The organism is Dyadobacter sp. SG02 (genome assembly GCF_900109045.1).
Lineage (GTDB): Bacteria > Bacteroidota > Bacteroidia > Cytophagales > Spirosomataceae > Dyadobacter.
In genome coordinates this window covers 1-57,671 of the sequence record NZ_FNYL01000005.1, presented here as the reverse complement: position 1 = coordinate 57,671, position 57,671 = coordinate 1, and the positions used below count along the sequence as shown (strand labels likewise).

The following is a 57,671-nucleotide window of genomic DNA, read 5'->3' as shown; positions in this document are numbered from 1 at the left end:
AGGCTAGCCATTAAACCTAACGGAAGCGCAAGAAGCACGGTACCCAGACCACCTTCGGTCAGGTGCAACATGTTTTTAATATCCGGGATCCGGCTTGCCCAGGCGGCGAAGCTCAGCCCTTGCACGAAGAAGAAGGCCGCAACGGCCCATCTTAAATATCGTCTTGAATCGGAAGGAGCAAAGATTGAATAATTCATGATGTGTGACTGGTAATATCTTTATATAATTTTTTTTATTTTTTCGATTTTAAGGTAAGGCGCTCAGAAATTGCACTATCAGCAGTTTTCAATTTCTACTACTGCAAAATTAACGTACGTGAGGCTGATTTGATTCATAGAAATTGTATTTTTTAAATTAAATTAAAAAGTATGTGTTGTACAAAACTAAGAATCGTCGCATTTAAGTGATTTAACGGCGCACGGCAGAGCAGTTGCAGGCAAAATAGTAGGCGAAACGGTTACAGTTTTTTAACTTCACAAATCACCTAACCAACCCGATCATAGCCTGATGCGAGCCATTTTTACATCACTCCTTAGTTTACTTGCACTTCAAACCTGGTCACAAACCGCTTCTACGGAATGGCTCGACAAAATCCGGGCGACATTGCCGGTTATCGAAAAACTGTATCATGATTATGGGGAAAAGAACCATTTTCCCGGCCTGGCATTCGGACTGGTAGTGGATGGTAAACTGCTGCTTTCGGGCGGGCAAGGCTTTACCGAAATCGCGACCTCGACGAAAGCGGGTCCGAAATCGCTTTTCCGCATTGCGTCCATGTCAAAAAGTGTTACCGCAATGGGCATTCTCGCGCTGCGTAAGGAGGGAAAACTGAAACTCGATGACCCGGCCTATCTCTATATTCCCGAAATGAAAAGCCTGCCGTCGCTTACCAAAGATGCGCCCGCGATTACCATCCGGCATTTGCTCACGCACATGGCTGGTTTCCCGGAAGACAATCCCTGGGGCGACCGTCAGCTCGATACGAAGGACGAAGAACTGATTGCATTGATTTCCAAAGGTATTTCCTTCTCCAATGTGCCGGGAGTGACTTATGAATATAGCAATCTGGGCTTCGCCATGCTGGGTAAGATCATCAGCAATGTCTCCGGTAAACCGTATCAGCAGTACATTAATGAGGTTATTTTCAAACCTTTGGGCATGACCAGCACCATCTGGGAGTACACCGAAGCGCCGAAAAGCCTGCTGGTGCATGGCTACCGGTACGAAGACGACGTTTGGAAGGAAGAGGAACTGGAACATGACGGTACCTACGGCGCCATGGGCGGGCTCATTACGTCGATCGATGATTTCAGTAAATATGTTGCATTCCATTTATCGGCCTGGCCGCCATCTTCCGGCGTGGAAGCGGGTCCGGTGCTGCGCAGCGATGTACGGGAGATGCAAATGCCGTGGAATTTCAGCAGCCTGAATGCCACATACAAATACCCGTCCGGGCGCCCGTGCGCGATGGTTTCTGCATATGGTTACGGCCTGCGGTGGAGCAGGGATTGCGAGGGCAGGACAGGCATCGGGCACACGGGAGGCCTGCCCGGTTTCGGTAGTCAATGGCAGATTTTACCCGAATATGGCATCGGCATCATCGCGCACGCGAACCGCACGTACGCGGGAATGGCTGCGATCAATACGGCCGTACTGGACACGGTAATCGCATTGGCGGACCTTAAACCGTTACCTGTGGCCGTTTCGAATATTTTGAAACAACGGAAAGACCAACTCGTAAAACTGCTCCCAACCTGGCAGAACGCCGAGCGAAGCGGTATTTTTGCAGAGAATTTCTTCCACGACCGCTCCGTATCGCATCGCCGCAAGGAGCTGGAAGCATTGCTCGCCAAGGTGGGTAACATCACTGGTTCGACCGAAATGGTGGCTGAAAATCAGCTGAGAGGGACATTTACACTGAAATGCGTTTCGGGAAATATCAAAGTATTTTTCACGCTGTCGCCCGAAAACCCGGCATTGATCCAGCAGCTCGATTTCTCGCTGGCGAAGTAATGTTTTGGAAAAAAATTAGGGTGGAATAGGGGGATCGAAGGGGCCGGTTGTCTCGAAAGAAACAACTTAGCGATCATGAAAAGGACTATTTTATCATTCATCTTCATTTTTGTGCTGGGGGCTACTGTAAGCACCTTTGCGCAGGATAACCAGACATTGTTTCAAAGCCGGGGCATTTACCGCTCGGGCGGATACGCGGCGATCTCCAATAAATTCACCAAAATCAATGGGGACTATGCGAATATGGCCGAGCTGTACGGTGGCTGGTTCATTAATCAGCGGTTTTTGCTGGGGATAGGTGCTTCGGCTACGACCAACTACATTCCGGTACCAGCGTTGGAGCAGAATTTCCCTGCCCGTAAAATGACTTACCAGTACGGTCAGGTCGGCCTGATGACCGAGTATGTATTCGCATCGACACGCAAGGTGCATTTCACGGCCAATTTGCTTACCGGTACCGGCTTCACATTGCAATACGACCGCCGCGATTTCGACGACTGGGACGATTGGGATGACCGCTACGATGATGACGATGCGAAATTCTTCTTCGTCATGGAGCCGGGCGTGCAGGTGGAATTTAACCTGCTGAAATGGATGCGGTTCAGTCCGGGCGTTTCCTACCGAAAGGCATTTAACGCAAAAGGTAATGGTCTTACCGACAGCGATCTCAGTAATATTTCTTACAACCTTACGCTGAAATTCGGACGTTTTTAGGTCAAAATGGGGGATTATTGCCCGTTCACTAATTGCTGTGGCATTTAATCCCCCCTTCTTCCCGAACGGTTATCATGCTTCCCACGCAATCAGTTAAGTTAATGACTTGATAATCTTTATCGAAGGCAATAGGAACAGAATTAATGCAGTTATTAAGGGATTGCACACTATTGCGAACCAAAACAAAAGGTAAGATGCGTGTACTGGAATTTGTAATGATGGGGTTATTAACGCTCGCTGTTTCGGCGGCCAGGGCGCAGAATGTCTACGATGTGATCGTAGCGGGCCGTACCATCGGGTCTTTGAAGGTGTTCGATGAGAAAGGAAACGATGACACGGAAACCCACCGTATCGAGTCGGATTTCAAGGTGATGTTTTACAAAGGGTCATACTCGACACAGACCAATTATGTGCAGGGTAAACTCGTTTCCGCTACCTGCGCTCATCACGTCAATGGCGATCTCAAAGAGAAAACACTCACCAAAACCAGTTCCAAAACGCTTTATGAAGTGCTTTTCTCAGGCGAGGATGCAGAAGATAAGCCGAGTGTATCGGTGAACAAACCAATCAGCAGCACCATTACCAGCCTGTATTATAAGGAGCCTATCAATATTACGGAAGTCTATTCCGAACGGTACGGCAAGATGTGCAACATCCGGAAGCTTTCTGAGGGCCGGTACGGCGTAACGTTGCCCGATGGGAAAGAAGGGGTTTATTCCTACAAAAACGGCCTTTGCCGTGAGGTAAAGACCGATCTTGCAGGTTTTAAACTAAGAATTGTATTGAACGAGGGCAAAACAGCCCTCCGCTGACAGGTTTAAATAGCGTCCTGCTTCACATTTTTCAAATCCGAATTGTCGCGGATTTCTTCATTAGCGACTTTCACCAGCACATCGCCTTCTTTCACATCACCAAAAATCTCGGTTTTCTCCGTGCTGCTGCTGCCCGTTTTCACCGGTACCCACACCGCCCGCTTATCCACGACCTTGATCACGTAAGTTCCTTGCGTCGAGTTGAGTACGGCGGTCCTAGGAACGGCAAATGTGTTCGCATCGCCCGATAACGGGATCGAAACTTCGGCAATCATACCGGGTAAAAGTTTTTTATCAGTGTTAACCACATCCATTTCCGTGCGTTGCGAACGTAAACGGGTATCGAGCGCGCCGGCGAGGCGGGTTACTTTGGCAGGGAATTCCTGGTTCGGAAGCGATTTCACCTTGAAGGTAACCTGGCTCTGGTTTCGGAGGTAACTGGTATATTGCTCCGGCACACTCACGACCAGACGCAACTTACGCTGCTCCACCAATGTAAAGAGCGGAAACTCCGATCCTTTGCCCGACGGTCCCACGTACGCACCCGTACTCACATTACGCGCGGAGATAACGCCGCTGAATGGTGCCCGTATTTCGAGGTAATTGCGCGTATCGGTGATTTCACGGCTGGCCGAGCGGGCGGCGTCGAGCTGGGCGAGGTTGGATCGTTGCTTGGCCAGTGCCACATCCAGGTCGTTCTGAGAAACGGTACCGGGCGTTTTACTGGTTTCGAGCAGACGGTCGTAGTTGGCTTTGCTGGCCTGATAAATGGCTTCAAACGATTTCAGACGTGATTCGCTGGTAACGAGCTGGGAAGTGATTTCAGGTGCTTCCATAGTGGCCAGCAGCTGGCCCTCACGCACTTCGGTACCCACATCTACGTGGAGTTTTTTGACAAAACTGCTCACTTTGGCATAAATATCCACCTGTTGGAAAGCGATCAGCTCGCCGGGGATCTGGATATTCGATACGAGTTGCTCTTTTTTAAGCGGGAATGCATCCACGGCGTGCGCTTCCACACCTGCTTCCGCCGCGGCTTTTTTGTGCTCTTCTTCCTCGGCCCGTGACGAACCGCAGCTTTGCAGGACCGTCGCTGCGCCTGCAACGAGTACGGTCATGGCGATTTGATGAATATGTCTCATAGTCGGATAGGTTCGGTGTTGTGATTAACGAGTCATTGGTACATAAAACTTGCTTTCTTCATCCTCCGGATCGAGGGAAACGCTCTGCGTCGAAGCCTTGCCCTGTCCCCACGCGAATACCAGCGGGAGGATGAACAATGCCGCGAATGTGGAGGCGATCAGCCCGCCGATTACCGCACGGCCCAGTGGCGACGACTGGTCGCCCGCTTCACCGAGCCCGCTCGCCATCGGGATCATACCTACCACCATCGCAACGGCGGTCATCACGATAGGGCGGAGGCGGAGCCCGGCCGATTCTTTGGCCGCTTCAATGGCATTGCCGCTGTGCTTGCGCAACTGTTCGGCATTGGTAATCAAAAGGACGGCATTCGAAATCGATACCCCCACGGACATGATAATGCCCATATAGCTTTGAAGGTTCAGTGTGGAGCCGGTTACCATCAGCAATGCGAGCGAGCCGAGGATTACCGCCGGTACGGTCGCCAGTACGATTGCCGATACTTTAAACGACTGGAAGTTGGCCGCAAGCATTAGGAATATCACGATAATGGCCACCACCAGACCATTTTGAAGGCTGTCCAGGGTGTCGGTCAATGTCTGGCTCAGTCCCACCAGCTCGACGGTAAGCCCGCGTGGCAGCTCGCCGAGGGACGCTAATGCCTTTCTCACGTCGGCTTGTGCCACACCGAGGTCGGTATTGTTCAAATTGGCCGTTACCGAAAGCACGGGCATAGCACCGAGGTTGTCGTTCTCGCCGTAAGTCGTATCGGGCGTAATGGTGGCTATGTCGCCCAATACCGGGCGGTTGTTGTTTCTAAGCAGGGGAATTTCAGTCATTTCCTGAACGCTGTTCATTTTGCTTTCCGGGATTTGCACCTGCACGGAGTAGCTGAAACCACCTTTTTCGTCGACCCAGATATTCTTGTCTGTATAACGCGATGAAGAAGTCGAAGCAATGAGCGATCTTGAAACATCATTCATATCCACACCCAGTTGCGCCGCCCGCATCCGGTCGACTTCAATTTTGATCGCAGGGTATTTGTTGGACTGACCCAATTGAATATCGCGTAAATAGCTGATTTCCTTCAATTTAGCAATCACCTTCTGTGCATACTCTTCGTTCAGTTTCTTGCTCCGTCCCGACATCCGCACCTCGATAGGCGTGGGAGAGCCCTGGCTGAGAATTTTGTCGGTCAATTCAATGGGTTCGAAAGACATCGTCAAGTCCGGGATGGCCTGCTTTACCTCCGTGCGTATTTTCTCTTTCAACTCGTCCAGGTTGGTGTGGAATTCTTCATGCAAACCCACCTGCAATACCGCTTCCTGCGGACCCGCCATGAAAAGGTAAATAGGGTTTACCGAAAACAATGCAGGGTGCTGGCCTACGTAAGCCGATGTCACCGAAACGTTCTGAGGACCCACGATTTTCTTGATAATGTCGATCGTTTTGAGCGTTTTCTCCTCGGTGCGCTCCATACGCGTACCCTCGGGGGCACGCAGGCGCACCTGGAACTGGCTGCCGTTTACTTTGGGCAAAACATCCTTTCCAATATTGGTTAACAAAAGTGCTGCTAGTGCCGTAGTAATGATCAGGTATGCGGCCACTATCGGTTTCCGGAAAGGCATTACGCGGTTGATGAAGCGCATAAATCGCGCCCGGATACGCTCGAATGCGCTGATTTTGCCATTTCTGTCGGCGTCGACGCGATGGACCAGCGCCTCTTTTTGCGCGTCGGGGTCTCTGCTGAGCCCGGATGCCGCAAATTCTTCCGCGTCGGTCATCGGCGAGCCGTCGGCTTTGTGGTGGTGCTTCACTTTCATGATCCAGTTCGCCATAACCGGCACGAACGTCTGCGCCAGGAAGTAGGAAACGATCATACTGAAACCGATCGCCAATGCAAGCGGCAGGAACAACGAGCCCGGAATACCGCCCATCGTGAATGCGGGGGCGAATACGGCCAGGATACAGAAGAGGATCAGCAACTTGGGGAATGCGATTTCTTTACAGGCATCCCAAATGGCGAGGGCCTTCGGTTTACCCATATCAAAATGCTGGTGGATATTCTCGATCGTCACCGTACTTTCATCGACAAGGATACCGATCGCGAGTGCTAATCCACTCAATGTCATAATGTTGATTGTCTGACCGAACAGGTTCAGGAACAAAACACCAGCGATAATGGACGTCGGGATGGTCAGGATCACGATCAATGCGCCGCGTGGGTCGCCGAGGAAAAGGAGTACCATTAATCCGGTCAGGATGGCGCCGATGGCACCTTCCGTAAGCAAACTCATTACCGAGTTCATTACATAGGTCGACTGGTCGAATTCGTAGCTCACTTTCACATCCTCCGGCAATGTACTCTGAATGCGCGGAATAGCCTTTTTCAGGTTTTGAACCACTTCCCAGGTCGAGGCGTCGGCGCTTTTGGCAATACTCAGGTACACCGAGCGCTTGCCATTCACGAGCCCGTAGCCGGATGCAACGTCGGCACCGTCTTCCACCGTCGCCACGTCGCGGAGGTACAGGTTCTGCACGCCGCCTTTAAACAACGGAATGTTTTCAAACTCCTTCACCGTGTGAATGGTCGTGTTGGTAGGGGTAATGTAGTTTTTATCACCAATGCGCACGTTACCCGACGGGGCGGTCTGGTTATTCACGCGCAGCGCTTCCACCAGTTGGTCGGGCGTAAGGTTATGCGCGCGGAGCAGCTCGGGATCGGCCTTGATCACGACGGTACGGATGTTACCACCAAACGGGGGCGCCGAAACCAGACCCGGGATCGAGGTGAATGTCGAGCGTACGTACACGTTCGCGAGGTCGAGCAGTTCGTTGTTGCTGCGTTTTTCGGAGCTTAGAACGAGCTGGCCTACCGGCAATGTCGAAGCATCGAAACGGATAATGAACGGCGGGTTGGAGCCCGGCGGGAAAATGGCCTGTGCCCGGTTAGTGAATGCACTGAGTTCCGCCGAGGCCTGCGCCATGTTGGTACCGGGGTAGAAGTTCACTTTCATGAGCGTAAGGCCCTGAATGTTCTTCGTTTCAATGCTTTTGATACCGTTTACGTACAACAGAATGTTGATATATTGCTTGGCGAAGAAAGTCTCCATCTGGTCGGGCGTGTAGCCCCCGAACGGGTGCGCGATGTACATCACCGGCAAATCCAGTTTCGGGAAAATATCGACCTTGATCTTCCGCACCGCATCGATACCGAAAAAGAATAAACCGGCCACCAACACCATGATGGTGATCGGTTTACGTAATGCAAAACGTATTAAATCCATGGTACGAAAAAGTAAATTGTAACGGTACTATTTTATTGATGAGCGATATTGTCAGGTTTGGTCAGATGTTGTCAAGTGTTGTCAAGTGTAGTCAAGTATGGTCAAGTTTTGTCAAGTATGGTCATTTGTTGCCATGTATGGTCATTTGTGGAATGTAATGGGGGAGAAATGGAAAACCGTTGACAATACCTGACCACAAATGACCATACTTGACAATTCCTGACTATAACTGACAATTCCTGACTATAACTGACAACTCTTGACTATAACTGACAACTCTTGACCATTTTCAACCTCACGTTGCTAACAGAACTACTGATTCAGAAACGTACCGATGTCGCCACTGGCAGCTGCTTTGAGCAATACCGCCTGCCAGATATTGGTTGCGGCGATGTCGCGGCTTGTTTCGGCGCGGTTCAGGATATAGAGCGCTTGCGTCATGTCCACGATGTTGCTGAGGCCGTTTTTATATAAAACACTTTTCTGCAAATAGGCGTCGGAAGCCGATTGTACCTGCACGGGCGCCTCACGGTAATTGGCAATGGCATTGCCGATCTTCGTTTCGGAGAGAATGAGCTGGTTTTTCAGTTGTTGATCGGCCAGGTCGTATTCTTCTTTCAATGCATTGGAAACAAACTTCTGCGACATCACCTGCTGGCGTGTGCGCAGAATGCTGGTCATATTCCAGGTGGCGCCGATACCGAGCAGATAGTTATACCTCACGGGTTTGATACCCTCGAAATAATTATGGGTATAGGCCGTCTGGTCGCTCGCATAGCTGGATGAAAATCCTGCGCCGCGTCCCTGAAACACACCGAAAAGCGAGAACGTCGGCATTCCGAGCGTATGGAAGTACTTGGCCTGCTGCTCGCTGACGGCAATGCGGTTGGCATAAAACTTCAACAGCGGGTGATTCTCCTTTTTGTTCAGGGAATCGGCCATGGTGCGCGGCATGCGGGCGAGGAGCATTGTATCGAGCTGGAAGCGCTGGTCGGTAATGCCCATGAGCCTGGCCAGGTTATTGGCCTGCTCCTGCTCGAAATCCCTCGCCTGGGTAATGCTGATCTTCGCATTGGAGACTTCCGCATTGGCCAGCGACGAATCTACGCCAGGGATCAGCCCGTTTTTGGCGCGGGTAACGACGACGGTTTTCAGTGCATTGGCGCGTTCGAGGTTGTTTTCCCACGAGCGGATGAGCCGCTGGGCGGCGAGCAGGTTCAGGTAAGCGGCGGCTACGCGCACGCTATGCTGGAACTGTTCCTGTTCGAGATCGGCCTGGTCGCGGTTTACGGCTTGCTGTGCGACGTTGATACGCTCACGTGCGCGGCCGAATGCGAAGAAATCCCAGTTGACGTTCGTCAGGTACAGCGCCCCGAACGCGGAATTCCAGTTTTGCTGTGGCAACGGCAAGCCCGAAGACGCTACCGATAGCCCGAGGCCGTACAGCGGGCCGTTCTGGCCGTTGACCGTACCGTAATCCTGCTGGGCCGAGAGGTTGAGGTTGGGAAGGTATTCTTTCTTGCTTTGAAGGACCGTGGCCTTGGAGGCGCTGAGGTAGTTGTTCTTGGCCTTGATGCTTCCGTAGTTGGAGACGGCCGTTTCTACGGCCTGTTGTAATGTAAGTGTTTGGGCACTCAGTTTTTCACCGGCTCCGACCAGCGAGAGGGTCAGAAACAGGGAGGGGAAATACTTCTTCGATGTCATTTGCATTCAGAATTATATGGCAACTGAACCGGGGCGAGTGTGTGGGTCAAAGGATTGGCTTATACAGCGATGGTCCGCCACAGCGATGGTCCGCCACCGCGGTGGTCCGACAGGCCCGTCGAATTGCTTCGCAAAGGTAATCCGACGGCCGGTGGCAATGTTTATTACTTTCAAACAATATCTTATAAAATTCAAACATCCCTAGCGTTCGTGTACGCGGTATGATTTCGGGGTAATGCCGATTTGCTTCTTGAAAAGGTTGTTGAAATAGGCAGGGTATTCGAAACCCAGGCAGAATGCGATCTCGGCGACGCTCCAGTTGGAATGCCGGAGCATTACTTTGGACTGCGCCAGCACCCGGTCGATAATGTGTTCGGTGGTAGTTTTTCCGGTGATTTCCTTCAACGCCCGGTTGAGGTGATTCACATGTACGTTGAGCCTGATGGCGTAGTCTTTCGCGGTTTTAAGTTTGAGCTTGTGCTCGGGAGACTCGATCGGGAACTGGCGTTCGAGGAGCTCCTGGAATTGCGAGGAAAGCTTGGCGGAGCCGTTCACATGTACGTCGCTCAGTTCCGAAGGCTGCATTTTCATGGCCTCGTGTGCGAGCACGTTCACATAATTGCGCATGAGGTCGTACTTATGCACGTAGCTCGACTCGATGTCGGCCTGCATTTTACCAAAAATACTGAGCAGGTATTCCTGCTGTTCTTCATTGATAAAATACACCGGAATGGAATCGCTGCGCAGGATCGGGCAGTTCGAAACCGTCGCCGAGCGGTTGATCGTGCTCAGGAACTGGTCGGTAAACAAACAAAAGTAGCCCGACTGCTCTTCCGACATCGCCTGCCACGAATAGGGCACGTTACGATTGAAGAAAACCAGCGCATTCCGGTTGATCTCGATTTCCTGGTTGCCGTAGGTAATTTTCCCTTTTCCGAGGATCAGCGAAATTTTGTAGAAATCCCTTCTGGCGTAGGAAGTGTACTTGTTGCAGAATACGCGGGAAAATACATTGAAATGACCTTCATCCCCGGTCGTTTTGTCCGGACCTTTTAGCCCTTTCGCAGCGGGGTGCGTCTGGTAAAAATGTGCTACGGTCTCATTCGGTATCATGAGCTGAAATTATGAAATTCAAATATTGGCTACAAAGCCAGTGGGTTAAAAATTAATTAAATAGGAGAGACGCTTGGTATCGTCATAAATTTTCCCGGTTAAACCACTTTCAAACGGGAAAAGCCGGTGCGCAGGGCACCGGCCGGGCAATGGGTAGCATGTGTTATAATTACATCGTACCGCAGATCCATTCCGGTTCCTGAACGGGCTTGATTGCATGTACACCATTACCGGTTTTGTAGTTGCGGGCGGAGACGAGCGGGTTGAGTACGTTCCGTTGCGTGCGCTGGCGCGTGAAGACGACGAACCGCACTTCGCGCGGCGCGTATTTGGGCGTCGGGTCGGCTTCGGGCCGACCGACGTTCAATGTAGCAAAGCGGGCGGCAAGCGCCGGGTTTGACGATTCGACAACCAGCCTGGCCTTGGGCGCCGCCGCCGCTTTGTTGGGATGTTTATAATTGTGGGTCGAAATGCCCGGGTCGGAGACACGGACGGGCTGCGACGAGGCCGCATTACATAAGCTCGCGGCGCATGCGAGCAGCGCTGCAAAAATGAATGGTTTAGGATTCATGATAAGGTTAATTAAGAAACAGGTTATTAGGATTTGTTTCAAAATTACCCGCAAGCTTTTTTACAATACCTATCCATTTCAAACATTGAATTATAAAATTCAATCATGCACCCAATTATTTTTCAACGCGTTAGCATTCTGATCGGAAAGAATTTAGTTTTTTAAAGGGACGAAAAACGGACGTTCAAAACAGACAAAAAAAGCATAAAAAATTCCTAATTGCCTTAATTTGAACATTTTGATAAATATTAGGATCAATTTTGGAGCAAAAAAAGCGCCGACCTTATTGAAGCCGGCGTTTTCCGCAATTATACAATGGTTAATCTCGCGTCGGATAAACCTTATCCGGGGCATTATAATATTCAGCCATTTGCGCCGTGTCTTTGGTCACACTGATAGTGGGGGTTTTGTAGTTTCTCGGTGAGGTAAGCGGATTGATTTCCACTCCTTCCGGCTTGTATTCGCGCGTGACCACGAGGGTAGCCGGGCGCGGAGCATATTTGGGCGTAGTGCTGACGTATTTGGTCTGGTACTTGCCGAAGCGTTCGACGGTCCGCATATTCACGACGCGTATCGTGTTCTGGTCCTTACCGGCAGCTTTTGCCTGGGCCGCCTTGTTTGGATGCTTATAGTTATAAATCGAAATGCCCGGATCTACGATCGACTGCGCGTTGGCTGCGACGGTGAATAATCCGGCAATTAATATGGCGATTAAAAAAGTGGCTTTTTTCATGTTGGTATTCGTTTATTCTCACTAATGGGCCCTTCTAAGGAGGGGTTGAATGAAAATTAACAACAGAAAGAAGCATTCCCAAATGCTCTAATAACTCCTGAAATTGATGTTTTGGCAGAAAGAGGGGCCCATATCAGGCCAATGTTAAGTAAAAATGAACCGATCGTTCAAATCAGGATTCGTTGGAAACTGACTTTGACTAAAAAGTGAAGTATAAAGCAGAAATCACGTGAAATGACATCCTGTGAAAATCCCGGAAAAATTTTAGATTTTAATGAGTTTCTAATTATTTTCTAATCATTCCCGGATTTCAGGGGCTAATTAAGCAATGCCCGCGTAGTCGTGTGAATACCCTTGCAAATGCGCTCCATCGGCAGGTCGTTGCTGTCGTCGCCAAACGGGTCCTCGATTTCCTCGGCGATCACTTCCAGACTGGCGAGGATATAGAACACGAACATCACGAACGGAATGACGAGAAAATGCAGGCTGAACACGTACCCGATCGGCAGTGTGAGGCAGTAAATAAAGATGAATTTCTTGATAAACGAGCTGTAAGAGAGCGGGATAGGTGTATTCTTGATCCGTTCGCAGGCACCGCAGATATTCGTAAACCCTTCGAGCTCGTGGTTCAATAGAATGGTATGCTCCGGCAGCAATGCGCCCTTTCTTTGGAGTTCTATCACTTTGGCGAACAATGCAGCGGCGATTTGATTGGGAATGTGATCGGTCGTGATCAGCGAGGATTTCTGGTAAAGCGCAGCGTCCTCGAACTCCCCGGAAATGTAGGTATTGCGCAAATGGTTTTTCAATGCATATGCGTAGTTCGGGATCATCCTGGTGAAAAATTCACGCTCGGCGGCATGCTCCGGGCCAATCAGCGCAGCCAGTTTTAACGCAAGATTGCGGCTTCCGTTCACAAGCGAGCCCCATTGCTTGCGGCCTTCCCACCAGCGGTCGTAGGCCGTGTTGGTCCGGAACACGAGCAGCATCGAGATCACAAAACCCAGCAAAGAGTGCATCAGGGAGATATTTTTCAGGTCGTTGTTCTCCGTGATTTTGAGATGGATTATAATAATGTAGGCGACAATGCTGGAATAGGCTGCCATGATAAGGATCATCGGCGCAAGCTTCCGGACGGTGTCGGCCTTCTGGAAATAGAAAATATAACGGAACCACTCTTTGGGGTTATAGTCGATCATACAAGTTTGACCTGGTCGATGAGTTTAAAAAATTCCTTAAAGCATTTGGCGGTGAGGCGGGCGTCTTCCAGCGCATTGTGCGTCTCTTCCTCCCGTTCGAACCCAAAATAGCTTGCCACGGAGCCCAGGCTCAGCGAGCGCGGTACCTGCTTGCCGTTTTTTTCGAGTATTTGGAAAAACAAGTAGGAGACGGTGTGGAGATCGAGCTGCTTGTTGGAGAAGCCCCATTTCATTTTTTCGTTGCGGTAGGCAAAACGCAGAAAGTTGATATCGTTGATCACGCTCTGGCCGCAAATGACCACATTGGCGAGGCCGGGTTTGCCGACGTTCAGTTTTTTGATCCATTTCTCGAATTCGGGAAGTACGTCGTAGATCATCGGGGCGTCTTCCAGGTCGTCCAGCGACAGGCCGTGTACCTCTTCGGACTTGACCGAAAATGCCTCCTCGTTCTCGGGATACACATTTTGCAGATAAGTACCGAGCGAGCGCCAGTTGTCGTCAAAAAACTCGGCGCCGATCTGGATAATCTCGTTCCAGCCAGGCTCCGGCCCGGTCATTTCGATATCTAAAACAAGGAAGGACATAGGCAGGCTTGCGGGGCTGTGTGAAAAATGGTCATGATTTGGAAACTCAAACTTATAGTTTTGTGTACAAAATTATGCAATCATTGCATGCAAGAAGATTCTTCAAACACTCATTTATAGCAAATGGCTATCGATTTTAAAGAAATTCCGTCTCCGTGTTTCGTCCTGGAAGAGGAGCTGCTCCGCAAAAACCTCGAACTGATCGACTCGGTCCAAAAGGCGGCAGGCTGCCAGATTATCCTCGCATTGAAAGGTTTTTCCATGTACAGTGCCTTCCCGATCGTGAAGGAATATCTCTCCGGCGCCACAGCCAGTTCGCTGAACGAGGTGAAGCTGATTAACGATTTCATGGGGTACCAGTCGCATACGTACATGCCTGCGTATCTCGACAACGAGTTTGAGGAGATCATGCAGCGCAGCAGCCACATTACCTTCAATTCGCTGAGTCAATGGGAGCGGTTCCAGGGCAGGGTAGAGGCTTACAAAGCGGCTAACCCCGGCAAGACGCTCTCATGCGGTATCCGCGTGAACCCGCAGTACTCGGAGGTGGCCACGGACATGTATAACCCGTGCGTACCGGGCTCGCGCCTGGGCGTCACACGCGACAAGCTGCCCGACGAGCTTCCCGCAGGGATCGACGGCATTCACTTTCATACGCTCTGCGAAAATGGCAGCGACACCTTGGAGCGCACGCTCGCCGCATTGGAGGAAAGATTCGGTGATTTGCTGCATCAGGCGAAGTGGCTCAACATGGGCGGCGGTCACCTGATGACAAGGGAAGGATATGATATTAGTAAGCTAATAAAATTAGTTAGTACTATACAGGAAAAGTACAATCTGGAAGTGATACTCGAACCGGGTTCAGCCATCGCCTGGCGTACCGGCGTATTGTATACCACGGTGCTCGATGTGCTCGACAGCCAGGGTATCGACGTGGCGATCCTGGACACCTCGTTTGCAGCCCATATGCCCGACACTCTGGAGATGCCTTACAAGCCCGCCATTCGGGGCGCGCACCAGGAACCGGTGGCCGGAAAACCTACTTATAGATTAGGAGGAATGACCTGTCTGGCAGGCGACTACATGGGCGATTACTCGTTCGATAAGCCGCTCGAAATTGGCGATAAAATCATATTCGAGGATATGATACACTACACCATGGTGAAGACTACAACATTTAACGGTGTTAATTTACCTTCCATAGGGATATGGAAAGTTGACCAAAGTTTTCAGCTAATTCGATCGTATGGATACGAGAGCTTCAAGGACAGGTTATCGTAGTAAGAGTCAACAATTTTGTGAATATCGGTTACTTGTTACTTGGATGACTTCCCGGAAAAGTTCTAATGAGTGAATGAGTCAATGAGTGAATGTTTTTAAACTGAAACTATTCACTCATTCACTCATTCGCACATTCACTCATTTATTTCGGCAACATCGGAAACAGCCTCTTCACCTCTTCTGCGGAGGGTTGCTTTCCATACTCCGTGATCTCGAAAACTTCTACATATTTCACCTTCTCCGCCTTCTCTGTACCGTACCATTTGTCGAGCGAAGCCTTGATCTCGGGGTTTACCGAAGACCGTCGTTCCATCGAGGCGAGCAACCATTTTTTACGTTCGGTGACGTCTTTGGGAACGTTAGCAAGATCGCCATTTGTCCAAGGTAGCCACTCATAAAATTGGGAAACGTGTGCGTCCAGTCCGTCCACTTTTTTAGCAAGCGTTTCGGTGATATCGATCGCAATATCGGGGCGGAATGGGTTCGGTCTTTGAAAACGGTCGCGGAAATAGAGGAAAACGGGGTTCTTGGTTAATGGAGGCACACTGCTAAGGATATTCGGCACGATGACGAGGTATGCCGCATCCTGCACGACCACGCCAGTATTGCGGTGATCGGGGTGGTAATCGTTTGTGCGGGGTGAAATTACGACGTCCGCATTCCATTCGCGGATTTTACGGATCACGGCCAGGCGATTTTCAACGGTAGGGAAAAGCTCGCCGTCGTGGTTGTCGAGAATGTCGTATTGGATTCCCCAGCGGCGTGCAGCTTCCTGTGCTTCTTTGTACCGGCGATTAGCCAATTCTCCGCCGCCGATATCCTGGTGGCCTTTGTCGCCATTTGTTAGTGAAACAAACTTGACCTTATGCCCCATTGAGGAGTAAATAGAGGCAATGCCGCCGGCACCGAGGTCGCAGTCGTCGGGGTGGGCGCCGAAGACGATAATGTTGAGTGGTTTTTTCGGATCGGTCGCGGGCTGCGCCCAGGCGGTCGCCCCGCAAAATAGCAATGCAGGAAGGATGAGTAGCTTTCTGATCATTTTAAATAAGGTTACGAAGGTTTGGAATAATTGCAAAATAGAAATTTAAATTCTGGAAAAGCCGGCAGCAACCTTATTTTATATGTCACACAAAGTAATTGACAACCGGAAGGCAATTATCAGATGATATTTGAAAATATAAATTTTTCAATGCCCTTTTTTTAAATGGAATTTTACCCATTTTATGAAGTTCCCAAGTGATGTACTTTGGCTCAAAAACTGCGATTCCAGCTCATTAGGCAAGAAAAAATTATATTTGTTAACCCGTCAGACTTCCAGGGTATTACTGTTTTCCAGCTAAATATTTAAACAGGCCCCGCTTAGATTCTTCTAATAATCCTGTATCTTTGTATCCCGTAATCATAGAAAAACAGCAAAGTCTTATGGCTTCCAAAGCACGAAAGACCGCTAAGTACATTTTCGTTACGGGCGGTGTTACATCTTCACTTGGCAAGGGAATCATTGCCTCATCACTAGCTAAACTACTACAAGCGAGAGGTCTCTCAGTCACGATCCAGAAATTTGATCCGTATCTGAATATCGATCCGGGTACCATGAATCCCTACGAGCACGGAGAATGCTACGTTACGGACGATGGAGCCGAAACCGATCTCGATCTGGGCCATTATGAGCGTTTTCTGAACGTTCGCACTTCACAGGCAAACAACGTCACTACCGGGCGTATCTACCACAACGTTATTACCGCCGAGCGTCGCGGCGACTTCCTTGGAAAGACCGTACAGGTGGTTCCGCACATTACCGACGAGCTGAAAAGAAATATGCTGTTGCTGGGACAAACCGGCGATTACGATATTGTGATTACGGAAATTGGTGGTTGTGTAGGGGATATCGAGTCCCTGCCGTTCCTGGAAGCGGTTCGTCAGGTGAAATTCGAAATGGACCACCAGGATACGCTGGTTATTCACCTTACACTCATCCCTTACCTGAACTCCGCAGGCGAGCTGAAAACGAAACCGACGCAGCACTCAGTGAGAATGTTGCAGGAATCGGGTATCCAGCCGGATATTCTCGTGTGCCGTTCGGAACACCCGCTGCCGTACGATATCCGCAAGAAAATTGCATTGTTCTGTAACGTGCAGGTGAATTCGGTGATCGAGGCGATGGATGCGGACACCATTTACGCCGTGCCTTTGCTGATGCTCAAAGAGCGCCTCGACCAGCGTGCATTATATATGCTCGACATTTATAATGACAAGGACGTGGACCTCGATTCATGGAAGACATTCCTTTCCAGATTGAAAAACCCGGTCGATTCGGTTCGCATTGGTCTGGTTGGTAAATATGTAGAGCTGCACGACGCGTACAAGTCGATCGTCGAATCGTTTATCCACGCGGGTGCGGCCAACGAATGCAAGGTGAATATCGAATGGATCCATTCAGAAAGCCTTACTGCGGAGAATGCGGTGGAGAAACTGGAAAACCTCGACGGGGTACTGGTAGCTCCGGGCTTCGGCGAGCGCGGTATCGAAGGCAAGATCGCCGCGATCCAATACGTTCGCGAAAACAACATTCCGTTCTTCGGGATCTGCCTTGGTATGCAAATGGCCGTGATCGAGTACGCCCGCAACGTGATAGGCTGGCAGAATGCGCATTCGGTTGAAATGGATGCCACGACCGACCACCCGGTGATCCACCTGATGAAAGATCAGAAAGATGTTTCCAACAAGGGAGGTACCATGCGTCTGGGCGCTTACCCGTGCCGCATTAAGAAGGACACATTGGCCCATAAAATCTACGGCAAGACCAATATCAGCGAACGCCACCGCCACCGCTACGAATTCAACAATAAGTATTTGAAAGAATTCGATGAAAAAGGACTGGTTGCCACGGGTATTAACCCCGACAACAACCTGGTGGAGATGGTAGAAATGCCTTCGCACCCGTTCTATATCGGTGTACAGTTCCACCCCGAGCTAAAAAGCACGGTGATGAACCCGCACCCGATCTTCGTGAATTTCGTGGCTGCCGCACTGACCTATTCATTGCAAAAAAGATCGGTAGAAACCTTGAACCCGGTTTCCCACTGATCACATTTTAAGGCCTGTTAAGCGAAAAAACTTGTTACCTTTGCCGCCTTACAAGCGGTATGTTATTTCAATAATTTAAAGTAAATAATGGATAAAAATTTTGTAATCGGCCTGGTCTTGATCATGCTGATGCTGATAGGCTACCAGGTACTGGTTCCGAAGCCAGTGGAACCTACCCCGGTAGCGGAGGTGAAGAAAGAAGCTGCCAAGCCTGCGTCTGTCACTTCGGATACCACCCAAAAATCCTCACAATCAGTTGATTCCACTGCCGTTCCTCAAAAGGACCTGGTGATTGAAACGAAGGACGCCCGCGTTGTTTTTACCAACAAGGGTGGGGTAATGAAAGAGGTGATGTTGAAAAACTACAAAACCTACGATCAGAAACCACTTTACCTGATTGCCGAAAACCACAACAATTTCCAGATCGATCTGCCGACGCAAACCGGCGATGTGAGACTGACAAACCAGACTTTCACGACCGACGCACAGGACCGTACGCTGGCTGAGAAGGATTCGGCGGTGATCACTTACCGGACTACGCTCAAAAACAACCAGACCGTCGAGCAGACTTACCTGGTACGCGGTTCCGGTTATGTAATCGATTACGGTATCAAAGCCAGCGGCGCATTGCCGGCCAACAAGTCGGTAGAATTCCATTGGGATAACGACCTGCTGCAACTGGAAAACGATATGAAGAAAAACCGTGAAGTGGTTACCGTTAACTACTACACGGACGCGCTGAAAAGCCTTCCTACCAGCCCTACTTCGAATGAAGAAGAGAAAACGGCCGACCCGGTTAAATGGTTTACGATTAAGCACAAATACTTCCTGGCTGGTTTGATCGCGGAAAAAACGCCGCTGACAAACGTGACCATGCGTGCCAACGTAAATGTGGAAGATTCGGTGATCGTGAAAAATATGAACATTTTCGCCGGTATCCCCGCGGCGGCTGTGCAAAAAGGGGAGGCCAACTTCCAGTTTTACCTCGGACCTAACGAATACCACATTGTCGACAAAGTAAAAGCGGAGAACTTCGATCAGAACGTATACCTCGGTTATGCATTCCTGAAACCGATCAACAAATTTTTCCTCGTCCCGCTTTTCAACCTGATCGAAGGATTTGTGAGCAACTACGGCTTGCTGATCATTCTTTTGGTATTGTTTGTAAAAACATTGCTGACGCCGCTGACTTACAAATCGTACATCAGCATGGCGAAAATGCGTATCCTCGGGCCGGAGCTCGAACAGATCCGCGAGGCTAACAAAGACGATGTAGCGAAGCAGCAGCAGGAGCAAATGAAGCTTTACCAGCAGGTAGGCGTGAGCCCGCTCAGTGGGTGCGTGCCGGTACTCGCGACGATGCCGATCCTGTTCTCGCTCTTCTTCCTGTTTCCGAACCTGATCGAGCTGCGCCAGCAATCGTTCCTCTGGGCTAGCGACCTTTCGACGTACGACTCGTTCTTCAAGCTGCCGTTTAATGTGCCTTTCGGTATCGGTAACCACATCAGCTTGTTCACGATCCTGATGACGGCTTCCAGCATTGGTTATGCCTACTACAACAACCAGAATACACCTACACAGCCCGGACCGGTGAATATGAAGGCGCTGGGTTACGTGATGCCGCTCATGTTCATGTTCATCCTGAACTCGTTCCCGGCCGGTTTGACGTTCTATTATTTTGTTTCAAACGTCGTAACCATCGCCCAGCAGCTTTTGATCAAGCGTTTTGTAAATGAGGATAAAATCAAAAACATCCTTGAAGAAAACCGCAAGAAAAACGCTACCGGCGAGAAGAAGCAGAACAAATTCCAGAAGTATCTTGAAAAGTCGTTGCAGGCTGCGGAAGAGGCGAAAAAGAAACAGGCTGAATTAGAGAAAAAGACTAAAAAGAAATAAAAGGTTTTTTAGATCGTAATAATAAAGGGCAATGTTCCAGTTGGGATATTGCCCGTTTTTTTCCCATTTTAGGCAGGTTTTTTGTACGCAAACGACCAGCACACTCTTGACCCCGAAATCCTGATGAAAGTTATCTTTTTTTTGATTTTGACAGTCCATATCGGGTTGTTCCAGCCGTCGTTCGGGCAGGCTAATGCCCAGACGGAAAGCAGGTACCGGTCAGCCCTGGCAGATTACAAACAAGGTAAATACGCCGTGGCGATGGACAAGTTCTATCCCATGACGAGCGTAAATGCGAAAACGGCCTATTCGCCTTATGCGCATTACTACTATGCATTGAGCGCCTACCAGCTGAAACGCTACAAGGACGCCAAACCCATGCTGCTCCAACTGCAAAGCCGGTATCCGGGTTGGAATAAAATCAATGATGTGTATTACCTGCTGGGCGCGGTAAGCCTCGCCAACGGCCAGATCAACGACGGCCTCGACCAGCTTGCGCGCATTAAAGAATCTTCCCTGAACAAAGATGTGCAGGCATTGAAACAGCATCATCTGGGAGAAATCAAGGATTTCCTGAAACTGAAAGACCTGCAAAAGCAATATCCTTCCGACCGTGACATTGCATTGATGGTCTATCAATCCATTCAAGCGGCCCGCACGCCCGCGCAAGGTGACCTGGCTTATGCCGAGCAGCTCGACAAGCAATTCAAATTCCGCAAAAGTGAAAAGGTAGAGGAAGCACCAAAACGCAGCGCCCCGAAGTCGGATACGCAATGGACGAAAGGCTACCTGGACGTGGCCGTATTGCTGCCATTCCGCCTGGATGAGTTCGGGACTTCCAAACGCCGTTCGAACCAGTTTGCGTACGACTACTACCTGGGCCTGACGGTGGCGAAAGAACAGCTCCAAATGGAAGGTATCACTGTTAACCTGTGGGCTTACGATGTTAGCAACGATGCAAAGAGCATGCAGGTCATTTCGGATAACAAAAATTTCCAGTTATCGGACATGGTTATCGGGCCATTGTATGCCGGTACTTTCGATGTGGCGGCTGATTTTGTTTCGGGAAGCAATGCGATCATGCTCAACCCGCTCTCGACCGATGTCGGCTTACTGAAATCGGGGAATATTTACCTGGGACATCCGTCCATTACCTACCAAACCCAGAAAGCCGCGCAATGGATGCGTAGCCTTTCGCCGGGACTGAGTACTGTGATTTATTACGGAAATACGTCGAAGGACTCTGCTATGGCGGCTTCTTATGCCACCGAATGGAAGGCAAAAGGAGGGAAGGTAGCCTCCATTGCCCGAATCCAGTCAGACCGTGAGTCGCTGGAAGGTAAAGTGACGTTAATTGAAACCAACAAACCGGCGCATATCGCATTGTTTTCATCGGACGGGGAATCGGGTGGAAACCTGATCGAAGTCCTGAACGGTCATAAATTGAATGCATTACCGGTTGTGGCTACTTCAACAAGCTTCAACGCGCAACAATCCCGATTGTCGCGCTACGGAGCACGGTTAACACTGATCGACGCGGATTATGTGGACCGCGAGAAAGAAACCATCCGCCAGTTTCAGAAGAATTATTACAACAAAACCAGCACTTTTCCTTCAGTGTATTCCTACCAGGGATACGACCAGTTGCTATTCTTTGGGCGGATGCTTTCCAAATACAAGGATAAGTTACCTTCCGGTCTGCAATCGCGGAAATTCGGCAGCGAGGAATACCTGCTTTCGGGTTTTGACTATACCAAATCGAATGAAAACCAGATTACGCCTGTCCTGAAATATAGCGGCTCCAAATGGGTGCCGGTGGACAGGTAATACCAACTTTTACAAACAGAATGAATACTTCCACGAGCCAGCAACTTTTCGAAAAAGCACAAAATTATATTCCCGGCGGCGTAAACTCGCCCGTACGCGCATTCCGCGCGGTAGGTGGTACTCCATTGTTTATCAAGTCTGCCAAAGGTCCGTACATCTATGACGAGGACGGTAACGAATACATCGAACTGATCAATTCCTGGGGGCCGATGATCCTGGGGCACGGACATGAGCTGATTCAGAAAGCCGTTTCCGACGCTATCCAGCATTCATTCTCTTTCGGCGCGCCTACGCGCAGGGAGGTGGAAATGGCGGAACTGATCGTTTCCATGGTACCGTCGATCGATAAAGTGAGAATGGTAAACTCAGGAACGGAAGCAACGATGTCGGCCATACGGGTAGCACGCGGGTACACGGGGCGCGACAAAATCATCAAGTTCGAAGGGTGCTACCACGGCCACGGCGACAGTTTCCTGATCGCAGCCGGCAGCGGCGCTGTGACATTCGGTACGCCGGACAGTCCGGGCGTAACAAAAGGCGTCGCGAACGACACCTTAACGGCCCCTTACAACGACCTGGATGCCGTGCAGCAACTGGTAGATGCCAACAAAGGTCAGATCGCCGCCCTGATCCTCGAACCGGTGGTGGGCAATATGGGGTGCGTGCTTCCGAAAGAGGGCTTTTTGCAAGGATTACGCCGCATTTGTGATGAAGAAGGTATTGTATTGATTCTCGATGAAGTGATGACCGGCTTCCGTCTTTCGAAGGGCGGGGCGCAGGAAAGATTCGGAATTACGCCTGATCTAACAACGTTAGGAAAAATAATAGGCGGAGGAATGCCCGTTGGGGCCTATGGTGGGAAGGCCGAGATCATGAATTACGTCTCGCCGGCCGGGCCGGTGTACCAGGCGGGCACGCTATCCGGTAACCCTATTGCAATGGCAGCGGGTTACACGATGCTTACCTACTTGAATGAGCATCCCGAAGTGTATACCCAGCTCGAAAATGCAGGTAATAAGCTCGCGAACGGTTTCAGAAATTCGATGGAGAAATTAGGTTTGAAATACACTTTGAACCACATCGGTTCCATGTATACGCTGTTCTTCACGCCGAACGCGGTGACAGATTTCCCATCGGCCAAAGCTTCGGACCTGCCGCTTTTCGGTAAGTATTTCCACGCCATGTTGAACAGAGGTATTTACATGGGCCCCAGCCAATTCGAAGCGATGTTCCTGTCGACAGCCCTCACCGACGCGCATTTGGAGCGGATTATTGCGGCGAATGAAGAGGCGCTGATTGAAATTACGAGGTAATGAGTACCCGCCGCTATTCCATCATCATCCCCGTCTACAACCGCCCCGACGAGTTGGAAGAGCTGCTGGCGTGCCTTGCGCAGCAGACCTACCGAAACTTTGAAGTAGTAATCGTAGAAGACGGCTCGAAAATCAAAGCCGATGAAGTGGTGAAATCATTCTCTGATAAACTCGACATTCACTACCATTACAAGGAAAACGGTGGCCAGGGCTTTGCCCGCAACCACGGTTTCGAGCGGGCTGCGGGAGATTACTTCATACTGCTGGATTCGGATGCATTAATAGAGCCGAACTACCTCTCAATCGTCGAAAACCGGTTGAATACGGATTACGTAGACCTATATGGCGGGCCGGATACGGACCATCCTTCATTTACACCCATTCAGAAGGCCATCAGCTACTCGATGACCTCGGTATTCACAACAGGCGGTATCAGAGGGAAAAAGAGTAATATGGGCGGTACGTTCCACCCGCGGAGCTTCAACATGGGCCTCTCGCGCAAGGTGTGGGAGCGGACGGGAGGGTTTCTGACGAGCCGGATGGGCGAAGACATCCTGTTCAGCATTGGGGCATTGCGGCTTGGGTTCAAATCCGCATTGATCCCCGAGGCATTCATTTATCACAAGCGCCGCACGCAGTTCGGGGCTTTTTTCAGGCAGCTGAAATTCTTCGGCCGCGCACGCATCAACATCGCCCGCTACTATCCCGACGAGCTGAAACTCGTGCATACATTCCCGCTACTGTTCACGCTTGGGGTTTGCAGCATTCCGCTGTGGTATTTCATTTTCAAGCCATTCTTTTACCTAGGATTGTGGTTTCTGGGCATTTATGTGGCATTGTTGTTCATCGATGCGTTCCGCAAAACGAAGAGCATAGAGGTTGCATTTCTGAGCATTGGAGCGGCATTTACGCAGCTTTTCGGCTACGGGATAGGCTTTGTCCAGGAAGGGTGGAAGCGGCTTTGGGAAAACAAGTCGCACCGGGAAACGGGAGCGGCCATTGAGTATCCTTCGTGATTTTACTTGAACCATAAAAAAGAGGCAGCTTCTCGCGAAACTGCCTCTTTTCGTTGCTATCAAATACTGTTATTTCTGACAGAAATAAACAATCTCTTCCCCAGGCAACGAGTATTTTTTCACCTCGGCTGGGCTCAGTTCATCCATTACAAAACGGTCCTCGGTTACTTTGAAACCGCCTTTTTCCAGTTCCCGACCATAGTTGCGGCCGAATAGGCGCAGGTGATCGTTTTGGAGGAAATGGATTTCGCGTTCTTTTGGATCGGTAATCGTCGGGTCTTCGTAGGTTACTTCATATTTCATGTCCTGCGGGGATTGGATCAATGCCCATCCGCCTGGTTTCAGCACACGGTGCAGTTCGCTCATGGCGAGAATATAGTCGTCTACGTGCTCCATCACGTGGTTGCAGAAGGCGACGTCGAAGGTATTGTCTTCAAATGGGATCTGGTGGATGTCCATTTTTACCTTCGCGAGGGGAGATTCGATATCGGCAGTGATATAGTCCAGGTTTTTCATCTGCTCGAAGCGGTCGATGAAGCAGTACTCCGGTGCTACGTGCAGTACTTTAAGTTTAGCGGTATAGAAATTGGTTTTGCGCTTCATGTACAGCGCCATCAGACGGTGGCGTTCGAGCGAAAGGCAGCTGGGACACAGCGCATTCTCGCGGCTCGACGTGTTGCGGCCATAGGGTAGGAACTTGCGGTATTTGCTGTTGCACACCGGGCATTCCACTTTGTTGCCGATATAGAAGATGCTGAGTCCCCGCGCTGCCCAGTGTCCGACAAGTTGGAGATAGGGACGCGGAATGTAACGCAGAACTAAACTAATGATGGATTTCATTAAACCAATTAACTAAAAATTAATAATTTTAGGATCATAACATCGAATAGCCTGAATAAATGATCCCCTCGATTGACCCGAAACCACCTGGTAAGCGACTGATAAAAAGAATGTCGACACGCACGAAATGGATGATTCTCGCTCCATTAGGCCTGTTGTTGTTCAGTTTCGGTCTTACCGTGCTCAGCGAAGCGGCGCACCAGCGTCGTATCGGCGAGCCTACGCAGGTGTGGGTCGTGTTGGGCCTTTACAGCCTCGCATTAATCAATGGAGGCCTGATCATGTTCGGTGAAGCCCTGCGTTTCCGCATCCTGCTCGATGTCCGCCGCGAAACGCGCCGTAGTATGCGCCAGTTGCTGCGGAAGGTCAATCTGAAAGCTGCCCCCGGAAAACATAAATCCGGTAAAAAAGCAAAAAGCCCTACCAAAACAGATTGACAGGACTAGTTGAATAACATTCCGAAGAGGCTCGATTATTTTTTATTTGCTTCGAATTGAGCCTTGATAGCCTCAACGTCAACATTGCGCACTTCTGGTTTGCGTAGAAGGTTTTTGATTTTGGCAGTGCGGTTGTTTGCAACTGCTTTGTTTCTGCGACCTTTACGTTTTAATTCCGTAACTCCCATTGTAAAAGTTTGTTTTGTGAAAGAGCCGCAAAATTAAGCATTTTCGCGTAAATATTGCACGCAATAGTCATAAATATTGCACAAGCTGCCCTAACTTTACGGTTTCATAGGCCATTCGAGGCCCAATTTCACAGCATTATAATAATGAGTAAACCATCTCTTGCCCGCGGAACCCGTGACTTTGGTCCGGAGCAAATGGCAAAGCGTACTTTCATTTTCGACACCATCCGGCGCTCTTTTCAACGATACGGCTTTTTGCCATTAGAAACCCCGGCATTTGAAAACCTGTCGGTTCTGATGGGTAAATATGGAGAAGAGGGCGACCAGCTTTTATTCAAAATCCTGAACTCGGGCGATTTCAGTGGCAAGCTTACCGACGCCGACTGGCAGGCAGGTTCCAAGCCATTAACGACCAAAATTTCCGAAAAAGGTCTTCGCTACGACCTTACTGTACCTTTCGCGCGTTACGTAGTGATGAACCGTGGTACGTTGGCCATGCCTTTCAAACGCTACCAGATCCAGCCGGTTTGGCGTGCCGACCGTCCACAGAAAGGCCGTTACCGCGAGTTTTACCAATGCGACGCAGACGTAGTAGGCACCGATTCACTGCTTTGCGAAGCGGAAATCGTGATGCTTTTGCATGATATCCTGCCTGCATTGGGCATCAATGACTTCACAGTCAAGATCAACAATCGTAAAATCCTGACCGGGATCGCCGACATCATCGGGGCGCACGGGATGGAAGGGCCGCTTTGCGTGGCGATTGATAAATTGGATAAAATAGGGAAAGAGAAGGTCGTTGAGGAACTCCTCGAACGCGGTTTCGCTTCTGATAGTATCGGTAAACTGGAACCAATTTTTAGTCTTTCGGCGGATGAAGATCCGTTTACCGAGCTGAAAAGCTGGCTGGCCGAATCGGAGGTTGCATTGAAAGGTATCGAGGAACTGGAAGAGGTGTGGGCGATGGTGAAGGTCCTGGGATTGGAAAATGCGAAGATTGAATTCGACGTCACGCTCGCACGCGGGCTCTCGTATTATACGGGTGCGATCTTCGAAGTGAAGGCTAATAATGTACAGATCGGCAGCATTTCGGGCGGCGGGCGCTATGATAACCTCACCGGCACGTTCGGTGTGCCGGGTATTTCGGGCGTCGGTATTTCACTCGGTGTCGACCGTATTTACGATGTAATGGAAGAACTGAACCTCTTCCCCGAAAGCCAGAAAACGACCACCAAAGTAATGATCTCGAATTTCGATGAGGAGGCATTTACTTATGGCCTGTCGATCTTGCCGAAGTTCAGGAAGGCCGGCATTAATTCGGAAATTTACCCGGATTCGGTCAAGCTGAAAAAGCAGCTGGACTATGCAGACCGTAAGAGCATTCCATTTGTTATTTTAATCGGTTCAGATGAAATGCAGTCGGGTTTGCTGACTTTGAAAAACATGAAAACCGGCGAGCAGCAGAAACTGAAAACGGAAGATATCATAACTTTGCTTAACCGGGAAGACCAATAACCCTAATTCAATACCGACAAACGGCTGCGAGAGCAACCTATAACTTTATGAATGATAATATTTTAAGAATTGCCATCCAGAAATCGGGCAGGCTTAGTGAAGATTCTCTTAAACTGATCAAGGAATGCGGCATCCGTTTCGATAACGGCGCGGGTAAGCTCAAAACCGACGCTACGAACTTTCCTGCCGAAATCCTTTTCCTCCGCGACGACGATATTCCCGGTTATGTGGAAGACGGCGTGGCGCATCTGGGAATCGTAGGGGAGAACGTTTCAGAAGAATCTTCCAAAGATGTGGATACCGTTCACAAGCTGGGTTTCTCGAAATGCCGCCTGTCGATCGGCGTATTGCGCGAGGCTGAGTACCATGGCGTACAGGACCTGCAAGGCAAGAGCATTGCGACTACTTACCCGCGTTTACTGGAACAATATCTTAAATCTCATCATGTTACGGCTGATATCCACGAAATCAGCGGATCTGTGGAAATCGCGCCGAGCATTGGCCTGGCCGATGCCGTTTGCGATATCGTGAGTTCAGGCAGTACATTGCTGAGCAACGGGTTGAAAGAAGTGGAAACCATTTTCCGCTCGGAGGCGGTGATGATCGCCAGCAAGCACCTGTCGCCTGTGCAGCAAGACCTGCTGGACCAGCTTTTGTTCCGTATCAAATCGGTGCAGGTGGCGAAGAACAACAAATACATTTTGCTCAACTGCCCGGTGGATGCGGTGGAGAATATCACCAAATTCCTGCCCGGCATGCGTTCCCCGACGATCCTGCCATTGGCGACGGAAGGCTGGTGCTCGCTGCATTCGGTGATCAACGAGAACGAGTTCTGGGAGAATATCGAAAAGATCCGCCAGGCCGGTGCGGAGGGGATTCTGGTGATCCCGATCGAAAAAATGATTGTTTAAATGCTCCGGAAAGCCGGGTTTTTGATTCTGACATTATGAATATCATTCCATTTCCGGAAAGGGAACAATGGCCCGCATTGCTGGCACGGCCCGTTCTGGAAGCCAAGGATATCGAAGCGCGGGTATTGCCCGTGCTCGAACAAGTGAAAAATGAAGGCGACGAGGGTATCAAAGCGCTTGCCCTGAAATTTGACAAAATTGAACTGACCGACCTCGCATTCTCTGAAAAAGACATTGCGGAAGCAGGCGACAAGCTGGACGATGCACTGAAGGCGGCGATCGGTCAGGCTTATGATAATATCTACAAATTCCACAAAGGCCAACTGCAGGCGCCTGAAAAAGTGGAAACCATGCCCGGTGTTACCTGCTGGCGCAAAAGCGTGGGGATCGAGAAGGTCGGGATTTACATTCCCGGTGGCTCGGCTCCATTGTTCAGTACGGTATTAATGCTGGGTATTCCCGCTCAAATTGCTGGTTGTAAAGAAGTTGTGCTTTGCACGCCGTCCGATCACCCGGCTATTCTGTATGCCGCCAAACTCGTGGGTGTTACCAAAGCATTCCGCATTGGCGGCGCGCAGGCGATTGCTGCGATGGCTTACGGCACGGAAAGCGTTCCCAAGGTTTACAAGATATTTGGCCCTGGTAACCAATATGTTACCACGGCTAAAATGCTCATTAGTAAGGAAGGTGTGGCGATCGACATGCCTGCCGGACCTTCGGAAGTGGCGATTTTTGCGGATGACACGGCATTGCCTTGCTTTGTAGCCGCGGATTTGCTTTCACAGGCAGAGCACGGTGCAGACAGCCAGGTTTTACTCGTTTCAACCAGCAAAAAATTGCTTGCTTCCGTCAATATCGCATTGGCGGAGCAGCTGGAAGCGCTTCCTCGCAAAGAGCTGGCGGCGCAGGCCATGGCGAACAGCAAAGCGATCCTCGTCGAAAATGAAGAAGAGGCCATCGAAATACTCAACCAATATGCGGCCGAGCATTTGATCCTCAGCATTGCGAATGCGGAAGAAGTGGCCGGGAAGATTTACAACGCGGGTTCGATATTCCTGGGTAACTACACGCCCGAATCCTGCGGGGATTATGCCTCGGGTACCAACCATACGTTGCCTACCAATGGCTACGCACGGGCTTACAGCGGGGTTTCCGTCGATAGTTTCGTTAAGAAAATCACTGTTCAGCACATTACAGAGGAGGGGATACGTAATATCGGCCCGACCGTAGAAGCCATGGCCGCAGCCGAATCTCTCGATGCCCATAAGAATGCCGTGAGCATACGATTGAAAAATCTTTTGTGAAAAATTTTAAACCCGGGAAATTTGTCCTAAATTAGAGGACAAATTTCAACGGCCTTAAAATTACGGAAAGATGACAGCATACATGGTTAACGAACGTTTGGGAGGGTATGAAACCCTCAAACATGCTGTGAAAAATGACTTCGACCTGGCTTACCTGGCCGAAAACGGCATTCCGAAAGCCTCTATTCAGCACCTTGCTGATTCTATCGGAATGGATATTAAAGATGTGATAGCGCTGTTGCCTGTTACTTCCAGGAACTTGCAGCGTTACAATGATATTGACCTGCTTAGCAATGTAGTTTCCGATCATCTGATCGCCCTCGCCGATCTGTTCTCCGTAGGGAACCGGGCTTTGGGTAAAGAATATTTCCTCGATTGGCTGAACAACGAGGTACCTGCGCTGGGTAGTGAGAAACCGATCAGCTTTTTACGGACCCATGCGGGTATTGAGCTGGTCAAGACCGAATTAGGGCGCATGGAACACGGTATTTTCGCTTAATGGAGCTATTCAGGATAACAAGATCGGAATATCAGGAGGATTTGAGTGGAATAGGGGCTTTTTATAATGGAGGACGATGGAACTCCCCCCGAAACGCTATGCTTTACACATCTTCGCATCGCTCGCTGGCGATGCTCGAAGTACTCGTTCACTGGCATAAGACGGTGACGCCTCCCAACTACGTGATCGTTTCCCTGGAACTTCCCGACAGTGTCGCAAGCGTAACCGCGCCCAATCTGGTGCCCGAATGGTTCGAAGACGAGCAATGGAGCAAAGGCGTGGGTGATTCGTGGCTGAAAGCGGGCAATAGCCTCCTGCTCCGGGTACCATCGGTGGTGGTCCAGGCCGAGCAGAATTACCTCGTGAATCCGATGCATCCGGACGTTCTTTCCCTCCGCATTACCGACATAGCTCCGCTGAGTTTCGACAAGAGGCTCTTCAAAAAGATTTAGAATCCACACAACGGCCACCGCCGTAATTTTTTCAGAGTATGAGTAATACCTTCGATTTAAACCAAATCCTTCGCCCGCACATTCTCACGCTGGCGCCGTATTCATCCGCAAGAGACGAATACACGGGGCATGTGGGCATTTTTCTGGATGCGAACGAAAACCCTTACGGTTCGGTGACGGGCGAAAGCTATAACCGTTACCCCGATCCTTACCAGGCGGAAATCAAGCAGAAACTGAGCCCGATCAAGCAGGTGAGTCCCGACCGTATTTTCCTGGGAAACGGCAGCGACGAGCCGATCGACTTGCTCACGCGCGCCACGTGTACCCCCGGGCAGGACCACGTGATTATTCTGCCGCCTACCTATGGAATGTACGAAGTAAGCGCCTCGATCCATAATGTGATCATCGACAAGGTTTCGCTTACCAACGATTACCATATCGATACGGAAGCAGTTTTGAATGCGGTAACGCCTTCGACGAAGATCATCTGGATCTGCTCGCCGAATAACCCGACCGGCAACGTGATGCAGGCCGACGCTATCCAGGCCATTCTGGAAAATTTCAGCGGGCTGGTGGTTGTGGATGAGGCTTATATTGATTTTACGGATGAGCCTTCCTGGATACAGCATCTGGACAAATATCCTAATCTCGTGGTATTGCAGACGTTCTCCAAAGCCTGGGGCCTTGCGGGCATCCGGGTGGGCATGTGTTTTGCTTCACCCGAACTGATCCGCATTCTGAACAAGATTAAACCTCCCTATAATATCAGCTTACCCGCACAACAGGCGTTGCTCGAAGGTTTGAACGGCATTGAGAAGAAGGATAAAATGGTAGCCGATATTCTCGAACAGCGCGACGTACTGACGGACCAGTTGCGAAGCCTGCCGATCGTCGTGAAAATCCATCCTACGGACGCTAACTTCCTGCTTGTGCAGTTCGAAGACGCGAAAGGCGTGATGGACTACCTGATCCGCGAGACGATCATCGTGCGCGACCGTTCACGTGTACATCTGTGCGATGGTTGCCTGCGCATTACCGTTGGTACAAAAGAAGAAAATGAAGTTTTGATCGAATCTTTAAAGAAATTCCAGCCTCAGAACGTTATTGTGTAGCTGGTGTTTCAGCGTTCCAGGAACATTTCCCCGATTTAATTAACTATGAAGAAATTAGCCTTAACTCTTATTTGCGCACTAAGCTTCGGAATGGCACACGCCCAATACGACAACTGGGCGGTAGGTTTCAAACTCGGTGAACCCACCGGCGTCAACATCCGGAAGTACTTCAACAACATCCACGCCATCGACGTTACCATCGGTACTTTTGGCGGAGTCCTCGGCAACGACCGCAAGTACCGCGGCGACAACGGGATTTACAAAAACACCGGTATTTCGCTCCAAATGCATTATTTGTGGCACACGCCATTGTTCAACTCGGAGGCTGTGCACGTGTATTACGGTATCGGCGGGCAGATCAACAACCGCAGAGCATACCCGAAACGGCTGAACGGCGATTACGAAAAGAACCTTACCCTGGGCGGCTCAGCGCTGGGAGGTTTTGAGTATTACATTCCCGATAATCGGATTTCCGTGTTCCTGGAAGGGGGGACGTATGTAGAACTGTTGAGAAAGCCGTTCTTCCTGAGTCCCAATATCTCCGCGGGTCTCCGCTTCAATCTTTAAGGGATACCTCCTTCAAAAGCATACGAAAAGCAGGCATTAGCCTGCTTTTTTTATTTAATTTGACTTACGGTTCGCATTCGCTTCACCCATACATCAGCGCAAAGTGTTTAAAGTTTACAGTTCATCGGCAGGCTCGGGGAAAACTTATACCCTTACCAAAGAATACCTCAAACTGGCCCTGCATTCCAATTCGGAGTTGTATTTCAGGCATATTCTGGCTGTGACGTTCACCAATGCGGCTGCCAACGAAATGAAGGACCGCATTCTCCTGATGCTACGCACATTCTCGGCATATACCGAAAACGATGCGAAACCGCACCCGATGATGCGGGACGTGGTGATCGAAATGTACCCGGATACGGAACATGATGCGGAGCTTTTCGCAGGTGCCTGCCAATTGATTGCCGCGCGCGCGCAAATGGTTTTCGGGCAAATCCTGCACCGGTATTCCGACTTTTCTGTGATGACGATCGACAAGTTCACGCAGCGGCTGATCAGCAGTTTTACAGACGAACTCGGCATTCCATTCGTATTTGAAACACAGCTCGATAGCGACCTGCTCGACGACGCTGTGGACCGGCTATTGGCGCGAATTGGGCAGGAAGGCGAAGAAGTACTCACCGATATTGTCGAGAAATATTACCGCGAGAATGCCGAGGAAGGCAAAAACTGGGGCGCATTGCCGATGCAGATCCGCGACACGGCGGGGACTTTGCTGAGCGAGCAAAGTTATATGCAAATGAAGCGCGTGGAAGACGTCAAAATGGAGGACTGGATCGTCGTACGCAAGCAAATGCGCGACTTCGTACGCGGGCGGGAGGAAATGATGACCAAAGACGCGAAAAATGCATTTGAACTGATCCAATCCACCTATTTAAGTGAAAAAGACTTTCACCAGAGCGGGAGGGGCATTTACGGCTATTTTCGCGACCGTGCCGAGGGCAAAAAGCTCTGGATGGAGCCCAATTCCTACGTTTATAAAACCATCGGTGAAGGCGTGTGGTACGGTGCCAAAACACCCGCTCCGATCCGCGATGAAATAGAACGCCTCCGCACCGACCTGGAAAACTATTTTCACCAGATTGAAAACATCCGGTCTTCTGAAACCGGAAAAATTACATTGTATAGCCAGCTTGACAGACATATTTACAACCTGTCGCTCCTGGGGGAAATCCGGAAGGAGTTCGATGCATTGCTGAAACAAAACAACCAGGTCCATATTTCGGATTTCAACCGGAAGATCGTCGACATTGTGGCGCGCGAGCCGGTACCGTTCATTTTTGAAAGGTTAGGGGAAAAATACAATCACATTCTGGTCGACGAATTTCAGGATACTTCCAAATTGCAGTTCGCGAACCTGCTGCCGCTGATCGAGAATGCATTATCCAGCGGATTCTTTAACCTGATCGTGGGCGATGCGAAGCAGTCGATTTACCGGTTCAGGGGCGGGGATATGGATTTGATATTGCATCTGGCGCAGAACCAGGTCATGCGGCTGGGCAGCATTCTCGGAAGCAGCCCGTTCAACGACGAGCGGTTGTTTGCATTGGATAACTACCTGCATATCAATCACCTCAAAACCAACCGGCGCAGCTTCCGGGAAGTTACGGAGTTCAATAACCAGTTCTTCGGCTTCATCGCCGACTCGCTGGGCGATGAATACCCGCTGATCCGCGAGGTGTACGACGAGCATTTCAGTCAGGAAATACCCGAGGGCGTGAGCGAGGGCGGCCATGTGGAAATCGAGTTTCTGGAAATGAATGAGGCCACGGAAGATGGCGCCGAGGAATCGTCTTCGGACGCCATATCCCGGCGGGCGCTGGAACTGGTACATGCGCTTCGGGCGGAAGGTTACCACTGGCGCGACGTAGCCATTTTGTGCCGAAAGAAAAAAGAGGCCACGACATTGGCCAACACTTTGAAAGAAGCCGGGTTTCCGCTCATTTCGGACGATGCATTGTCGCTGGCCTATTCGCGTTCGGTGCATTTCGTCATCTCGTTTATGAAGGTGCTGCATAGTTCGGACCACCGGCTGGCCCGGTACGAGGCCGCCTATCTGTTCCACCAGGTGATCCGCCGGCAGAACCCGGCGCCGCACGAATACGAGGAAATCAGGGTGCTTTGCGAGGAGCGCGGGCTCGACAGTTTCCTCGAATATTTCCGGAAATGGGACATTACCATTACCTCGTTCAAAATGCGGCAGGTTTCGGTATTCGAGCTCACAGAGTTGCTGATGCAGCAATTCGGGCTTTTCAAGCAGCAGCTGGAAAGCGAGTACCTGTTCCGGTTCCTGGATGTGGTGCTCGAATTTGGTAACCGGAAAAGCAATCACCTTGGCGATTTTCTGAACTATTGGGAGTCGGCTAAATACAAATTTTCGATCACGGTGCCCGAGGGTACCGACGCCATTCGCATTACTACCATTCACAAATCGAAAGGGTTGGAATATCCCGTCGTAATCATCCCGTACGCGCAATGGAAAGTGACGCCCAATGCACGTCTCGACCGGCTTTGGGTAGATATGGATGAGGTTGAATATGAGGAAATTAAGCTTCAAGATAAACCCCATTATACCCATCCCAAACTGCGGAGCTCGATGGTTTCCGTCGTCAAGGAGCTTGAAAACACGGTGGTAGGCGAGCAGTACCGCGATGAACGGATGAGGGTGCTGATCGAGAACCTGAATTTGCTGTACGTCGCGTTTACACGGCCCGTGCAGCGCCTGTACGTACTCGCGAAGCGCGAACGCAGGTGGGAATCGGGGCAGCAGATCAACCACTGGCTGCGGGATTACCTGAACCGGGAAGGTTTTACGCCCGCGTGGGACGAAGCTATTTCCAGATACGTGATTTCGGAAGCATCTGCGACCGGGCTCAGGCACGCACATGTGAGCGCGGGTACGAGCCCTTTTGTTTTGAAAAGCATATTGAGCAACGACCGCACCGAGTCGCTCAGATTGCGCCGAATGGCCGACCGCATTTTCGACGTGCAGACATTCGAGCCACGGCACGATCGCCTGCAAAAAATGCGATACCTGCTGACGAGACTGAAAACGATTTCCGGCCTTCCCGAAGCATTGGAAAAGCTCGTAGGCGAGGGCATTTTTACCCGCAAGGAAACCCGTGAGATCGAAAAGCTGACTATTTCATTACTGCAAGACCCGTCGTTGCAAGTGCTTTACCAGGACGAAAATCACATTCAGATCAATAAGGAACTACTGGTTCCCGGCGGGAAAATGCTGCATATAGACCGGGTCGTTCAGCGGCCGGGCGGGGAATACATTTTCATGTCGTTTGTGGGCGGCAACAGCGCGGACGAGCCACGCAGGCATTTGAAAAAATTGATCAAGACATTCACAGAGAGCGGGAAACAGTCGCGCGGGGTGTTGATCACCCTGGAAGACGAACTGACCGAGTGGGTAGAATAGTAGTAATATTTGGTAGTACTTGGATTTGAATGCAGTTAAAAAGCCATCAAAAAGGGCCGAAATACGGTCAAAATGCATTACTTTTCCAATTAATACTCAAAAATAGAATTTAGTACTAATTCTACGTGCTATTCAGCGTTTATGAAACTTACTTTTCAGCGCCAGGTTTTACTGGGAATCTCATTTTCAATTCTTTTGGTACTCGCGGTGGGCTACGTTTCCTACAATGCGATCCTTATCCAGCAGGAAAACGCCGGCTGGGTAGACCACACGCGGGAGGTTATGCGTGTTTCGACCTCCGTAAAAAACCGCTTGCTGGCCGCCGAAGCGAATGTCCGGGGCTTCGCGATCACCGGTAACGGAGCGTTTGAAACGAGCTATCTGCAAGCTTCCACCGACATCTGGAAGGACGTCGAGGCATTACGAAAGCTGGTGAGGGACAATAAAACGCAGAGTGCGAGGGTGGATTCGCTATCCGATCTTCTCGAAGCACGGGTAGGCCTCATGAACCGCCAATACGAAATATTGAAAGTTGGCAAATACAATATCGATAGTATCCAACGCATTGTTTTGCAAGGAAAGGATGTTTCTTCCAAAATTGAATTCGCCTTCCGCCGTATCGAAAACGTGGAGGAGGGGCTGCTGACCGAACGCGAACAGCTTGCTTCGACCAGCTCGACACACGCCAAACAGTATATTGTAGTCGGTTCGACGCTGTTTTTCCTCGTGATACTGCTGTTGTATTACTTCATCCGCAGGACCTACCTCGCACAACGAGCCGGCGAGCGTGCCATGCAGGAGGCTAACAGGCAATTGGAAAAGCTTGCATTGGAAGACCAGGAGAAAAACTGGATATTGAATGCGGCTATACAGGTTTCCAGCGCCGTTCGCGGCGAACCTACTCTGACGCAGCTTTCCGAGCGTTTGCTGAACAAGTTTGCAGACGTGACAGATTCCCAGGTGTCGGCCATGTATCTCGTAACGCGCTCGGGCGACGTGCTGGAACGCTCGGCTGTGAACGGCCTTTCGACATTGGAGTCGGCGCCGTCGTTCATCTCGTTCGGCCATGGGTTACTCGGACAGTTTGCGGCAGATAACGGGAATATCAAGCGGATGGACGTTGCAGAAGGCTATTTGCAAGTGAAAACAGCCACCGGTCACTCCGCCCCGGGAGTGGTTTTGATCAAAAATATCAGTTTCGACGGATCGGTTGCCGGGCTTCTCGAAATCGGATACCTGACAGATCCGGGTACGAAGGTGATCAAACTGCTTGACATGGTTTCGGACAACGTCGCGGTAGCGATTATGGCCGCTCGGGCGCGCGAGATTGCCAATGAATTGCTCGAAAAAACGCAATTGCAGGCGGAGGAACTTGAAAGCCAGCAGGAGGAACTGCGGGTTACTAATGAGGAGCTGACGCGACAAAGCGCTCTTTTGCAGGTTTCGGAAGAAGAGTTGCGCGTCCAGCAGGAGGAATTGAAACAGATCAATACCGAGCTGGAAGAAAAGGCATTCATGCTCGAAGAACAGAAAAGTACGATCGAGGAAGCGCGCGATCAGATCCAGATCAAGGCCGACGAGCTCGAACGGAGCGGGCGCTTCAAGAGCGAGTTCCTGGCCAATATGAGCCACGAACTGCGCACGCCGCTGAACAGTATATTGATTTTATCACGTATTCTGGGGGAAAACAAGGGGGCAAGATTGAACGACGAGGAGCAACGGTACGCTTCGGTGATCTACAATTCCGGAAACGACCTGCTGACGTTGATCAACGATATTCTCGACCTCGCCAAAGTGGAAGCCGGGAAGATCGAGCTGATACACGAAAATATCAGTACAGAATCGGTGCTGGTGGAGGTAAAAAGCACTTTCCAGAAAGTCGCCGAGAATAAGGGCCTTGTTTTGCAGGTCGAAAAGACGGAATCGTGTCCCGCAACGCTTTTTACAGACCATACGCGTCTATTACAAATCCTGCGCAACCTGATTTCCAATGCGGTCAAATTCACGTCCGCGCCCGGCAAGGTTTCACTATTGATTTCCAAAGAAGAAGGCCGGCTGCATTTCGAGGTAGCCGATACCGGCATTGGCATACCACTGGATAAACAGGCATCGATTTTCGAGGCATTCCAGCAGGCCGATGGTTCGACAAGCCGCAAATATGGCGGCACGGGCCTCGGGTTGTCGATCAGCCGCGAACTGGCGGGCCTTTTCCACGGGTCGATTTCATTGAAAAGTGTTCCGGGAGAAGGTTCGGTATTTACATTGAAAATCCCTTATCTGACAGAGTCGGACGAACAATCTGCTGTTAATCAGCACGAAATTGCGGCGGAACCGGCTAAGCCGCAGCAACCCGAGGTCAGGCCGCATACGCCTGAAAACGGCAAGGCGCGCCGTCTGCTGCTGATCGAAGACGATCACATTTTTGCGACGGATATGGCTGCCAAAGCGCAGGGAAGTGGTTTTGAAGTACAAATAGCGGCTAATGGCCGTCAGGCTTTGGAGCTGGTAGGTACATTTAATCCTACCGCTATCATTCTCGATATGCATTTACCGGATATGCCGGGCGAAGCGGTTTTGAAGGAATTGAAAAGTGATACGCGTACGCGCCTGATTCCCGTGCATACGGTCTCGTCGGGCGATTATTTCGACGAGGAAATGGTCAAAAACGGCGCGATCGGTTTTATGCAAAAACCGGTGGACGAGCGCTCGGCGCAGCAGATTTTCACCGCATTGAAACTCGAAGGGAAGGACCTCGAACAGCAGCGCATTCTGCTGATCGAAGACGATGCATTCCAGAGCAAGTACCTGGGCGATTTCCTGGTAAGCAACAATATTTTCGTGCTCTATGCCTATTCAGCCGCCGAAGCGCTCGCGATCCTCGGATCGGACCGGGTGGACGGCATTATCCTCGATGTAAGACTCGCAGATATGAACGGGTTGGATCTTCTGGATAAAATCAAAGAAAACCCGGATTGGAACGAACTGCCCGTGGTGGTGAATACCGCCGAGGACCTCACACAAGCCGACCTGGGGCGGGTTATGAAGTATTCACACCCGGTGGTGATCAAAACAAAGAAATCCAACGAACGCCTGCTCGACGAGGTGAAGCTTTTCCTCAAAAAGATCCAGCCGAAAACGCAGGAGCCGGAAGCGCCGAAGGAGTCGTTCAGCAACGCGGTGGTGAATGCCCAGCAACTTTTTACAGGAAAGAAATTGCTGCTAGCAGACGACGATATGCGTAACATTTTCGCATTGAGCGCTGTGCTGGAAGACGCCGGTTTCAGCATTGAAATCGCTACAAATGGTAAGGAGGCTATTAACAAACTGGAAGATAATCCGGAAATCGAACTGATATTAATGGATGTGATGATGCCCGAAATGGACGGTATTGAAGCCACGCGGCGGATCAGGCAGGTGCCCAGGTGGGCGAATATCCCTATCATAGCCGTTACCGCGAAGGCCATGCAGGGCGACCGCGAGCAATGCCTCGAAGCCGGTGCGAACGATTACATTTCAAAACCTGTGGACGTTGACAAGCTGCTTTCGCTGATCAAGGTCTGGTTACAAGCCGCGTAGTTATGGTGCTGATGGAATACCCCGAGCTGGAAATGCTCATTGTGCGGATCAGGGAGATATCGGGGTTCGATTTTTCGGGTTATGCGAGGCCGTCGCTCCTGCGCCGGGCAAGCAGGTATTTGACTACCCACAAAATGGACTTCCCGCAACTGCTTGCACATATTGAACCCGGTGGGAGCGTGGTATACGGGCTGATCCAGGAGCTGACGGTCAACTATTCGGAGATGTTCCGCGATGCGGATTTCTTTATGAAAGTAAAAGCGGAAGTGTTTACCTACCTCGAATCGTACCCGACGCTGCGTTTCTGGGTGGCCGGGTGCGCCACGGGTGAAGAGGCCTATTCGATGGCCATTTTCCTCAAAGAGGCGGGTTTTCTCAGTCGCTCGCTCATATACGCTACGGACCTGAGTAACAAGGCGCTCACAGCCGCGCGCGAGGGTGTGTTCACGCTCGGGAATGTGCGTACGTACTCGGAGAATTATCTGGCGGCTGGCGGCAGGCACTCGCTGTCGGATTACTACCATGTGGCTTACAACAAGGCGGTGATGCTGCCGGAGTTGCGGCGCAATATCGTCTTTTCGATGCACGACCTGACGGGCGACGGGGTGTTCAACGAGTTTCAGTTTATCAGTTGCCGGAACGTGATGATCTATTTCACCCTCGAACTCCGGCAAAAAGTATTCAGGCTTTTGTATGACAGTCTCAGTATGTTGGGTTTTCTTTGCCTCGGCAAGCGCGAAACACTGCGCTACTCGGGTCTGGAAGAAAACTTCAAAGTGATCGATAGCACGTTGAACATTTATCAGAAGATCAGATGAGCATGGCAAAGGACAATGGTTCACTCAGTTTGGTGCTGGTCGGCGGGTCGTCGGGCAGCTTTGCGATCTTTGAAGAAATGCTCCGGCTGGTCCGAAACCCGTTGTCCTTCGCGTTGATTTTCGTGTTGCACCGTGGCAAATCCAGTACCGCCGTTTTGCCCCAATTATTTAAAAACAAGACCAATGTAGCTATGAGCGAGCCATATCATCTGGATCCGATCGAAGCTAATTCCATTTATTTCGCTTACCCCGATTATCACCTGCTGATAGGCCCCGACCGGCGGTTCTACTACGATTGTACCGATAAGGACTTCTTTTCACGGCCTTCCATTGATGCCACTTTCTTATCTGCCGCCGTTTCGGGCATCCCCGTGAAAGCGGCTATGCTCTTTTCCGGTTCCAGTGCAGACGGCGCTTTTGGAATGAAAGCATTGGCCGAAAAAGGCTTCCCGACGTACGTCCAGAACCCGGCCGAAGCTGAATCGCCGCGAATGCCTGAGCAGGCCCTTCTGACCTATGAAAAGCATCAGGTAATGATCGATGGGAGCCTTTTTTCGATTATCAACGACATCCTTCAATAGCTACTCAACGATAACCCATGGAGAATACAAAGATTTTGCTGCTGGACGACAGGGAGGAAAACCTGATCTCACTCAAAGCAATCCTGAACCGCGACGACATTGAAATTTACGCCACGACCTCGCCCAACGAGGCGCTGCGCATTGTCTGGGAAAACGAGATCGCCGTGGCACTGGTGGACGTTCAAATGCCCGGAATGGACGGTTTTGAGTTTGCCGAGACCCTTTTTTCCAACCCGAAGACCCGCGAGATACTGATCGTTTTCGTGACGGCTATTTCAAAGGAAACCACCTATGCCGTGCGCGGCCTCAAAACGGGCGCGATCGATTACCTCTACAAGCCGCTCGATCCTTATATTACCAATGCGAAGGTCGACTCGCTGATCAAACTCGCGCGCAGCCAGCGTGAAATACGCGAGAAGAACAAGCTGCTCGAAAACTACGCGACGATTGTGCTGAACTCCCCGGACATTATTGCTACCGTGGAGCCTGATACAGGGTCGATATTGTCGATCAATCCGTCCGTTGAGACGATCCTGGGCGTTTCGGCCACATCGCTGATCAAAACTTCGGTGCTCGATCTGCTGGTCGATCCATTGAAATCCGGCCTGCGCGAAGTGCTCGTTAAGCGCAGTTTTGTAGGCGGGGAGACCATTGTGGTGGAAGACCAGTTCTACGGCCGGCTGCGGCAGCCGGTTTGGCTGGAACTCCGGATTATGTATAAAAACAGGCTGCTATTCGTGAACCTGCACGATGTGGAGAAGCGAAAAGCGCATGAGCTGGCGCTGATCGACGCGCAAACGCAGGCGGAAAAAGCCCGGAAAACGAAGGAATCATTCCTGGCGAATATGAGCCATGAGATCAGGACGCCACTTAACGGCATTATCGGGCTTGGGAACCTGCTGGCGGCAACGGAGCTTACCGACGGGCAAAATGAACTGGTGAATATGCTCCGGCAGTCGTCAGGGTCGTTGCTGAATATCCTGAACGATATCCTCGATATATCCAAGATCGACGAAGGCAAGTTTTCGATCATCCCGACGTCTACTGACCTCCGGGTGCTGGGTAAGCAGATTATTGATTTAATGCAATTTAAAGCCGACGAAAAAAAGCTCGAACTGCGGCTCGAAATCGGCGACAAGATTCCCGAATGCGTGACGGTGGACGGCATGCGCCTGAACCAGATTTTGCTGAACCTGGTCGGCAATGCATTGAAGTTTACCGAAACCGGCAATGTGGCCTTGAAAATGGAACATCTGGCAGAAACGTCGGCCGGGCACCGGATACGGTTCGCGGTGGAAGATAGCGGTATAGGAATGTCGGAGGACCAATTGACAAATATCTTTTCAGAATACGGGCAGGCGTCCGAGAATACATCGCATCAATACGGCGGTACCGGCCTCGGGCTAACCATTTCTCAGAAGCTTGTGCGGCTCATGGGCAGCGAGCTGGAAGTAAACAGCCGTTCCCGCCAGGGAAGCCAGTTCTTTTTTACATTAATCGTTCAGGATGCCAACGAAAAGGCAGGCGACACCAAGCCGGTCGTTTCATTCCAGAACTTACCATCTTTCGACGGCAAAAAAGTGCTGGTAGCCGAAGACAACCCGATCAACGCATTGCTTTTGAAAAAATACCTCAAAGCCTGGCAGCTCAATGCAGTGATCGTAGGCAATGGAAAAGAGGCCGTAGACCAATTGCGCGAAGACTTTTTCGACCTGATCATCATGGACACGCGCATGCCTGAAATGGACGGTTTCCAGGCGGCCCGCATGGCGCGCGAGGAGCTGCATATTACCACGCCGATCCTTTCACTATCGGCCACCGTGCTTCCCGAAGAGGTGGCGCAGGCGCTGGAAGCGGGTATGAACGATACGCTTTCGAAGCCGTTCGAACCGGAGAAATTGCATCAGAAAATAGACTTGCTGCTTTCAACCATAGCGCCGGCAAACGTGTCAGAGGTTTAGAGTGCAACGATTTACCGGAACTTTTCGTAATGATTAATTGCCGGATTACGTTGTAGAAAGAGTAATTCTAATTGATAAAACAACAAATGAAAACGATCAGAAACAGTTGGTCATTGCTGCTGTTAATAGCCCTCGGCGGTTGCAGTTCTTCCAAAACGATGCCTTATTCATCTAAATGGAATGCGCCGTTCTCCTATGTAGATGAAATCAAACCCGACCAGCAGGACCAGCGGTCGCGCCTCAGATACGGGATCATCAACGACGACCAGTACGTGTACATCACGCTCAAAACGAAAGATCCCAACACGATCCAGAACATATTGAGCAGCGGCTTGAAAATCGCTTTCAGCCCCGAAGGACAGAAGAAAGAAGGTTATGCACTTACTTTCCCGGTTGTGATGAAGGAAGATCGCAAGGCGCTGCGCCGCGTCGAAACCGATTTGCCTAACAGCCTCGGTCTCGGATTGCTCCTGGATTCATACAACAAGGAAGCCGTTTGGAAGGACCGCGACGGCCAGCATCTAATCGACCTCGTTCGCCCCGATGGCAGCATTAAATCGCACATTGCCATGGACCGCGACGGCGAACTCACGGAGCAAATCGCGATCCCGTTCGCGCTCATGAACGTGAATGCACGCGAGACGGGGATGATGGGAATGAGCATTAAGGTCGACGGGCAATCGTCGTCCAATTCGGGTTTCAGCCCGCGCATCGGTATCGGCCTTGGAGGTGGAATCGGAATGGGCGGCGGTATGGGCGTAGGCATTGGTACCGGCGGGTATAACTCGCGCTACAATGGCAACGATCGCAATGTAGACATTCGCCTGGAAGTACAGTTGGCAAGAGCTAATTAAACCAGTCTTTATCAGAATTCGGGCCCGCGGCATTTGTGTCGCGGGCTTTTTTTGTGGAGGTATATTGGTCAGGTTTAGTCCGGCGCGTTCCCGGCGTGCCGTAGGTACGCGACAACAAAGCTTAATGTCAAGCGATGTGCCTGCCCGCTACGCTGAAATTCAATTAGATATGTATTTCTTCAAATTTATTTCATTGAATTGTTTTTCAAGCGTTTAACAATGATTTATATTTGCATAATACTTGATTAATCAAATATATATCAACTATAAATCAAATACATTTCAAATTTATGTCAACCATTTCACCGGAACTGAAACTGTTTTTAAACCTGACTATTATCCAGACGATCACCGCGAAACGCTTCGATGCGAGGCTTCAAAATCAGGGGATCAGCCTGAATGAATTCATGATTTTACACCAGCTGGCGAATGCGCCGGATGAGAAATTGCGGCGTACCGACGTCGCGGAAAAGGTGGGTTTGACGGCGTCGGGCATTACGCGGATGCTGTCGCCGTTGGAGAAATTGGGGTATGTCAAAAGGGAGGCGAACAGCCGTGATGCGCGGGTGTCGTATGTGAAGCTGGCTAATGCCGGGAAGAAGATTTACCTCGAAGCGATCGCCACGGCCGAAGCCACGACAGAGCAGATTATGGCGTCCGTGAAGACGCGGAAGCTCGACGATCTGCAGAAAATGCTTTCGGAGCTCGGCGCGACGATTGAATAGCGGCGCTCTCACCGCAAAGATTTTAATGTAACCCCATAAAAAACGCCTCTGACAGACGATCTGCCAGAGGCGTGGGCCAAGGGTTGGGGTGTGTTATTTCGCTTTCCTGACGTAAATATTTCCGTTCATATTCTTCATCATGATCTCGCTGCCGCCGCCGTTGACTTTGCCTTTCACCCAGTCTTCGATGCTGACCTTGTACATGCCGTCTTTGGCTGTCTTGGTTGCTGGCTGTACGGTCTTGTCGACGTCCACATCGAAGTCGCTGTAAATATCGCCCTGGTCGGATTTGAGTTTGAGATCGAATTTCGCGGTTGGCGGGAGTGTCACGTCCACATTTCCGTTCAGGGTAGAGAAGGCCATCGGGGATTTGGTATCGACCGATTTGAAATTCACTTTCAACAAACCATTCACCGTATTGGCCACAGCCGAGCCTGAAATGTTCGTCAGCCGGATGTCGCCGTTCACATTGGTGATTTCCAGCACGCCGTCCACGTTTTCCACCAATACGTCGCCTTCATTGATCGTTCCGACGTTCAGCGAGAACTTCGCAGGTACTTTGATATTCAGTTCCATGTGTGAATTGAAAAGCTTTGAACTCACATTCACCACATTGTTTTCCTCGGTAGCCTGAATGTCGATGGCACCGTTTTTGGAAATGCGTTTCATGCCTTCGGCGTTTTCCTTTGGCTTTTCCGATCGCTCGGACTGTCTCGTAGTTGCGTCGATCACGACCTGGTTGCCTGTATAGCCCGTCACACGGATGGAGCCGCGGATCAGGTGTACTTTCAGCGTACCGGGTTTGCCGGGATCGCTCAGCGGGATCGTAAGTTGTTCCTTTAAATCGCCCTGGGCTAGCAATGGTGCCGAAATGGCGGTAAATGCTGTGAACGCTGCGAGGGCAAAAATGCGCGGGGTTTTCATTTTGTTATGATTGTTTTTTAAGATAAATATTGCCATTGAATGTTTCGAATTTGTACGTAGGGCCACCGCTGCCGACACGGATAAATGTTTCGGTACTCAGCTTGTAAACCGTTTTGTTGTCGCGGTTTTCCGCATTCTTGACGACCCTCACCGGAAGCCGTTCTACATTGGGGAAATCGGTGAAAAAATCGCCGTTGAATGTTTTGAACTGACAGTCGACGGACAATGCGGCCGGATAGCTGATCTTGACGTCGCCGTTGAGTGTTTTGAAATCGGATTCGCCGGGAGGTAAGGAGGTATAATTCACTTCCACATTGCCATTGATCGTATGCATATCTGCCTTTCCTTTGGCATTCACGACTTTGATGGCGCCGTTCACATTGCGAATGCCCAGCGAGCCGGTCACGTCGTTCACGTTGATATCGCCGCCGTTCACCGTCGATACGTGCAGATTGAGCGAGTAGGGGACTTTCACGGTAAAATCCAATTCGAAATCGTATTTGATCCTCGGTCCGTCCCAGTTATTTCTGCTGCGGTTGGGCCGTGAGTCGAACGGGTTGGCGATGTAGGCGATGATGCTGTCGGCATCCTGCTCGATTTCGAGTTTGAATTCGGCTTTGCCTTCGTCGAGGTCGACCTGCGTTTTGGCCCTGACCTTCTTGTCGATTTCCAGTACGACTTTATCGCCATTGTAGCCTTCTACTTTGATAAACCCGTTGATGTTGTAAATCGCCAGCACATTTTTGGCGGCCTGGCCGGCGCTGATCGTAAATTCCTTGCTGATGTGCTCTTTGTGTTCGAGCTTCTGGGCCGGGGCCTGGGTACAGCAGAGCACTGCTCCCGCCAGCAGGGGGATTGCAAAATACTTCATGGCTAATAGTTGATTTAGATTTATGAAAGGTCTTTGATTGTCTGTTCGATTTTGACTTTGACGAGGTCGTTCAGGTCTTCTTTTTGCAGCAGCGTTTTCAATGCTTTGACCGAGCGTTTTTCCTGCAATTTGACCATCACATCGGCCAGTGCCACCTGCACCATCGGCGAATCCTGCAATGCGAGGGATTTTACGAGTCCTTCCCGTACGGATGCGTCACCCGCATATTGCGTGAGCGCTTCGAGCGTAACGAGCCGCACATTTACGTTAGGATCGTTGTTTAAGGTGGCAAACAGCGCCTCTAAGACACGATCGTCGGCGTGCGTGATCTCGCTAGTGTACCCCACCGCCCGGAGCCGCTCAGTGGCCGATGGGTTATCGAGCAGCGAAAGCATCATCGTGCTTTTCATGTCCTGTACCTGGCTCGCCAGCGTCTCGATCCGTTGCTGGTAGGCGGTGGCGTCTACCTTACTGCGGCTCGTCCGGTTGCCGATCACCCATCCCAATCCTACCAGGAGCAGGCTAAATCCGACCTGAACGGTCCATTGCGGTAATACAAACTCCCGGATACTTTCCATCATGCTCTGGAAAGAGAACCGCGCCGCCGCCTTTTCCGCTTCCTTGAATTCGTCCAGCATGGTGTAAAAATTGGTGCGCATAGCTTCTTTCGGCTCAGGTACCCTGATTTTGGCCATGCCGTCCCAGATCTGCTTATCGGCGACGAACTCTTCCTGGCAGCTCATGCATTCAGCCAGGTGCCGGTTGACCTCCATTTGCTCCGCCTTTTCGAGATTATTGTTGAGCCACTCGGTCAATTTGCCTTTGGTATATTCACAGTTCATTTCCTTATCGTCTTTCATTTGTAAAAAACTTTTTCTTCAATTCCCCCAATGCCCTGTGGACCCGTACTTTCACCGTTCCTTCATTGATATTCAGTACTTTGGCGATCTCGTCGTATTTCATTTCCTGGAACCTGCTTAAAATCAGCACCTCCCGGTATTCGGGGCTCAATGCGCCCATCGCTTCGTGCAGGAAATCGTTGTCCTGCTGTTTTTCAAGGCTTTCGTCCGCCAGCATTCCGCCTTCGATCCGGTCGGCGACCTCGTTCACATCGTAAAAGTTGAACGACCTGTTCTGCTTCACCGAATCGTTGAGCACGTTCCTTGCCAGGTGGTACATCCACGTCCTGAATTCTCCGTCGCCGGCAAACGTATGCCGGTATTTGAGCATTCTGTAAAACACATTCTGGACGAGATCTTCGCTGAGGTCGGCTTTGTGCGTCATGTGGTAAAAAAATCCGAAAAGCGGCCGGTTGTACCGTTCGAAGAGCAAGCCCATCTTATCCAGGTCCCCGGTTTTGACCCGGAGCATCAGCGAGTTGTCGGTTAAGGTGTTCAAGGCTTCGCGCTTTTGTTTTCGTGATTTTGATGTGGTAACTCCGGGGAACGGGAAAGGTTACAGGAATTTAGGGAAAAAGTTGAAAAAAGTTTTAAATGGCTGATTGTCTGTGAAATAAAAAAGCCCCTTTCGGGGCCTTGCTAAGTCGTCAGCGGGTATTTCGAAACGTCCCTTTGCCGGTCGCGGTCGGTTTTGATGGTGTCGTGGGCGGACTGGATGGCGGTGAACTGGCTGAGGATCAGTTGCCGCACGTCGGCGGGGAGGCCGTCGGATTTCAATGCTTCTTCGTAGGCCTTTTTGGCGGCGTCTTCACCCGCTTCGGCGTTGTCGAGGACGGCGCGGCGGTTGTCGGACGTGAATGTGGCCCGGATATCCATCCATATTCGGTACAATTTGCCCGAGAGCATGGTACCTGTTGCCGGTTCGCCGCCCAGGCGTGTTACGTGCGATTTCAAATCAAGTACATTCGCGCGGCTTTCTTCCGCGAGGTTTGAAAACATCGCCCGTAAATCATTTTCGAGCTCGCCGGCTTCTGCTTCGGCCTTTTCGTACCCTGCGATCCGGTCGTTGTTGATCAGGATCAGGTCATTTAGCGTTTCGATCGTTTCTGAATTCTGTGCCATAATGGTCATAGTTTTGATGATGGCGGATTTTGCATCAATAACCATTCCAGCAACGCTAGCGGACAATACTGATCGCATCGTCATACATTACGGCTTTGCAGCCGCGTGCCTGATCGTGGATGACCTGGTCGCACAGGAATTTCAGGATTTCGTCGCGCCGTGACAGGGGTGTGCCGGTGTGCGCTTCCCAGTATTTTGGCTCAGGAATAAAAATAATCACGACGGTATTAAAGCCCCCGAATTCCCAGCCGAACTCGATTTTGATATCGCCTTCCTTGTAATAAATACTGCCTCCGCGGCCGTCCTGTGTGTATTCCAATGTGGGAAAAAAGCGGCTCATAAGCTCTTTTTTAAACTTTTCGACATCGATTCCAGTTGGGATTTCCCGGCCGGTGTAGTCGAACAGACGGTGGTCGTTGCTGTCCTGCACCATGCGCAGGCTGCATGCGGGGGATGTGTATTCCCGGTCGTCGTCGCGGCGGAAGGAAGTGTCCGGTATCGGGGTGCCATTAGCGGTTACGCCTTCGACAATTTCCGGTTCGGGTTCATGGAGTAAATGCACCTCTTCGTTTCGGATGGCGCGGCGGAAGTTCCCGGGCGCGTTTTCAAACGGCGCTTTTGGGAAACCTTCGGTGAATTTGATAAACTGAATGCGGTGCGTCCAGCCGTCTGGCCAGTTGGCTTCGATGGTGTAGAAGCCGGGCGGGTATGGTAGTGTGTTGGTTAAAATCATGGTGCCTCCGTTCAGGCGCTCGCGCACGGGCTTTTCTTCGATTACTTCCTGTGAGCAGGTGTTGGTAAGGCGGAATGTACCTGCGTCCCAGGCGTATCGGGGCATGTGGAATACAAGCTGCTGGCAGTCGGGATAGTGGATAACCCGCACTTTTTCAGGCTCCACCGTGCCGTTTGGCGAAATGACTTGATTGTCCGCGGAATTTTGCCAGAAGTTCGAAACGCTCGTAAGCACGCATTTGCCGTAATACGTTTCCTCAGGCGCGGGAACGTCCGCGAGCGGTTCGGCGGTGTCCAGCGGGATAATGCCTGGCGTACCATCGCCAATATCCGGTACGAAATACCCGGATACCGGCTGATTTTCAGATTTTTCCAAAATACGCCGCCTCACTTCGACGATATTGCCCGGTTGAAAAACATGGGTATGGCGGGTGATTTTGCAGCGGATCGTAGCTTCCATTCAGATCGATGGTTTGGATTAAAACAGAAAACCCGGGCCGACTGCCAAAAGGCATACGACCCGGGTTCGAAAATAATAACTATTTGTGAGTCAAATAGTTTATTTCGATCCATCGGCTATTCCGAGCGAAGGGATTCGACGGGGTTCATCAATGCGGCTTTGACAGATTGGTAAGATATCGTACACAATGCCACGAGTACTGACAATGCACCAGCCAGCGCGAACATCCACCAGGTAACGTCGATTTTGTAGGCAAATTCCTGCAACCAGCGGTCCATCAGCCACCACGCTGCGGGTGTCGCGATGAGCAATGCGATAATCACCAGTTTCAGGAAATCTTTCGAAAGTAATGTGATAATGCCCGCCACCGACGCGCCGAGAACCTTCCGCACGCCTATTTCCTTGGTACGCTGCTCAGCCGTGAACGTCGCCAGTCCGAACAAACCCAGGCATGCTACGAAGATCGTCAGCCCGGCAAACGTGCCAAGGATCTGGCCGGTTTTTTGCTCTGCCTTGTAAGTTTCGTTGAAACGCTCGTCGAGGAAAGTGTAGCTGAACGGCATATCGGGGTGGAAACCGTCCCAGTTTTTCTTCATGGAAGCCACCAGTCCTGACACTTCCGCGCTGCGGGTTTTGACCATCATCCATCCCCAGCCATTGTTCAATGTCATCACCAACGGCCCGATCCGCTCGTGCATGGAACGGAAATGGAAGTCCTTTACAATGCCGATAACATGGTAGGTCGCCTTTCTTCCCTCATTGTCGTTGCGTGTAATGAGCCTGTCCATAGCATTCTCCGGTGTCCAGCCGAAGATCTTGACGGCGGTCTCGTTGATGATAATAGCAGTGGAGTCCATCCCGTACTCTTTCGAAAAATTACGGCCCCGGGCCATTTCCATACCCAGCGTGGGGAGGTAATTGTAATCGACCTCGTAGCGTAGTGTTTTGACCATACGGTCGGTTTTGCCGTCCGGATTGACTGTGAAATTGTTATTGTCGGAAGGTCCGGCCGGTACATATCCCGATAGGCTTATGTTCGCAACGCGTGAGTCGCGGATCAGGCCCTCGCGGAATGTTTCCATGTTTTTGCCCAGCGACCACACCGGTACCACAATCACCTGGTCCTTATTGTAACCCAGTTTTTTGTTACGGATAAACTGCAATTGCTGGAAAACAACTGTTGTACCGACAATCAGGATGATCGACATAAAGAATTGAAATACAACCAGTCCACTGCGTAAGTTGAAGCTTTTGCCGGAAGAGGAGAGCTTGATGACGGACGATCCGCCTTTCAGCACGGTGATGGGCTTGAAAGACGACAGGAAGAATGCCGGATAGCTGCCTGCAAATATTCCTACGAAGAGCGCGAAACCGATAACAGCCGGAATCAGTCCCGGAACTGCATCCCATTGCAAAGACAAATTTTTACCCGACAAGTCATTGAAAACAGGCAATGCGACGATACTTAATAAAATGGCCAGTACCAATGCGAGGGATGTCAGCAGAATGGATTCTGTGAGAAACTGGCCGACGAGCTCGCTTTTTTCGGAACCCATTACCTTGCGTACGCCTACCTCACGTGCGCGTTTGGACGAGCCTGCGGTCGAGAGGTTCATGAAGTTGATACACGCAATGAGGAGCATCATCACGGCCACCGCGCCAAAAATGTAGACGTAGGTAATATCGCCGTTCACATCGAGGTCATATTCAAAATCGGAATGCAAATGGATGTCAGTCAATGGTTGCAGGCGGAATTCGAGGTTGTTGCCCTGCTTGCGGAATTCGGCAATGGTTACGCCCATCGATTGTTTCAGCTGCGGACTGATGTATTTATCAATCGTCGCCGGCAGTTTCGCTTCCAGCTTTTTATAATCGTAACCTTTCGGCAAAAGCAGGTACGTAAAGAACTCGGACGTCAGCCAGGAAGTCGATCTGGATTCGTCCAGCGTGACCATCGAACCCAGCAGATCGAACCGCAAATGCGAATTGGACGGCATATCCTTCATCACACCGGTTACGCGCAGGGCCTTATCCCAGTCCTTGAAAGTCACGATTTTACCTACAACATCCGTTTTGCCGAAGTATTTCCGTGCGGTAGTTTCCGACAAAACAATGGTGTTCGGTTCCAGGAGAGCGGTTTTAGCGTTTCCCGCGATGAATGGAAATGTGAAAACCGAGAAGAAATTGGAATCGACGAAAGCCAGCTTTTCATCATTGTACAGCTGGTTATTCAGCATAACGAGCGGCTTTCCACTATGCCGGAGCCTCGTGGATTCCAGCACCTCGGGGTACTCGGCTTTCAATGCGGCTGCGGTAGGCGGCATCGCGTGCGATTCATTGATGATCCCGCCCTGCATCGTGCCTTTGAATGTAACGCGCACAATGCGGTCGGACTTTTCGTGAAAACGGTCGAAACGCAGTTCATCGATCACATACAGGCTGATCAGCATGCAGGAGGCGAGACCGATTGCTAACCCGGCGATATTGATGGCCGAGAAAACGCGGTTACGGACCAGATTCCGCCAGGCGATTTTAAAATAGTTCTTCAACATAGGAATAGGGCAAACTGAGAGTGGTTCAAAAATGCAATTTTCATGGCTAATAGACGGTACATTGTATTACATAGTACATTGTATAAAATATATGCCAAAACGGTAATTTATTGTATTACAGTAATTTAAATTTCTGATAGCTCAGTCCCCCGTTCGCATTCGGACACTTTTGTACGATAATGGCCGTGTGCGGCGCTGGTTCTTTGTTACATTTACGACCGATTTCAGCGCATTATGACAGACCTTGAAAACTACCTGCAAACTTATTTTGACTTCGATCAAACCGACCTGGTCAAAGTCGCTTCCTTTTTCAAACCCGAAATACTGAAAAAGGGCGATTTTTATCTCAAAACAGGGAAACATTGTAATAAGCTCAGCTTCATTCAGTCGGGCTTGCTGCGGATTTATGTGGATTTGGAAGATAGGGAAGTAACCCAGTGGATCTGTACGCAAGGCTATTTCGTAACCGATCTGGCCAGCCTGGTGTTCGCCAGTCCCGCCCGCTGGAACATTCAGGCGCTCACCGATACAGCGGTTTATACCATCGAAAAAAACGACTATGACCGGCTCGGCGATTACATTCCCAAGTGGCCTGTCACCGAGAAGCTCTTCATCGCGCATTGCTTCACCACGCTCGAAGACCGCGTGTTTTCCTTTCTTTCCATGACCGCCGAGCAGCGCTACAACCTGCTTTTCGAAAGCCACCGTGACATTTTCACGCAGGTACCGTTGCAATACATCGCCTCCATGCTCGGTATGACCCCCGAAACCATCAGCCGCATTCGCCGGAAGCAGCTCAGCTGATTTCTTGATCTAGGTCAAGTGCGTTCGAAAATAGCCCAAATACCTTTGCAGGGTCATTAATCAACCACTTGTATTATGTTTTTAGGTCATTATGGTTTAGCATTCGGGGCCAAGAAAGTCGCTCCCAAAGTTTCGCTCCTGACGCTCTTCGTCGCCGTCGAGTTTGTGGACATTCTCTGGCCGTTCCTGCTTCTGCTGGACGTGGAAAAGGTAAATATTCGCCCCGGCTTTACCGAGGTCACCCCATTTGAATTCGTGCATTACCCTTATACGCACAGCCTCGTCATGGGCGTCGTGTGGGCGCTTGTGTGCGGAGGTATTTATGGGTTATTCCAAAAAGATATGCGCAGTGCGATTATCGTCGGCCTGGCTGTACTGAGCCACTGGTTCCTCGACCTCGTCGTCCATGTTCCCGACCTTCCACTGACGCCTTTTGGCAATGAGAAATTCGGAATGGGCATGTGGAACTCGCTGCCGCTGACGGTTTTAACGGAAGCGATTATATTCATCGTCGGCGTCTGGATTTACATTAAAAACACCCGCGCCATCAATGGTAAGGGGAGGTGGGGCCTCATTTCCCTGATCGCTTTCTTCGTCATCGCCGAAATCTTCAATACGTTCGGCCCGCCGCCGGAAGATTCCATTCCCGCATTGCTGGGTTCGTTCGTGGTTTTGCAGGCAATTGTGCTGGGTCTGGCGTATTTGACGGATCGGAACCGGGAGAAACTTTGACCTCCGCCGGCCCGCAACTGCTCGATCAACCGCAGGATCATTGGTACTGAGAATTAGCGTTTTCCGGTTGACCTTTCTGTCGGGAAACGTTAATTTTAGGTTTACACACTATGACATGAGACTAAAAAGTCGACAGGCGGAATTGGCTGAAAGACTCCGGAACCGATTAGACTACCTCGAAAATGTGATGTCCGCGCCGTCGACGGAAATAAGTGATGCCAAATTCGAAGAAATCCGCGCAGAAGAGGTGAAGATGAGAGATATGTTAAAAATGTTGCGGAGTTTATCTTAAAGCATATGAGAGCAGAATTTAGGAATCGGGTTGACGCGTACATGGCGCAAATCAGGGCGGCTGATAGTACTGAGATCCCGGAGATCAAATCTACATTTTTCGAGTGGTACAATTCGGTTTCGGACGAGGATCGGGCAGAAATGGCGCCTTTTTGGGATGAAGTTAAAAAAGAAGCACGGGAAGTGATCGAGGAAATCAAGGGTTTGATAGAGGAGCTCAAAGCCCTAAAAGAGGAAGAACTCGCCGAGGCCCGGAAATGATGTTGACTGCCTCCGGCCGATCACCGATTGATCAGCCACTGGTCCAATGGTGGTCGACAAAGAGGTGTTAAAGATGTTGTAACTTTTTTTCTGCAATCAGTATGAAAGCTTATATTAGAAAGACACTAAATGAATACAAATCGAAGCTGATTACTGCGGAGGAATCTGAAATTCCAATAATAAGGGCGGCTTTTTCTGACTGGTACTACTCGGTTTCAGATCAGGATAGAGCCGAAATGGCACCGTTTTGGGCCGACGTTAAAAAAGAGGCATGGGAAATGATTAAGGAAGTGAAGGACGCGCTAGACGAACTGAAAACCTTAAAGGAGAAACAACTCGCCGAGGCGCGGAAATGATATTGACCGCCAACCGCCGCTCGATCAGCCGGAGGATCGTTGATACTGATAATTAGCGTTTTCCGGTTGATCTTTCTGTCGGGAAACGTTAATTTTAGGTTTTACACACTATAAAATATGAAGAGGAAAACGAGACGGGAAAAACTCTCTGAGCAGATCATCACACGTTTGAAATACCTTGACAATGCTTTGGTGACCTCGGCCAATGAGTTGAGCGATGCTGAATTTGAGACGTACAGCAAGGAAGCGATAAAATTGAGAGAAATGTTAAGTATGATATAATACCTTTTAATTAGCGCACATGAAAGCAGAACTAAGACGTCACCTTCAAGAGTATCGGTCGCGAACAATTGCAGCCGATATTTCAGAGATACCGGCCATTAAATCTGAGTTTTATAAATGGTATAATTCGGTTTCTGACGAAGATAGAGCAGCAATGCAACCTTTTTGGAATGCAATGAAAAAAGAAATGTGGGACGTAATCAACGAAATCAAAGCATTGTTCGAAGAAATCAGGGCGCTGGACGAAGCTGAACTGGCGGAGGCTGGAAAGCGGTAATGATAAACTAAAAGACCATGGGTCATCGTCGATGATCCATGGCCCATTTCATTCCCATGCAATCGGCGGTCGGCCGTCAGTGGTCAAAACTTCACTTCCGCTGAAATCCCTTATAATGCGTAACAATATCCTTGTCGCTGAATTTGTAGTCCAAATCCTTCCGTCCCAGGAAATACACCCCGCTTGCAGTATCTACATTAAATGAATCGGGTACGAGGTGATCGAAAAACCGGACCCACCCGAATGCCATGGCAATTACGATAGCCGCTTTTTTGCTCCGTGTAAGGCCCCAAGCCGCGTAGCGCACGTTCCAGAGCAGTACTGCACCAATGCCGGTCAGGAAACCGGAATCGACTAATCTGAAATCTTTGAAAAGCAACCGGTGACCGCTTTCGGTGAAGCGGGTGAAGTCGTACGGGCCTTCGTGTACGTGTTGCTGAAAGGGCGTTTCCGCATACACGATACCGCCAGGTTTGAGCACGCGGTGGATCTCGGCTACCACGCGGTGCGGGTACATGACGTGTTCAAGTACGGCCTGGATCCAGATGCCATCGATGCTGTTGTCGGCGATGGGTAGTGAGTGGCCATCGGCAATGAAATCGGTATTGGAAGAGGCGTAAATGTCGAAAGAGAGCACATCGATGTCTTTGGCATCGTACATTCCTGCCGCGCCGTTCCCCACGGCGCCTCCGCCAATGATGAGTACAGTCGCTTTTTTGTCCGGGTATTTCGGGAGCGTTTCCAGGAATTTTGCAAGATTCCGCCTGGTTTTGCTGTCGCCTCCCCAGAAAATCTTCTTGATCGCGTCGTATTTGTTGCCGCTGCGTGGGATAAGGCTCTCGCCTCCTGTGGCGAGCAATGCGTCTTTGCTCAGGATGGTTTCGTCGAAATTGACGAGTATGGGTATTTTTCTCTGTATCAGAGGAATTTCAGAGGTCGAATGCGCGCACGTCGTATTGGTGCAGTAGATGCTTTCGTCAACGATTTTTAAGGGGGACAGGCAGAGGGGACAAACCAGCGTGCCGTTTTCAAAGTGCTCGGTAAGCAGTGGACTGAAAGATTTCATTGAAAGAATGTGTATAGAAGATGAATACTGTGTGTGATTGGTTTCGGGTGAATGGTATTGTTTAAAAACCTAATTTAGAGAAAAGTACTGTTTTACAAACCGCGAATGCGGGATTTAATCGAGCGGTAAAACTGCCCCCGGCCGCCGACCGCCGTCTATGGTCTAAGGTCTATGGTCCATTCTATTTGATTTTCGTAACTTTGCCTCATGGAAAAACCGGAATCACTCGAAGAATTCTACCAATACAAGTTCAACTGGCTACCTGAAAATTTGCAGCACGATATCGGGCACTTCAATGTCTTCCCGATGGGCGAAAATTTCATGGCCAATCCGGTCCCCGCGCGTTATAGTGACTGTTGCACAACTCATGAGGATTAAACCCACTTGGATTTCTATGTTGCAAAACCCAGATTAAGGGGTTGGGAGGTGTTGGCTAAAACCTCGATTTTGGTTAACTTCAGTACATGCAAGGAAAAAAGATTCAACAGGAACGTTTGTTCATCAACTTTCAGCTTTCAGAGTATGTCCCGGCTGATAATTTCTACCGCCAGTTAAGCCAAATACTTGATCTTCGTTTCTTATACAAGAGCACGGCTGACTATTATGGAAGTGAAGGCCAAAAGAGTATCGATCCGGTCGTGTTTATGAAACTGATGCTAGTGGGATATCTTGAAAATCTTACCAGTGATAGGCGGATAATACGCACGTCGCGAATGCGGATGGATATTTTGTTCTTCCTGGGATATGACTTAGATGAAGAATTCCCCTGGCACTCAACGCTCAGTCGTACGCGCAAACTTTATGGAGAAGACCAGTTCATTACATTGTTTAAACAGGTGTTGAAGCTATGTGTAGACCATGGTTTGATCTCCGGAAAACGTCAGGCTATTGACAGTGCACTCGTGCGTGCAAATGCTTCTATCAGTAAGATGGTTGAAAAACAGGTCATGGCCGATGCCAACGTATACGTTCAGGAATTAGCTGACAACGTTGATAAAGATGTTGCAGCGCTGGAAAAGCCAATTTGCAACGATAAAACTACTGGGACTAAAAGGGTTCCTGCATCAAATGAGAGCCACGTTAGCCCTTCGGATCCGGATGCGCGAATAACAATGAAGCCGGGAAAGCCAATGAACCTGTATTATCGCAGCCAGGTCAGTGTTGATACAGCTAGCCATCTTATTACCTATATCGGTGCTTTTCCGGGTAATGCTGCTGACAATGTCAGCCTTCCCAAAATACTCGAAAAAATTGTCGAGAATATGCAGGAGCATAATATTCAAGTCAACGAAATACTAGCAGATACTGGTTACAGCAGTGGAGATGCTATGCGGTCTCTGGCTGAGCATAACATCGAAGGTTACATTCCCAATACTGCCAGTTACAAAAAAGACAGGCAAGAAGAGGGATTTACTTATGATATTGGGAATGACCGATATACCTGCAAAAAGGGAGTGCATGCCACATTTAGATGCTATGAAAAACTTGCTAAAAACAGGAAGCTCCAGAGAAAGATTTACCGAACCAATCCAGCAGACTGTATGAACTGCCCAATAAAAAGTACGTGTCTGAACTATATGGGGACGAGAAGGATCAAGCACTCACTTGATAAGCCATTGTACGATCAGATGTACCAAAGAATGAGCAGCGATAGAGCCAAGACCTATAAAAAGCTTCGTTCCAGCACTGTCGAGCCGGTAATTGGTTCACTAATCAATTATACTGGCATGGGTAGAATAAATGCAAAAGGCATTGAGCAGGCAAATAAATGTATGATTATGGCCGCCATCGCCTACAACTTGAAGAAATTGCTAAAATACAAGGCCGGGCTGTCGCCAAGCGCGACCGATTCCACGAAAAAAAGCATAGATGAGATCATTTACTCCCACCTATGCTACTTTAGGTTGGCAAGAGCGGTTCTACTATCGATATCTTGAAAGGCAAGTCAAAGCTCAAATCAAGCAGTAGTGTTGTGCAACAGCCAC

51 protein-coding genes (1 of these 51 running past the window's edge) are annotated in these 57,671 nt (G+C 50.2%); 31 read left to right on the top strand and 20 right to left on the bottom strand.

Annotated features, from left to right (window positions below):
* Nucleotides 1–197: the 5' portion of an MFS transporter gene (locus BMW93_RS13110; protein WP_090376434.1), read on the bottom strand. Its footprint begins 967 nt before the window's first position; the window shows 197 of its 1,164 coding nt (coding positions 1–197); the start codon lies at nt 195–197; its stop codon lies beyond the left edge, outside the window.
* 310 nt (nt 198–507) lie between these two features.
* Between BMW93_RS13110 and BMW93_RS13105 the strand changes: the two genes are divergently transcribed.
* The 3 genes from BMW93_RS13105 (at nt 508) to BMW93_RS13095 (ending at nt 3,539) form a co-directional block, all read left to right on the top strand.
* Nucleotides 508–2,013, top strand: a complete 1,506-nt coding sequence (locus BMW93_RS13105; protein WP_090376431.1) for a serine hydrolase — start codon at nt 508–510, stop codon at nt 2,011–2,013.
* 75 nt (nt 2,014–2,088) lie between these two features.
* A complete protein-coding gene (locus BMW93_RS13100) occupies nt 2,089–2,727 on the top strand; it encodes a hypothetical protein (RefSeq protein ID WP_090376428.1) in 639 nt (212 codons plus the stop codon).
* Nucleotides 2,728–2,921: 194 nt separating this feature from the next.
* Complete coding sequence (locus BMW93_RS13095; RefSeq protein ID WP_090376425.1) at nt 2,922–3,539, top strand: DUF6134 family protein; 618 nt, start codon at nt 2,922–2,924, stop codon at nt 3,537–3,539.
* Nucleotides 3,540–3,544: 5 nt separating this feature from the next.
* Here the strand turns inward: BMW93_RS13095 and BMW93_RS13090 are convergent, their stop codons facing one another.
* The 8 genes from BMW93_RS13090 to BMW93_RS13055 form a co-directional block, all read right to left on the bottom strand.
* On the bottom strand, nt 3,545–4,681 hold the full coding sequence (locus BMW93_RS13090) for an efflux RND transporter periplasmic adaptor subunit (protein WP_090376423.1): 1,137 nt from the start codon (nt 4,679–4,681) through the stop codon (nt 3,545–3,547).
* A gap of 24 nt (nt 4,682–4,705) precedes the next feature.
* Nucleotides 4,706–7,966 (bottom strand): efflux RND transporter permease subunit, encoded by a 3,261-nt coding sequence (locus BMW93_RS13085; protein WP_090376420.1) that lies wholly within the window; start codon nt 7,964–7,966, stop codon nt 4,706–4,708.
* A 312-nt stretch (nt 7,967–8,278) separates the two neighbouring features.
* Nucleotides 8,279–9,670 carry a TolC family protein gene (locus BMW93_RS13080; RefSeq protein ID WP_229240412.1) on the bottom strand — a complete coding sequence of 464 codons (1,392 nt, stop codon included), beginning with the start codon at nt 9,668–9,670 and terminating at the stop codon, nt 8,279–8,281.
* A gap of 201 nt (nt 9,671–9,871) precedes the next feature.
* Nucleotides 9,872–10,783 carry an AraC family transcriptional regulator gene (locus BMW93_RS13075; protein ID WP_090376413.1) on the bottom strand — a complete coding sequence of 304 codons (912 nt, stop codon included), beginning with the start codon at nt 10,781–10,783 and terminating at the stop codon, nt 9,872–9,874.
* Nucleotides 10,784–10,952: 169 nt separating this feature from the next.
* Entirely contained in the window at nt 10,953–11,354 is a 402-nt protein-coding gene (locus tag BMW93_RS13070) for a hypothetical protein (RefSeq protein ID WP_090376410.1), read from the bottom strand.
* A 319-nt stretch (nt 11,355–11,673) separates the two neighbouring features.
* Nucleotides 11,674–12,087 (bottom strand): hypothetical protein, encoded by a 414-nt coding sequence (locus BMW93_RS13065; protein WP_090376407.1) that lies wholly within the window; start codon nt 12,085–12,087, stop codon nt 11,674–11,676.
* A 317-nt stretch (nt 12,088–12,404) separates the two neighbouring features.
* Nucleotides 12,405–13,286: a bestrophin family protein gene (locus BMW93_RS13060; RefSeq protein ID WP_090376404.1), complete on the bottom strand. Its 882-nt coding sequence runs from the start codon at nt 13,284–13,286 to the stop codon at nt 12,405–12,407.
* Nucleotides 13,283–13,870 carry a 3'-5' exonuclease gene (locus tag BMW93_RS13055; protein WP_090376400.1) on the bottom strand — a complete coding sequence of 196 codons (588 nt, stop codon included), beginning with the start codon at nt 13,868–13,870 and terminating at the stop codon, nt 13,283–13,285. Before BMW93_RS13055 ends, BMW93_RS13060 begins: the two co-directional genes overlap by 4 nt.
* 123 nt (nt 13,871–13,993) lie before the next feature.
* Between BMW93_RS13055 and nspC the strand changes: the two genes are divergently transcribed.
* Nucleotides 13,994–15,151, top strand: a complete 1,158-nt coding sequence (nspC, locus tag BMW93_RS13050; protein WP_090376398.1) for a carboxynorspermidine decarboxylase — start codon at nt 13,994–13,996, stop codon at nt 15,149–15,151.
* 142 nt (nt 15,152–15,293) lie between these two features.
* Here the strand turns inward: nspC and BMW93_RS13045 are convergent, their stop codons facing one another.
* Nucleotides 15,294–16,190: a PIG-L deacetylase family protein gene (locus tag BMW93_RS13045; RefSeq protein ID WP_090376395.1), complete on the bottom strand. Its 897-nt coding sequence runs from the start codon at nt 16,188–16,190 to the stop codon at nt 15,294–15,296.
* Nucleotides 16,191–16,573: 383 nt separating this feature from the next.
* Between BMW93_RS13045 and BMW93_RS13040 the strand changes: the two genes are divergently transcribed.
* The 5 genes from BMW93_RS13040 (at nt 16,574) to BMW93_RS13020 (ending at nt 24,290) form a co-directional block, all read left to right on the top strand.
* Complete coding sequence (locus BMW93_RS13040) at nt 16,574–18,238, top strand: CTP synthase (RefSeq protein WP_090376392.1); 1,665 nt, start codon at nt 16,574–16,576, stop codon at nt 18,236–18,238.
* 87 nt (nt 18,239–18,325) lie between these two features.
* On the top strand, nt 18,326–20,134 hold the full coding sequence (gene yidC, locus BMW93_RS13035) for a membrane protein insertase YidC (protein ID WP_090376388.1): 1,809 nt from the start codon (nt 18,326–18,328) through the stop codon (nt 20,132–20,134).
* 123 nt (nt 20,135–20,257) lie between these two features.
* Complete coding sequence (locus BMW93_RS13030) at nt 20,258–21,961, top strand: ABC transporter substrate-binding protein (RefSeq protein ID WP_090376385.1); 1,704 nt, start codon at nt 20,258–20,260, stop codon at nt 21,959–21,961.
* 20 nt (nt 21,962–21,981) lie between these two features.
* On the top strand, nt 21,982–23,274 hold the full coding sequence (hemL, locus tag BMW93_RS13025) for a glutamate-1-semialdehyde 2,1-aminomutase (RefSeq protein ID WP_090377647.1): 1,293 nt from the start codon (nt 21,982–21,984) through the stop codon (nt 23,272–23,274).
* Complete coding sequence (locus tag BMW93_RS13020; protein WP_090376382.1) at nt 23,274–24,290, top strand: glycosyltransferase family 2 protein; 1,017 nt, start codon at nt 23,274–23,276, stop codon at nt 24,288–24,290. The genes hemL and BMW93_RS13020 overlap by 1 nt, the downstream gene beginning before the upstream one ends.
* A 69-nt stretch (nt 24,291–24,359) precedes the next feature.
* Here the strand turns inward: BMW93_RS13020 and BMW93_RS13015 are convergent, their stop codons facing one another.
* A complete protein-coding gene (locus tag BMW93_RS13015) occupies nt 24,360–25,130 on the bottom strand; it encodes a class I SAM-dependent methyltransferase (protein ID WP_090376379.1) in 771 nt (256 codons plus the stop codon).
* Nucleotides 25,131–25,240: 110 nt separating this feature from the next.
* Between BMW93_RS13015 and BMW93_RS13010 the strand changes: the two genes are divergently transcribed.
* On the top strand, nt 25,241–25,567 hold the full coding sequence (locus BMW93_RS13010) for a hypothetical protein (RefSeq protein ID WP_229211132.1): 327 nt from the start codon (nt 25,241–25,243) through the stop codon (nt 25,565–25,567).
* 35 nt (nt 25,568–25,602) lie between these two features.
* Here the strand turns inward: BMW93_RS13010 and BMW93_RS35430 are convergent, their stop codons facing one another.
* A complete protein-coding gene (locus tag BMW93_RS35430) occupies nt 25,603–25,755 on the bottom strand; it encodes a hypothetical protein (protein WP_015810647.1) in 153 nt (50 codons plus the stop codon).
* 144 nt (nt 25,756–25,899) lie between these two features.
* On the opposite strand from BMW93_RS35430, the gene hisS reads away from it, so the two are divergent.
* From hisS to BMW93_RS12940, 14 genes are all read left to right on the top strand, one after another.
* Nucleotides 25,900–27,270: a histidine--tRNA ligase gene (hisS, locus tag BMW93_RS13005; RefSeq protein ID WP_090376373.1), complete on the top strand. Its 1,371-nt coding sequence runs from the start codon at nt 25,900–25,902 to the stop codon at nt 27,268–27,270.
* Nucleotides 27,271–27,317: 47 nt separating this feature from the next.
* Nucleotides 27,318–28,181 carry an ATP phosphoribosyltransferase gene (gene hisG / locus BMW93_RS13000; protein ID WP_090376370.1) on the top strand — a complete coding sequence of 288 codons (864 nt, stop codon included), beginning with the start codon at nt 27,318–27,320 and terminating at the stop codon, nt 28,179–28,181.
* 35 nt (nt 28,182–28,216) lie between these two features.
* On the top strand, nt 28,217–29,485 hold the full coding sequence (hisD, locus tag BMW93_RS12995) for a histidinol dehydrogenase (RefSeq protein WP_090376367.1): 1,269 nt from the start codon (nt 28,217–28,219) through the stop codon (nt 29,483–29,485).
* A gap of 70 nt (nt 29,486–29,555) precedes the next feature.
* The gene (locus tag BMW93_RS12990) at nt 29,556–29,984 is read left to right on the top strand and encodes an antitoxin Xre/MbcA/ParS toxin-binding domain-containing protein (RefSeq protein ID WP_090376363.1); all 429 of its coding nucleotides are present in this window, start codon (nt 29,556–29,558) and stop codon (nt 29,982–29,984) included.
* On the top strand, nt 29,984–30,436 hold the full coding sequence (locus BMW93_RS12985; RefSeq protein ID WP_090376360.1) for an RES family NAD+ phosphorylase: 453 nt from the start codon (nt 29,984–29,986) through the stop codon (nt 30,434–30,436). The genes BMW93_RS12990 and BMW93_RS12985 overlap by 1 nt, the downstream gene beginning before the upstream one ends.
* A 38-nt stretch (nt 30,437–30,474) precedes the next feature.
* Nucleotides 30,475–31,548 carry a histidinol-phosphate transaminase gene (hisC, locus tag BMW93_RS12980; protein ID WP_090376358.1) on the top strand — a complete coding sequence of 358 codons (1,074 nt, stop codon included), beginning with the start codon at nt 30,475–30,477 and terminating at the stop codon, nt 31,546–31,548.
* Nucleotides 31,549–31,593: 45 nt separating this feature from the next.
* A complete protein-coding gene (locus BMW93_RS12975; protein WP_090376355.1) occupies nt 31,594–32,115 on the top strand; it encodes a hypothetical protein in 522 nt (173 codons plus the stop codon).
* Between the two features lie 103 nt (nt 32,116–32,218).
* A complete protein-coding gene (locus BMW93_RS12970) occupies nt 32,219–35,542 on the top strand; it encodes a UvrD-helicase domain-containing protein (RefSeq protein ID WP_090376353.1) in 3,324 nt (1,107 codons plus the stop codon).
* Between the two features lie 141 nt (nt 35,543–35,683).
* On the top strand, nt 35,684–39,118 hold the full coding sequence (locus BMW93_RS12965; protein ID WP_090376351.1) for a response regulator: 3,435 nt from the start codon (nt 35,684–35,686) through the stop codon (nt 39,116–39,118).
* Nucleotides 39,119–39,120: 2 nt separating this feature from the next.
* Nucleotides 39,121–39,936 (top strand): protein-glutamate O-methyltransferase CheR, encoded by an 816-nt coding sequence (locus BMW93_RS12960; RefSeq protein ID WP_090376348.1) that lies wholly within the window; start codon nt 39,121–39,123, stop codon nt 39,934–39,936.
* A 2-nt stretch (nt 39,937–39,938) separates the two neighbouring features.
* The gene (locus BMW93_RS12955) at nt 39,939–40,517 is read left to right on the top strand and encodes a chemotaxis protein CheB (RefSeq protein ID WP_229240410.1); all 579 of its coding nucleotides are present in this window, start codon (nt 39,939–39,941) and stop codon (nt 40,515–40,517) included.
* Between the two features lie 17 nt (nt 40,518–40,534).
* A complete protein-coding gene (locus BMW93_RS12950; RefSeq protein ID WP_090376343.1) occupies nt 40,535–42,478 on the top strand; it encodes a response regulator in 1,944 nt (647 codons plus the stop codon).
* 86 nt (nt 42,479–42,564) lie between these two features.
* The gene (locus BMW93_RS12945) at nt 42,565–43,332 is read left to right on the top strand and encodes a hypothetical protein (protein WP_090376340.1); all 768 of its coding nucleotides are present in this window, start codon (nt 42,565–42,567) and stop codon (nt 43,330–43,332) included.
* A 290-nt stretch (nt 43,333–43,622) separates the two neighbouring features.
* Nucleotides 43,623–44,057 (top strand): MarR family winged helix-turn-helix transcriptional regulator, encoded by a 435-nt coding sequence (locus BMW93_RS12940; RefSeq protein ID WP_090376337.1) that lies wholly within the window; start codon nt 43,623–43,625, stop codon nt 44,055–44,057.
* Between the two features lie 93 nt (nt 44,058–44,150).
* Here the strand turns inward: BMW93_RS12940 and BMW93_RS12935 are convergent, their stop codons facing one another.
* The 7 genes from BMW93_RS12935 to BMW93_RS12905 all read right to left on the bottom strand — a co-directional run bounded on the left by BMW93_RS12935 (nt 44,151) and on the right by BMW93_RS12905 (nt 51,617).
* Complete coding sequence (locus BMW93_RS12935; protein ID WP_090376334.1) at nt 44,151–44,981, bottom strand: DUF4097 family beta strand repeat-containing protein; 831 nt, start codon at nt 44,979–44,981, stop codon at nt 44,151–44,153.
* A 4-nt stretch (nt 44,982–44,985) separates the two neighbouring features.
* A complete protein-coding gene (locus BMW93_RS12930; protein WP_090376331.1) occupies nt 44,986–45,852 on the bottom strand; it encodes a DUF4097 family beta strand repeat-containing protein in 867 nt (288 codons plus the stop codon).
* 20 nt (nt 45,853–45,872) lie between these two features.
* Complete coding sequence (locus BMW93_RS12925; protein WP_090376328.1) at nt 45,873–46,712, bottom strand: HEAT repeat domain-containing protein; 840 nt, start codon at nt 46,710–46,712, stop codon at nt 45,873–45,875.
* Nucleotides 46,699–47,223, bottom strand: a complete 525-nt coding sequence (locus BMW93_RS12920; protein WP_090377644.1) for an RNA polymerase sigma factor — start codon at nt 47,221–47,223, stop codon at nt 46,699–46,701. Before BMW93_RS12920 ends, BMW93_RS12925 begins: the two co-directional genes overlap by 14 nt.
* A gap of 167 nt (nt 47,224–47,390) precedes the next feature.
* A complete protein-coding gene (locus BMW93_RS12915; RefSeq protein ID WP_090377641.1) occupies nt 47,391–47,873 on the bottom strand; it encodes a PA2169 family four-helix-bundle protein in 483 nt (160 codons plus the stop codon).
* A gap of 55 nt (nt 47,874–47,928) precedes the next feature.
* Complete coding sequence (locus BMW93_RS12910) at nt 47,929–49,065, bottom strand: hypothetical protein (RefSeq protein ID WP_090376323.1); 1,137 nt, start codon at nt 49,063–49,065, stop codon at nt 47,929–47,931.
* Between the two features lie 116 nt (nt 49,066–49,181).
* Entirely contained in the window at nt 49,182–51,617 is a 2,436-nt protein-coding gene (locus BMW93_RS12905) for an ABC transporter permease (RefSeq protein ID WP_090376321.1), read from the bottom strand.
* Nucleotides 51,618–51,851: 234 nt separating this feature from the next.
* Between BMW93_RS12905 and BMW93_RS12900 the strand changes: the two genes are divergently transcribed.
* The 5 genes from BMW93_RS12900 (at nt 51,852) to BMW93_RS35150 (ending at nt 54,620) form a co-directional block, all read left to right on the top strand.
* Nucleotides 51,852–52,421 (top strand): Crp/Fnr family transcriptional regulator, encoded by a 570-nt coding sequence (locus BMW93_RS12900; RefSeq protein ID WP_090376318.1) that lies wholly within the window; start codon nt 51,852–51,854, stop codon nt 52,419–52,421.
* Nucleotides 52,422–52,496: 75 nt separating this feature from the next.
* A complete protein-coding gene (locus BMW93_RS12895) occupies nt 52,497–53,153 on the top strand; it encodes a metal-dependent hydrolase (protein WP_090376315.1) in 657 nt (218 codons plus the stop codon).
* 297 nt (nt 53,154–53,450) lie between these two features.
* Nucleotides 53,451–53,705, top strand: a complete 255-nt coding sequence (locus BMW93_RS12890; protein ID WP_090376312.1) for a hypothetical protein — start codon at nt 53,451–53,453, stop codon at nt 53,703–53,705.
* 101 nt (nt 53,706–53,806) lie between these two features.
* Nucleotides 53,807–54,061: a hypothetical protein gene (locus tag BMW93_RS12885; RefSeq protein WP_090376309.1), complete on the top strand. Its 255-nt coding sequence runs from the start codon at nt 53,807–53,809 to the stop codon at nt 54,059–54,061.
* Between the two features lie 301 nt (nt 54,062–54,362).
* Entirely contained in the window at nt 54,363–54,620 is a 258-nt protein-coding gene (locus BMW93_RS35150) for a hypothetical protein (RefSeq protein ID WP_143061646.1), read from the top strand.
* Nucleotides 54,621–54,711: 91 nt separating this feature from the next.
* Here BMW93_RS35150 and BMW93_RS12880 read toward each other — a convergent pair whose 3' ends face one another.
* Complete coding sequence (locus tag BMW93_RS12880) at nt 54,712–55,686, bottom strand: class I SAM-dependent methyltransferase (protein WP_090376307.1); 975 nt, start codon at nt 55,684–55,686, stop codon at nt 54,712–54,714.
* A gap of 207 nt (nt 55,687–55,893) precedes the next feature.
* Here BMW93_RS12880 and BMW93_RS36140 point away from each other — a divergent pair, with 207 nt between their 5' ends.
* Both BMW93_RS36140 and BMW93_RS12875 read left to right on the top strand, forming a co-directional pair.
* Nucleotides 55,894–56,064, top strand: coding sequence for a hypothetical protein (locus BMW93_RS36140; protein ID WP_310590239.1), 171 nt, complete (start codon nt 55,894–55,896; stop codon nt 56,062–56,064).
* Between the two features lie 86 nt (nt 56,065–56,150).
* Nucleotides 56,151–57,623 (top strand): IS1182 family transposase, encoded by a 1,473-nt coding sequence (locus BMW93_RS12875; RefSeq protein WP_090376304.1) that lies wholly within the window; start codon nt 56,151–56,153, stop codon nt 57,621–57,623.
* The last annotated feature ends 48 nt before the right edge of the window (nt 57,624–57,671 follow it).

Bases quoted from the DNA above. Each gene is read 5' to 3' on its own strand.
- BMW93_RS13105 (WP_090376431.1), top strand. From the start codon at position 508: ATGCGAGCCATTTTTACATCACTCCTTAGTTTACTTGCACTTCAAACC.
- BMW93_RS13100 (WP_090376428.1), top strand. From the start codon at position 2,089: ATGAAAAGGACTATTTTATCATTCATCTTCATTTTTGTGCTGGGGGCT.
- BMW93_RS13095 (WP_090376425.1), top strand. From the start codon at position 2,922: ATGCGTGTACTGGAATTTGTAATGATGGGGTTATTAACGCTCGCTGTT.
- BMW93_RS13090 (WP_090376423.1), bottom strand. From the start codon at position 4,681: ATGAGACATATTCATCAAATCGCCATGACCGTACTCGTTGCAGGCGCA.
- BMW93_RS13085 (WP_090376420.1), bottom strand. From the start codon at position 7,966: ATGGATTTAATACGTTTTGCATTACGTAAACCGATCACCATCATGGTG.
- BMW93_RS13080 (WP_229240412.1), bottom strand. From the start codon at position 9,670: ATGACATCGAAGAAGTATTTCCCCTCCCTGTTTCTGACCCTCTCGCTG.
- BMW93_RS13075 (WP_090376413.1), bottom strand. From the start codon at position 10,783: ATGATACCGAATGAGACCGTAGCACATTTTTACCAGACGCACCCCGCT.
- BMW93_RS13070 (WP_090376410.1), bottom strand. From the start codon at position 11,354: ATGAATCCTAAACCATTCATTTTTGCAGCGCTGCTCGCATGCGCCGCG.
- BMW93_RS13065 (WP_090376407.1), bottom strand. From the start codon at position 12,087: ATGAAAAAAGCCACTTTTTTAATCGCCATATTAATTGCCGGATTATTC.
- BMW93_RS13060 (WP_090376404.1), bottom strand. From the start codon at position 13,286: ATGATCGACTATAACCCCAAAGAGTGGTTCCGTTATATTTTCTATTTC.
- BMW93_RS13055 (WP_090376400.1), bottom strand. From the start codon at position 13,870: ATGTCCTTCCTTGTTTTAGATATCGAAATGACCGGGCCGGAGCCTGGC.
- nspC (WP_090376398.1), top strand. From the start codon at position 13,994: ATGGCTATCGATTTTAAAGAAATTCCGTCTCCGTGTTTCGTCCTGGAA.
- BMW93_RS13045 (WP_090376395.1), bottom strand. From the start codon at position 16,190: ATGATCAGAAAGCTACTCATCCTTCCTGCATTGCTATTTTGCGGGGCG.
- BMW93_RS13040 (WP_090376392.1), top strand. From the start codon at position 16,574: ATGGCTTCCAAAGCACGAAAGACCGCTAAGTACATTTTCGTTACGGGC.
- yidC (WP_090376388.1), top strand. From the start codon at position 18,326: ATGGATAAAAATTTTGTAATCGGCCTGGTCTTGATCATGCTGATGCTG.
- BMW93_RS13030 (WP_090376385.1), top strand. From the start codon at position 20,258: ATGAAAGTTATCTTTTTTTTGATTTTGACAGTCCATATCGGGTTGTTC.
- hemL (WP_090377647.1), top strand. From the start codon at position 21,982: ATGAATACTTCCACGAGCCAGCAACTTTTCGAAAAAGCACAAAATTAT.
- BMW93_RS13020 (WP_090376382.1), top strand. From the start codon at position 23,274: ATGAGTACCCGCCGCTATTCCATCATCATCCCCGTCTACAACCGCCCC.
- BMW93_RS13015 (WP_090376379.1), bottom strand. From the start codon at position 25,130: ATGAAATCCATCATTAGTTTAGTTCTGCGTTACATTCCGCGTCCCTAT.
- BMW93_RS13010 (WP_229211132.1), top strand. From the start codon at position 25,241: ATGTCGACACGCACGAAATGGATGATTCTCGCTCCATTAGGCCTGTTG.
- BMW93_RS35430 (WP_015810647.1), bottom strand. From the start codon at position 25,755: ATGGGAGTTACGGAATTAAAACGTAAAGGTCGCAGAAACAAAGCAGTT.
- hisS (WP_090376373.1), top strand. From the start codon at position 25,900: ATGAGTAAACCATCTCTTGCCCGCGGAACCCGTGACTTTGGTCCGGAG.
- hisG (WP_090376370.1), top strand. From the start codon at position 27,318: ATGAATGATAATATTTTAAGAATTGCCATCCAGAAATCGGGCAGGCTT.
- hisD (WP_090376367.1), top strand. From the start codon at position 28,217: ATGAATATCATTCCATTTCCGGAAAGGGAACAATGGCCCGCATTGCTG.
- BMW93_RS12990 (WP_090376363.1), top strand. From the start codon at position 29,556: ATGACAGCATACATGGTTAACGAACGTTTGGGAGGGTATGAAACCCTC.
- BMW93_RS12985 (WP_090376360.1), top strand. From the start codon at position 29,984: ATGGAGCTATTCAGGATAACAAGATCGGAATATCAGGAGGATTTGAGT.
- hisC (WP_090376358.1), top strand. From the start codon at position 30,475: ATGAGTAATACCTTCGATTTAAACCAAATCCTTCGCCCGCACATTCTC.
- BMW93_RS12975 (WP_090376355.1), top strand. From the start codon at position 31,594: ATGAAGAAATTAGCCTTAACTCTTATTTGCGCACTAAGCTTCGGAATG.
- BMW93_RS12965 (WP_090376351.1), top strand. From the start codon at position 35,684: ATGAAACTTACTTTTCAGCGCCAGGTTTTACTGGGAATCTCATTTTCA.
- BMW93_RS12960 (WP_090376348.1), top strand. From the start codon at position 39,121: ATGGTGCTGATGGAATACCCCGAGCTGGAAATGCTCATTGTGCGGATC.
- BMW93_RS12955 (WP_229240410.1), top strand. From the start codon at position 39,939: ATGGCAAAGGACAATGGTTCACTCAGTTTGGTGCTGGTCGGCGGGTCG.
- BMW93_RS12950 (WP_090376343.1), top strand. From the start codon at position 40,535: ATGGAGAATACAAAGATTTTGCTGCTGGACGACAGGGAGGAAAACCTG.
- BMW93_RS12945 (WP_090376340.1), top strand. From the start codon at position 42,565: ATGAAAACGATCAGAAACAGTTGGTCATTGCTGCTGTTAATAGCCCTC.
- BMW93_RS12940 (WP_090376337.1), top strand. From the start codon at position 43,623: ATGTCAACCATTTCACCGGAACTGAAACTGTTTTTAAACCTGACTATT.
- BMW93_RS12935 (WP_090376334.1), bottom strand. From the start codon at position 44,981: ATGAAAACCCCGCGCATTTTTGCCCTCGCAGCGTTCACAGCATTTACC.
- BMW93_RS12930 (WP_090376331.1), bottom strand. From the start codon at position 45,852: ATGAAGTATTTTGCAATCCCCCTGCTGGCGGGAGCAGTGCTCTGCTGT.
- BMW93_RS12925 (WP_090376328.1), bottom strand. From the start codon at position 46,712: ATGAAAGACGATAAGGAAATGAACTGTGAATATACCAAAGGCAAATTG.
- BMW93_RS12920 (WP_090377644.1), bottom strand. From the start codon at position 47,223: ATGCTCCGGGTCAAAACCGGGGACCTGGATAAGATGGGCTTGCTCTTC.
- BMW93_RS12915 (WP_090377641.1), bottom strand. From the start codon at position 47,873: ATGGCACAGAATTCAGAAACGATCGAAACGCTAAATGACCTGATCCTG.
- BMW93_RS12910 (WP_090376323.1), bottom strand. From the start codon at position 49,065: ATGGAAGCTACGATCCGCTGCAAAATCACCCGCCATACCCATGTTTTT.
- BMW93_RS12905 (WP_090376321.1), bottom strand. From the start codon at position 51,617: ATGTTGAAGAACTATTTTAAAATCGCCTGGCGGAATCTGGTCCGTAAC.
- BMW93_RS12900 (WP_090376318.1), top strand. From the start codon at position 51,852: ATGACAGACCTTGAAAACTACCTGCAAACTTATTTTGACTTCGATCAA.
- BMW93_RS12895 (WP_090376315.1), top strand. From the start codon at position 52,497: ATGTTTTTAGGTCATTATGGTTTAGCATTCGGGGCCAAGAAAGTCGCT.
- BMW93_RS12890 (WP_090376312.1), top strand. From the start codon at position 53,451: ATGAGAGCAGAATTTAGGAATCGGGTTGACGCGTACATGGCGCAAATC.
- BMW93_RS12885 (WP_090376309.1), top strand. From the start codon at position 53,807: ATGAAAGCTTATATTAGAAAGACACTAAATGAATACAAATCGAAGCTG.
- BMW93_RS35150 (WP_143061646.1), top strand. From the start codon at position 54,363: ATGAAAGCAGAACTAAGACGTCACCTTCAAGAGTATCGGTCGCGAACA.
- BMW93_RS12880 (WP_090376307.1), bottom strand. From the start codon at position 55,686: ATGAAATCTTTCAGTCCACTGCTTACCGAGCACTTTGAAAACGGCACG.
- BMW93_RS36140 (WP_310590239.1), top strand. From the start codon at position 55,894: ATGGAAAAACCGGAATCACTCGAAGAATTCTACCAATACAAGTTCAAC.
- BMW93_RS12875 (WP_090376304.1), top strand. From the start codon at position 56,151: ATGCAAGGAAAAAAGATTCAACAGGAACGTTTGTTCATCAACTTTCAG.